At 62.6% G+C, this 57,671-nt stretch carries 47 protein-coding genes, 2 tRNA genes and 1 pseudogene (2 of these 50 running past the window's edge); 20 read left to right on the top strand and 30 right to left on the bottom strand.

What is annotated here, in order from left to right; genetic code table 11:
- On the bottom strand, positions 1–524 hold the 5' portion of the coding sequence (locus HMPREF2820_RS03980; RefSeq protein WP_070602870.1) for a type 2 periplasmic-binding domain-containing protein. The gene continues 229 nt to the left of window position 1, outside the view; only the first 524 of its 753 coding nucleotides appear in the window; its start codon is at positions 522–524; its stop codon lies off the left edge, out of view.
- Positions 525–564: 40 nt separating this feature from the next.
- On the opposite strand from HMPREF2820_RS03980, the gene HMPREF2820_RS03975 reads away from it, so the two are divergent.
- The 5 genes from HMPREF2820_RS03975 to metS all read left to right on the top strand — a co-directional run bounded on the left by HMPREF2820_RS03975 (position 565) and on the right by metS (position 5,673).
- Entirely contained in the window at positions 565–957 is a 393-nt protein-coding gene (locus tag HMPREF2820_RS03975; protein ID WP_050773608.1) for a DUF5997 family protein, read from the top strand.
- Between the two features lie 52 nt (positions 958–1,009).
- Complete coding sequence (locus tag HMPREF2820_RS03970) at positions 1,010–1,783, top strand: alpha/beta fold hydrolase (protein WP_070429184.1); 774 nt, start codon at positions 1,010–1,012, stop codon at positions 1,781–1,783.
- A 634-nt stretch (positions 1,784–2,417) separates the two neighbouring features.
- A complete protein-coding gene (locus tag HMPREF2820_RS03965; protein WP_005510658.1) occupies positions 2,418–3,590 on the top strand; it encodes an acyl-CoA dehydrogenase family protein in 1,173 nt (390 codons plus the stop codon).
- A gap of 299 nt (positions 3,591–3,889) precedes the next feature.
- Complete coding sequence (locus HMPREF2820_RS03960; RefSeq protein WP_070602867.1) at positions 3,890–5,500, top strand: sodium-dependent transporter; 1,611 nt, start codon at positions 3,890–3,892, stop codon at positions 5,498–5,500.
- 5 nt (positions 5,501–5,505) lie between these two features.
- Positions 5,506–5,673, top strand: a complete 168-nt coding sequence (gene metS / locus HMPREF2820_RS03955) for a methionine/alanine import NSS transporter subunit MetS (RefSeq protein WP_048733989.1) — start codon at positions 5,506–5,508, stop codon at positions 5,671–5,673.
- A gap of 42 nt (positions 5,674–5,715) precedes the next feature.
- On the opposite strand, the gene HMPREF2820_RS03950 is transcribed toward metS, so the two are convergent.
- Positions 5,716–6,474, bottom strand: coding sequence for an enoyl-CoA hydratase-related protein (locus HMPREF2820_RS03950; RefSeq protein WP_070602864.1), 759 nt, complete (start codon positions 6,472–6,474; stop codon positions 5,716–5,718).
- A gap of 80 nt (positions 6,475–6,554) precedes the next feature.
- On the opposite strand from HMPREF2820_RS03950, the gene HMPREF2820_RS03945 reads away from it, so the two are divergent.
- Together HMPREF2820_RS03945 and HMPREF2820_RS03940 are read left to right on the top strand one after the other, a co-directional pair.
- Positions 6,555–7,100, top strand: a complete 546-nt coding sequence (locus tag HMPREF2820_RS03945) for a GNAT family N-acetyltransferase (protein WP_070602862.1) — start codon at positions 6,555–6,557, stop codon at positions 7,098–7,100.
- Between the two features lie 159 nt (positions 7,101–7,259).
- Positions 7,260–8,477: an HNH endonuclease signature motif containing protein gene (locus HMPREF2820_RS03940; protein WP_246822207.1), complete on the top strand. Its 1,218-nt coding sequence runs from the start codon at positions 7,260–7,262 to the stop codon at positions 8,475–8,477.
- A 71-nt stretch (positions 8,478–8,548) separates the two neighbouring features.
- Here HMPREF2820_RS03940 and glyA read toward each other — a convergent pair whose 3' ends face one another.
- Positions 8,549–9,850 (bottom strand): serine hydroxymethyltransferase, encoded by a 1,302-nt coding sequence (glyA, locus tag HMPREF2820_RS03935; RefSeq protein WP_016423186.1) that lies wholly within the window; start codon positions 9,848–9,850, stop codon positions 8,549–8,551.
- Between the two features lie 150 nt (positions 9,851–10,000).
- Between glyA and coaA the strand changes: the two genes are divergently transcribed.
- Entirely contained in the window at positions 10,001–10,936 is a 936-nt protein-coding gene (coaA, locus tag HMPREF2820_RS03930) for a type I pantothenate kinase (RefSeq protein WP_042388837.1), read from the top strand.
- Positions 10,937–10,966: 30 nt separating this feature from the next.
- On the opposite strand, the gene HMPREF2820_RS03925 is transcribed toward coaA, so the two are convergent.
- The 4 genes from HMPREF2820_RS03925 to mca all read right to left on the bottom strand — a co-directional run bounded on the left by HMPREF2820_RS03925 (position 10,967) and on the right by mca (position 14,362).
- Positions 10,967–11,752, bottom strand: a complete 786-nt coding sequence (locus HMPREF2820_RS03925) for an isoprenyl transferase (RefSeq protein WP_016423188.1) — start codon at positions 11,750–11,752, stop codon at positions 10,967–10,969.
- Between the two features lie 38 nt (positions 11,753–11,790).
- A complete protein-coding gene (locus tag HMPREF2820_RS03920) occupies positions 11,791–12,882 on the bottom strand; it encodes a 3-deoxy-7-phosphoheptulonate synthase (RefSeq protein ID WP_070602860.1) in 1,092 nt (363 codons plus the stop codon).
- Between the two features lie 313 nt (positions 12,883–13,195).
- Positions 13,196–13,480: a hypothetical protein gene (locus HMPREF2820_RS03915; RefSeq protein ID WP_048733974.1), complete on the bottom strand. Its 285-nt coding sequence runs from the start codon at positions 13,478–13,480 to the stop codon at positions 13,196–13,198.
- 27 nt (positions 13,481–13,507) lie between these two features.
- Entirely contained in the window at positions 13,508–14,362 is an 855-nt protein-coding gene (gene mca / locus HMPREF2820_RS03910; RefSeq protein ID WP_042388838.1) for a mycothiol conjugate amidase Mca, read from the bottom strand.
- A 261-nt stretch (positions 14,363–14,623) separates the two neighbouring features.
- Between mca and HMPREF2820_RS03905 the strand changes: the two genes are divergently transcribed.
- Together HMPREF2820_RS03905 and greA are read left to right on the top strand one after the other, a co-directional pair.
- A complete protein-coding gene (locus HMPREF2820_RS03905; RefSeq protein WP_038626188.1) occupies positions 14,624–15,091 on the top strand; it encodes a DUF4307 domain-containing protein in 468 nt (155 codons plus the stop codon).
- Between the two features lie 174 nt (positions 15,092–15,265).
- Positions 15,266–15,778 carry a transcription elongation factor GreA gene (greA, locus tag HMPREF2820_RS03900; RefSeq protein WP_048733968.1) on the top strand — a complete coding sequence of 171 codons (513 nt, stop codon included), beginning with the start codon at positions 15,266–15,268 and terminating at the stop codon, positions 15,776–15,778.
- A 249-nt stretch (positions 15,779–16,027) separates the two neighbouring features.
- Here greA and HMPREF2820_RS03895 read toward each other — a convergent pair whose 3' ends face one another.
- Positions 16,028–16,855 (bottom strand): Bax inhibitor-1/YccA family protein, encoded by an 828-nt coding sequence (locus HMPREF2820_RS03895; RefSeq protein ID WP_048733966.1) that lies wholly within the window; start codon positions 16,853–16,855, stop codon positions 16,028–16,030.
- 203 nt (positions 16,856–17,058) lie between these two features.
- Here HMPREF2820_RS03895 and HMPREF2820_RS03890 point away from each other — a divergent pair, with 203 nt between their 5' ends.
- On the top strand, positions 17,059–17,424 hold the full coding sequence (locus HMPREF2820_RS03890; RefSeq protein ID WP_246822206.1) for a hypothetical protein: 366 nt from the start codon (positions 17,059–17,061) through the stop codon (positions 17,422–17,424).
- Between the two features lie 71 nt (positions 17,425–17,495).
- The gene (locus HMPREF2820_RS03885) at positions 17,496–19,079 is read left to right on the top strand and encodes a succinic semialdehyde dehydrogenase (RefSeq protein WP_048733962.1); all 1,584 of its coding nucleotides are present in this window, start codon (positions 17,496–17,498) and stop codon (positions 19,077–19,079) included.
- A 62-nt stretch (positions 19,080–19,141) separates the two neighbouring features.
- On the opposite strand, the gene HMPREF2820_RS03880 is transcribed toward HMPREF2820_RS03885, so the two are convergent.
- From HMPREF2820_RS03880 to HMPREF2820_RS03840, 9 genes are all read right to left on the bottom strand, one after another.
- Positions 19,142–19,218 (bottom strand) — tRNA-Leu (locus tag HMPREF2820_RS03880).
- A 12-nt stretch (positions 19,219–19,230) separates the two neighbouring features.
- A complete protein-coding gene (locus HMPREF2820_RS03875; RefSeq protein WP_049172251.1) occupies positions 19,231–20,220 on the bottom strand; it encodes a Ppx/GppA phosphatase family protein in 990 nt (329 codons plus the stop codon).
- A complete protein-coding gene (locus HMPREF2820_RS03870; RefSeq protein WP_048733959.1) occupies positions 20,221–20,757 on the bottom strand; it encodes a DUF501 domain-containing protein in 537 nt (178 codons plus the stop codon).
- A 140-nt stretch (positions 20,758–20,897) separates the two neighbouring features.
- Positions 20,898–21,434 carry an FtsB family cell division protein gene (locus tag HMPREF2820_RS03865; RefSeq protein WP_048733957.1) on the bottom strand — a complete coding sequence of 179 codons (537 nt, stop codon included), beginning with the start codon at positions 21,432–21,434 and terminating at the stop codon, positions 20,898–20,900.
- 112 nt (positions 21,435–21,546) lie between these two features.
- Positions 21,547–22,821 carry a phosphopyruvate hydratase gene (gene eno / locus HMPREF2820_RS03860; RefSeq protein ID WP_048733955.1) on the bottom strand — a complete coding sequence of 425 codons (1,275 nt, stop codon included), beginning with the start codon at positions 22,819–22,821 and terminating at the stop codon, positions 21,547–21,549.
- A gap of 85 nt (positions 22,822–22,906) precedes the next feature.
- Positions 22,907–23,767 (bottom strand): lytic transglycosylase domain-containing protein, encoded by an 861-nt coding sequence (locus HMPREF2820_RS03855; RefSeq protein WP_048733954.1) that lies wholly within the window; start codon positions 23,765–23,767, stop codon positions 22,907–22,909.
- Positions 23,768–23,838: 71 nt separating this feature from the next.
- A complete protein-coding gene (locus HMPREF2820_RS03850) occupies positions 23,839–24,879 on the bottom strand; it encodes a MazG nucleotide pyrophosphohydrolase domain-containing protein (protein WP_049172244.1) in 1,041 nt (346 codons plus the stop codon).
- A 7-nt stretch (positions 24,880–24,886) separates the two neighbouring features.
- The gene (gene mfd / locus HMPREF2820_RS03845) at positions 24,887–28,513 is read right to left on the bottom strand and encodes a transcription-repair coupling factor (protein WP_070603202.1); all 3,627 of its coding nucleotides are present in this window, start codon (positions 28,511–28,513) and stop codon (positions 24,887–24,889) included.
- A gap of 44 nt (positions 28,514–28,557) precedes the next feature.
- Positions 28,558–29,250, bottom strand: a complete 693-nt coding sequence (locus HMPREF2820_RS03840) for a TetR/AcrR family transcriptional regulator (RefSeq protein WP_101687444.1) — start codon at positions 29,248–29,250, stop codon at positions 28,558–28,560.
- A gap of 110 nt (positions 29,251–29,360) precedes the next feature.
- On the opposite strand from HMPREF2820_RS03840, the gene HMPREF2820_RS03835 reads away from it, so the two are divergent.
- From HMPREF2820_RS03835 to pth, 5 genes are all read left to right on the top strand, one after another.
- Positions 29,361–29,431: transfer RNA gene (locus tag HMPREF2820_RS03835), tRNA-Gln, on the top strand.
- A gap of 87 nt (positions 29,432–29,518) precedes the next feature.
- The gene (gene glmU / locus HMPREF2820_RS03830) at positions 29,519–31,009 is read left to right on the top strand and encodes a bifunctional UDP-N-acetylglucosamine diphosphorylase/glucosamine-1-phosphate N-acetyltransferase GlmU (RefSeq protein WP_048733948.1); all 1,491 of its coding nucleotides are present in this window, start codon (positions 29,519–29,521) and stop codon (positions 31,007–31,009) included.
- Between the two features lie 7 nt (positions 31,010–31,016).
- Complete coding sequence (locus tag HMPREF2820_RS03825) at positions 31,017–31,994, top strand: ribose-phosphate diphosphokinase (protein ID WP_016423206.1); 978 nt, start codon at positions 31,017–31,019, stop codon at positions 31,992–31,994.
- Between the two features lie 250 nt (positions 31,995–32,244).
- Positions 32,245–32,886 carry a 50S ribosomal protein L25/general stress protein Ctc gene (locus tag HMPREF2820_RS03820; protein WP_038626221.1) on the top strand — a complete coding sequence of 214 codons (642 nt, stop codon included), beginning with the start codon at positions 32,245–32,247 and terminating at the stop codon, positions 32,884–32,886.
- A gap of 126 nt (positions 32,887–33,012) precedes the next feature.
- Positions 33,013–33,621: an aminoacyl-tRNA hydrolase gene (gene pth, locus HMPREF2820_RS03815; RefSeq protein WP_070602859.1), complete on the top strand. Its 609-nt coding sequence runs from the start codon at positions 33,013–33,015 to the stop codon at positions 33,619–33,621.
- A gap of 182 nt (positions 33,622–33,803) precedes the next feature.
- Here pth and HMPREF2820_RS03810 read toward each other — a convergent pair whose 3' ends face one another.
- From HMPREF2820_RS03810 to HMPREF2820_RS03760, 11 genes are all read right to left on the bottom strand, one after another.
- The gene (locus HMPREF2820_RS03810; protein WP_070602857.1) at positions 33,804–35,537 is read right to left on the bottom strand and encodes an ABC transporter ATP-binding protein; all 1,734 of its coding nucleotides are present in this window, start codon (positions 35,535–35,537) and stop codon (positions 33,804–33,806) included.
- On the bottom strand, positions 35,534–37,312 hold the full coding sequence (locus HMPREF2820_RS03805) for an ABC transporter ATP-binding protein (protein ID WP_070602855.1): 1,779 nt from the start codon (positions 37,310–37,312) through the stop codon (positions 35,534–35,536). The genes HMPREF2820_RS03810 and HMPREF2820_RS03805 overlap by 4 nt, the downstream gene beginning before the upstream one ends.
- Positions 37,309–37,992, bottom strand: coding sequence for a class I SAM-dependent methyltransferase (locus HMPREF2820_RS03800; RefSeq protein ID WP_070602852.1), 684 nt, complete (start codon positions 37,990–37,992; stop codon positions 37,309–37,311). Before HMPREF2820_RS03800 ends, HMPREF2820_RS03805 begins: the two co-directional genes overlap by 4 nt.
- A gap of 106 nt (positions 37,993–38,098) precedes the next feature.
- Positions 38,099–38,836, bottom strand: coding sequence for an ABC transporter permease (locus tag HMPREF2820_RS03795; RefSeq protein WP_070602850.1), 738 nt, complete (start codon positions 38,834–38,836; stop codon positions 38,099–38,101).
- Positions 38,833–39,585, bottom strand: a complete 753-nt coding sequence (locus HMPREF2820_RS03790; RefSeq protein ID WP_070602848.1) for an ABC transporter permease — start codon at positions 39,583–39,585, stop codon at positions 38,833–38,835. Before HMPREF2820_RS03790 ends, HMPREF2820_RS03795 begins: the two co-directional genes overlap by 4 nt.
- Positions 39,582–40,601 carry an ABC transporter ATP-binding protein gene (locus HMPREF2820_RS03785; protein ID WP_070602846.1) on the bottom strand — a complete coding sequence of 340 codons (1,020 nt, stop codon included), beginning with the start codon at positions 40,599–40,601 and terminating at the stop codon, positions 39,582–39,584. The genes HMPREF2820_RS03790 and HMPREF2820_RS03785 overlap by 4 nt, the downstream gene beginning before the upstream one ends.
- Complete coding sequence (locus HMPREF2820_RS03780) at positions 40,598–41,776, bottom strand: saccharopine dehydrogenase family protein (RefSeq protein WP_246822205.1); 1,179 nt, start codon at positions 41,774–41,776, stop codon at positions 40,598–40,600. Before HMPREF2820_RS03780 ends, HMPREF2820_RS03785 begins: the two co-directional genes overlap by 4 nt.
- Positions 41,769–48,101, bottom strand: a complete 6,333-nt coding sequence (locus tag HMPREF2820_RS03775; RefSeq protein ID WP_070603199.1) for a non-ribosomal peptide synthetase — start codon at positions 48,099–48,101, stop codon at positions 41,769–41,771. The genes HMPREF2820_RS03780 and HMPREF2820_RS03775 overlap by 8 nt, the downstream gene beginning before the upstream one ends.
- Before the next feature lie 10 nt (positions 48,102–48,111).
- Positions 48,112–49,884: an AMP-binding protein gene (locus HMPREF2820_RS03770; RefSeq protein ID WP_016423217.1), complete on the bottom strand. Its 1,773-nt coding sequence runs from the start codon at positions 49,882–49,884 to the stop codon at positions 48,112–48,114.
- A gap of 174 nt (positions 49,885–50,058) precedes the next feature.
- Complete coding sequence (locus tag HMPREF2820_RS03765; RefSeq protein ID WP_246822204.1) at positions 50,059–52,260, bottom strand: ATP-binding cassette domain-containing protein; 2,202 nt, start codon at positions 52,258–52,260, stop codon at positions 50,059–50,061.
- 107 nt (positions 52,261–52,367) lie between these two features.
- Positions 52,368–52,871 (bottom strand): ECF transporter S component, encoded by a 504-nt coding sequence (locus HMPREF2820_RS03760; RefSeq protein ID WP_246822203.1) that lies wholly within the window; start codon positions 52,869–52,871, stop codon positions 52,368–52,370.
- 425 nt (positions 52,872–53,296) lie between these two features.
- On the opposite strand from HMPREF2820_RS03760, the pseudogene HMPREF2820_RS11115 reads away from it, so the two are divergent.
- Positions 53,297–53,888 (top strand): annotated as a pseudogene (locus tag HMPREF2820_RS11115) (transposase).
- 180 nt (positions 53,889–54,068) lie between these two features.
- Here the strand turns inward: HMPREF2820_RS11115 and HMPREF2820_RS03750 are convergent.
- Complete coding sequence (locus HMPREF2820_RS03750; RefSeq protein ID WP_016423221.1) at positions 54,069–54,317, bottom strand: hypothetical protein; 249 nt, start codon at positions 54,315–54,317, stop codon at positions 54,069–54,071.
- Between the two features lie 75 nt (positions 54,318–54,392).
- On the bottom strand, positions 54,393–55,844 hold the full coding sequence (locus HMPREF2820_RS03745; protein WP_016423222.1) for a glyceraldehyde-3-phosphate dehydrogenase: 1,452 nt from the start codon (positions 55,842–55,844) through the stop codon (positions 54,393–54,395).
- 183 nt (positions 55,845–56,027) lie between these two features.
- Between HMPREF2820_RS03745 and HMPREF2820_RS03740 the strand changes: the two genes are divergently transcribed.
- Positions 56,028–56,921 carry a Cof-type HAD-IIB family hydrolase gene (locus HMPREF2820_RS03740; protein ID WP_070602839.1) on the top strand — a complete coding sequence of 298 codons (894 nt, stop codon included), beginning with the start codon at positions 56,028–56,030 and terminating at the stop codon, positions 56,919–56,921.
- 98 nt (positions 56,922–57,019) lie between these two features.
- A protein-coding gene (locus HMPREF2820_RS03735; RefSeq protein ID WP_070602837.1) for a peptide chain release factor 3 crosses the window boundary here: on the top strand, positions 57,020–57,671 show its 5' portion. 995 nt of this gene lie beyond the right edge of the window; the window shows 652 of its 1,647 coding nt (coding positions 1–652); its start codon is at positions 57,020–57,022; its stop codon lies beyond the right edge, outside the window.

The following is a 57,671-nucleotide window of genomic DNA, read 5'->3' as shown; positions in this document are numbered from 1 at the left end:
AGCTCGTCGTCCTCTGCTTTCGGCCACACCAACCAAATAGCTGTTCGAGACAGCGGTTCTGTGGCACCTTCCTCGGCCACCAAGTTCGATGAGGCCACCGCCTTCTTCGACAGCGCCTTCAAAATCGTGCGAGGTCCCACCACGACACCTGCACCAGTGGCCGCGACGGGCAGCATCTGTCGCAGCTCATCCGCATCCACGGAGGTCAGCAACACAGTTTCGTCCGCCAACAGCTCCTCCGGCACGGACTCTGTGAGGGAGAACACGTGCTCTTTCTCGAAGGCCACGCCCCAGGCTTCGTCGTAAAGCCGGATGCGATGGAGCGACTCGGGCAGCGAGCTTTCGGACTCTAACCGAACCAGCGCCATGTCAGCGGCGCCGCCGACCAGGTCGGACATCGGATCGTCGGCGGCGTGGGTGTGCAGTGTTGCCGGAATCCGATCCCTAAAGCGGCGAAACCACTTCTCGGGACTGGTGCCGGTGGCGAACACGATGCGCAGGACGGCGGGTTCAGGAGTCGACATACTCCGCAAGGTTACTCGAATGGGTGCTAGCGTTGAACCCATGAAACCCCTAACCGCAGCCAAGAAACTTGGCATTTTCCTCCCGGCCACACCCGAGGAATTTCGCACTGGTGAGATTTCGCACGCGCAGTTTGCCGAACTGCAGTCCAATCCGCCGGAGTGGCTCGCTGAGCTACGCCGCAACGGACCGCACCCGCGCCCGGAAGTTGCCCGCAAGCTGGGCATCACTATCACGGCGTTGAAGAAGAACGACATGGACAAGCCGCTGACAACGGCGGAGATTAAGGATTTGCTCGAGCAGATGCCGGAGTGGCTGGAGGCTGCTCGTGAGTCCATGGCGAAGCAGCGCGTGGAAGCCGCTGAGGCAGAGGCCAAGAAGGACGACGGCCCTGGTCGGGCTGCCGCTGAAGCTGCTCGCAACGCCGAGAAATAGCCGACACAGCTGACACACCGACACAGCTGACACCTTCAAGGAGGATTCTCCCGTGGCCATCGACTACACCGCACATGCAATCAACCACAAGGACAACGGTACGGTTGTCCTGATTGGCTCGCTGGGCACCACACAGGAGATGTGGGAGCCCCAGGTAGCTGCTTTGAGCGAAAAGTACCAGGTCATCACGCCAGATGTCCGCGGCCATGGCGATTCCCCTATCCCCGAGGGTGAGTGGGACATGAGCCACTTGGCCGCCGACATCATCGAGGTCCTCGATGAGGAGGATATTGACCGCGCACATTTTGTGGGACTATCTCTCGGCGGCGCTATCGCCCAAACCATCGCATTAGAACACGCCGATCGCGTGGTCAGCCTGACACTGTCGTCGACGGCGCCGAAATTCGGCACACCCGAGGCCTGGCAGGAAAAGGCCCAGCTCGTGCGCGACAAGGGCACGGTCGCACTCGCCGACACTGTCGTCCGCAACTGGTTTACCGACGAGTGCTTCGACACTACCCCTGAGCTCGCCGCCCGCTTCCGCGACATGATCGCAGATTGCCCCGATGACGGCTACATCGGCGCCTGCGGAGCACTCTCTCGCTTCGACACCCGCGAGCGCCTCGCCGAGATCACCGCTCCGACGCTGGTCATCGCCGGCAAGCAGGACACCTCTACGTCTCTCGACGTCGTCACTTCGCTTCACGACGGCATCGCGGGCTCGACCATGGTCGTCATTTCGCCGGCCAAGCACCTGCTCAACCAGGAAACCCCGGAGTACTACAACTCGGCCCTGCTGGCGCACATTGATGGGATTGCCGACTAGCGCCTAATCGCAGCAATAAAAAATAGAAATAACGCGACCTGCTCGCTGTCCATTCCACAGGGACGGCGCACAGGTCGCGTCATTTTTTCGAGTGCAATTGGAGGTTGCTATGACTGCAGTGGAAGAAGCTCGGATAATCAAGGGAACCGGTCTCCACCTGATGCTCATACTAACTACCACCAGCACTAATGGGAATAAGAAAACGAGATTGTTTCGTTAATCACCCCCATGATGACCATCCAAAACGCCTACCCTATCGACCCCAAAGCCCCAGGGTCCCGCCTGTCAGATATGACAAAAATAGCCATTCACCTGGCTTTGTAGGTTAGCATTACCTAACATTGCCGACTGTCGAGGATAGTCTGGATTCAATAGCAACCTCCAACCGCAACGGGGGTAGTTTTCCGGGAAGGTTGGGCACAATATCCGTCGTCAAGCGATTTCACGTCATCAATCGGGAAAAAACTTTTAAAAAAACAAGTGTCTCTCATCACACTCATGCATAATGGGGTACAACAGTCATAGTCACTATGACGATGAACCGAGGCCATCGCGTTTATCTGCAGCGTTTATCTGCGACGTACGAAAAGGCCTTAAGACAAAAATTCCACGACAATATTTCTAGGAGCATGTCATGAAGGACTTTCTGCCCCGTACTCACTTCGAAGAAGAGCACAACATGTTCCGCGACATGGTTCGCGGCTTCGTCGAGAAGGAAATCACCCCGAACGTAGAGCGCTGGCACAAGGAAGGTCAGCCGGACCGCGAGATTTTCAAGAAGGCCGGTGAGCTGGGCCTGATTGGTATGTCCACTCCGGAGGCATACGGCGGCGGCGGAGAGATGGACTTCCGCTACAACCAGGTCCTGAACGAGGAGCTCTCCAACGCTGACTGTGGCTCCATCGTCGTTTCCTTCGGCGTTCTCAACGACCTGGTCGCTCCGTACCTGGCCAAGTTCGGTAACGAAGAGCAGAAGCAGAAGTACCTGGCTTCCATGAACGCCGGCGACACCATCGGCTGCCTCGCCATGACCGAGCCGGGCGCAGGTTCTGACCTGGCAGGTATGCGCACCTTCGCCAAGAAGGACGGCGACCACTACGTCCTCAACGGCACCAAGATCTTCATCTCCAACGGCATGATGGCCGACTTCGCTCTCGTCGCAGCTATCACCGACCCATCCAAGGGCCGCGCTGGCGTCTCCATGTTCATCGTCGACGCTGATCTCGAGGGCTTCACCAAGGCTGGCCCGCTGCAGAAGGTCGGCCTGAAGGCTCAGGACACCGCTGAGCTCAACTTCGACAACGTCCGCGTTCCGGCCGAGAACTTGCTCGGCGAAGAGGGCGCTGCCTTCGGCTACCTGCGCACCAACCTCGCTCACGAGCGCCTGACCCTGGCTTGCGGCTCTGTCGCAACTTCCCGCCGCGCCTGGACCCTGGCTTACAAGTACGCTCAGGAGCGCGAGGCATTCGGTCGCCCGATCATCCAGCACCAGGTCCACGGCCACTACCTGGCTGACATTGCCACCCGCGTCACCGCCCTGCAGGCTTTCGTTGACCAGGCTGTTATGGCTCACAACGCAGGCCAGCTGGACGAGACCGGCGCTTCCATGGCCAAGTACTGGACCACCGAGGAACAGCAGGATATCGTTACCCGCTGCCTGCAGATGTTCGGTGGCTACGGCTTCATGCTCGAGTACCCAATCTCCACTCACTACCTCGACTCCAAGGTTCAGACCATTTACGGTGGCACCAACGAGATCATGAAGGAGATCATCTTCCGTCGTATCGCCAAGGGCGGCGCAGAGTAAACAGCGCACGTCGGCCTAGCCGATTCGCCCCCCCCCAAACCCCGTCAGGTCTTCCTGGCGGGGTTTTTGCATACCTCAAAGTAGGTGGCTGGCGATTATTTACGAGGCTTGATTAGAGCTCCCTTCCCCCGTGCCACATCCCCACTAAAAACATTACCCCCTACAAAACCGAAACTATACAATGAGATACTCATCTCATATACTAAGATTCTGTTAGGTAATGGTGATGCACTTCACCAAATTCCCTCCTAGGCCGCGCGAGCGCGTGACCGGAGATGAAGGATTGGAGTTCCAGAGGTATGAGCACAACTAACTCGACCGCTACCCCTCAGCGAAGGGAGGTGTTTTCCACCCGAGCAGCCTTCATTTTCGCCGCCATCGGCTCGGCAGTCGGGCTTGGAAACATCTGGCGTTTCCCCTATGTCGCATACGACTCCGGCGGTGGCGCCTTCCTTATCCCCTACCTGGTCGCACTTCTGACCGCGGGTATCCCACTGCTCTTCCTCGACTTCGCCATCGGCCACCGCTTCCGCGGGTCCGCACCGAAGTCGATGCGTCGCATCAAGACCTGGGCTGAGCCAATCGGCTGGATTCAGGTCGGTATCGCCTTCTTCATTACCGTCTACTACGCCGTTATTATCGCGTGGTCCTTCATCTACGCCTGGAAGTCCATCCGCAAGAGCTGGGGCCCAGATGCCGAGACCCACTTCATGAAGGACTTCCTCCAAGTAGACACCGAGAGCGTCTTCTCTCTGGACTTCGTCCCCTCGATTTCCATCGTCCTGCTCATTGTCTGGGTACTCGTCATCGGCATTCTGGCCGCTGGTGTGGACAAGGGCATCGGCAAGGTCTCGATTATCTTCATCCCGCTGTTGACCATCCTCTTCGTCGCAGTGGTCATCTACTCCCTGACGCTCGACGGCGCTGCAAAGGGCCTGGATGCATTCTTCACCCCAGACTGGTCCGCACTGACTGACTCCAGCGTATGGATTGCCGCCTACGGCCAGATCTTCTTCTCCCTGTCCGTGGCCTTCGGCATTATGCTGACCTACGCCTCCTACCTGAAGCCACGCACGAACCTCACCGGTTCCGGCCTGGTCACCGCGTTCGCAAACTCCTCCTTCGAGGTTCTCGCCGGTATCGGTGTCTTCGCCACCCTGGGCTTCATGGCAGCGCAGTCGGGTCAGGCCGTTGACGAGGTCGCAACCTCCGGTATTGGTCTTGCCTTCATCGCATTCCCGACGGTCATCTCTGAGATGCCCAAGGTCATCGGTTCGGTCTTCGGGCTGCTGTTCTTCCTCTCCCTGGCAATCGCCGGTGTGACCTCCCTGATGTCGCTGCTCGAGGTCGTCGTCTCCGCAGTCAAGGACAAGCTGAACCTCGGCCGCGTCCAGGCCACCCTCACCGTCGGTGGCGCCATGGCCGTCATCTCGCTGCTGGCCTTCCCGACCACCTCAGGTCTGGTAACCCTCGACATCGTAGATAAGTTCACCAACAACGTCGGTATCGTCCTGGTTGCACTGCTGACCATCATCGCAATCGACTGGATCCTGCGCCGCACCAACGAGTTCGCCATGCACCTCAACGCCGTGTCCTCGTTCAAGGTCGGCACCATGTGGCAGATCTTCGTCGGAAACATCACGCCGGTCATTCTCGCCGTCATCCTGTTCCAGGAGCTCATTGGACTTTTCCAGGAAAACTACGAAGGCTACTCCGACACCCAAATCGACATCTTTGGCTGGGGTGTCATCGGCGTGATTCTCATCGGCGCTCTGATTATGGCCATCCTGCCTTGGCGCGGCCAACACCGTCTCGATGGCCCTCCGGGCTCGGACTTCGGTGTGACGCCAGATTTCAAGCGGTCCTCACACCTGCCACGCAAGCACACTCCGGAAACCGAGGAGGTTTAAGCCAAATGTCCGGTATCGCAATTGTCATGATGGCACTGTTCATCATCGTCATCTGGGGCGGTCTGGCGGTCTCGCTGGTCAGCCTATCCAAGCACCCTGACGAGGTTTCCGGTGAGCTGGGAGATCACCCAGAGCTCACCAGCGAAGTACTAGGAGCGCAGGAAGAGCAGTAGTTCTTCACTACTATCTCTTCCCTGCCACTCCAGGTATCTGACTTACTCACCTACGAAATGCGGTGGTCGCTTCTCCAAGAACGCGGCCACCGCTTCCTTATGGTCGGCCGAGACCGCCAAACGAGCCTGCGCGTCCGCCTCCGCCGCAGCAGCAGACAAGGTATCCCGGCGCAGCAGAGCCTTAATCTCCTTCAGCGCGGCCGTCGGCCCCGCCGCAAACTGGGCAGCCAACTCGCGTGCCCGAGTCGCTGGATTATCCACCACTTCAGTGACCAGGCCGAGGCTCAGGGCCTCGTCGGCAAGCACCTTCTTATCGAAGAACAACAGCTCACGCGCCTTCGCGTCGCTGACCATACGCGGCAGCAGCGCCGACATGCCACAGTCCGTGGCCAGGCCAATCGACGGGAACGCCGCCTTGAACGACGCCTTCGGGCCGGCGATACGGAAATCACAGTGCAGCGCCAGCGACCAGCCGGCACCCGCCGCAGCACCTTCGATAGCGGCAGTAACCGGAACGTTAATCGCGGTCAGCTCCGCAACCATCGGGTTGTACTCCTCGACAACCTTGCCCATGCCAGCGCCCGACTGCAGGTCAGAGATGTGCTCCTTCAAATCCTGGCCCGTGCAAAACGCCTTTGGCCCGCCGAGCAGGATAACAGCGCGCACGTCCGGCTCTTGCGCACGCTCAAAAGCGGCTTTTAGCTCCAAGCGGAGATTCTTATCCAGGGAGTTGTATGCATCCGGGCGGTCGATGGTGATGGCTAGAATGCCGTCGGAAAAGTCTTGAGTAACGTTGCTCATAACCTCGCAGGTTATCGCAATCTCCCCCGCCTCGGACGCACTTTTGCACCAAATCACTCGCCGCGAGTAACAAGGGACACATGACACTTCCACGCCCCGCCACGCCTGACGACGTCCACGAGATCGTCGACCTCATCAAAGACCTGGCGGCCTACGAAAAAGAACCCGATGCCGTCCGACTGACCCCCGAGCGCCTGCGCGAACAGCTCTTCGGGGACAACCCTGCGATTTTCTGCCACGTCGTCGACTCCACATCCGGAAATTTGGACGACGGCGCCGGTGGCGGTGATGGCGGTGTTGGCGGTGTTGGCGGTGTTGGAGGCAGCCCGCGCCTCGACGGCATTGCACTGTGGTTCCTCAACTACTCCACCTGGGAAGGCACCCACGGCATCTACCTCGAAGACCTCTACGTCCGTCCCGAGGCACGCGGCACGGGCAAGGGCAAAGCACTGCTGCAGAACCTCGCGCGAATTGCCGTGGAGCGAGGCTACTCACGTGTCGAGTGGTGCGTCCTGAAGTGGAATCAACCCTCCATCGATTTCTACCGCTCCCTCGGCGCCTTCCCCATGGACGAATGGGACACCTTCCGCCTCACCGGCAGCGCCCTGCGTGACTTCGGGGCGTAACAGACGGCAGCGCGTGGTGCGGCGGTACGGCGGTGCAGCTGCGCTGCGTTTTGCGCCGTGAAAAGTCCGGATGTGGATAACTGCTAAACCGGCTGACTTATCCACAGCCTGCCCCCATAGGCGTTGTCCCCCTACATCCGGACTTTTACCTTCAAAGGCATGACAGTTCTTGGGACGCTCGCCGCACTGGCCTCGCGCGGAATGGACACGCTGGCGGAACTCCACGCCGCGCGTCCCGACGGCCACGACGCCACCTCCCACCTGGCGGCAACCCTCGGCCTTGACCCGGCGCGCCTCCGGCTTTTGCTACGCGTCGCCGCCCACTATCTCCAACCCGCTGACACCGAGGAAAACACCAAAGCCCGCGAAGACGCCACCGCCCTTGCGCGCCAGCTCGGCCTCAGCCTGGACACCTGCGTGCTTATCGACAAGCGCAGCCGCCAAGCCAACAACGCCGAACTCCACGACAACCTGCGGCTCACATTCGTCGCTGCCGCCGAACGCCTCGGCTTCGAAGAACTCGATCTCTACATGCGGGAAACTCTCACCGAGCTCAACACCGAAGACGAGCCACCCCAGCATCTGCGCGCCCGATTTTCCCGGAAGGTAGACATCCGGGGAATGAAGCACTTCCACATCTCCGGCCCCTCGGATATGCTCGACAATCTCCTGTCGCCGCTTACCATCCGTGCCGCAGAAATCCGGAAGTCCCATCCGGAGTTTTCCCACGACCGCTGCGTCGGCCAAGCGCTTGCCGAGCGCCTCGAGCATGCCGATGCCGCAACGCCCGTCGACAAGCTCGATGAAATGCGCTACCAACCCGCCATCATCATCACCGCACAAGACCTCATCGACTACAGCCCGCGATTCGCCGCCACCACCAACGGCTCCGCGCTCGCCCCCGACGTCTTCCTTAACGCCCTACTCGCCGACACCGGGTGGGCCGTGCTTTACGACGAACACAGCGCCATTACGGACTTATTTCCCATCGGCAACCCCCGCCTGGCGACTGAAGAGCAGCGCATCGCGATGCTCATCGACAACCCCATCTGCGCCTGGCCCGGCTGTGAACGCCCCGCCTATAGCGGACAAGCGCACCACCTAGTCGCCCACAAACACGGCGGCACAACCACGCTAGACAACCTCACCATGGTCTGCCGCGAACACAACGGGCTTAACGACGACGACCGGGAAGGACGCAACGGCCACCTCGAACGTATCCCCACATCCGGACATATTCGATGGCGCCCGCCGGATAAAACTCGGCCGCCGCTGTTTAGCAACTCATTTGTGACATCAATGTCCGGGAGGTCCTACGCCGGATACCGGGCGGGCACGACGAAACAGCTCGGGCCGGAGCCACCACTTCCGGACTAAAACCCGGATGTACGGGAAAACCCGTCCTAGCGCACTGCTAGAACGGGTACTTGCGCTGCAAAAACGCAGAATTAGATGAGGTTCCAGTCCTCGATGCCGTCGTAAAGCGGGAATTCCTGAGCGATCTTCGAAACGCGAGCACGCAGGGAGTCAACATCCGCATTCTTGCCGGCGGCGAGAGCAGTACCGATGACATCGGCGACCTCGGTGAACGCCTTCTCGTCGAGACCGCGGGTGGCCAGCGCCGGAGTACCGATACGAAGTCCGGATGTAACCATCGGAGGACGCGGGTCAAACGGAACGGCATTACGGTTGACGGTAATGCCAACAGCGTGGAGCAGATCCTCGGCCTCCTGGCCGTTCATCTCAGAATTGCGCAGATCCGCCAGAACCAGGTGGACATCGGTGCCGCCAGTGAGAACATCGACGCCAGCCTCGGCGCAGTCGGAAGCGGTGAGACGCTCAGCCAGAATGCGGGCACCAGCCAGAGTGCGCTCCTGGCGCTCCTTGAACTCCTCGGTACCAGCAATCTTCAGCGCCACGGCCTTGCCGGCGATGGCGTGCATCAGCGGGCCACCCTGCTGCCCCGGGAAAACAGCGGAGTTCAGCTTCTTGGCGTACTCCTGCTTGGCCAAAATCATGCCCGAACGTGGACCACCGAGGGTTTTGTGAACGGTGGTCGACACAACGTCAGAATGCGGAACCGGCGACGGGTGCAGACCGGCGGCAACCAGGCCTGCGAAGTGCGCCATGTCCGTCCACAGCTTCGCACCGACCTCATCGGCGATGGAACGGAAAGCTTCGAAGTCGAGGTGGCGCGGGTACGCCGACCAACCTGCGATGAGAACATCCGGCTTTTCTGCGAGCGCCTGCTCACGCACCTTGTCCATATCGATCCGCATGGTGTCCTTGTCCACACCGTATGCGGCGACGTGGTAGAGCTTGCCGGAGAAGTTCAGCTTCATGCCATGGGTCAGGTGACCGCCGTGTGCCAGGTCGAGGCCCATAATCTTGTCACCGGCGTTGATCAGCGCATGCAGAACGGCAGCGTTGGCCTGCGCACCTGCGTGTGGCTGAACGTTGGCGAACTCAGCGCCGAAGAGCTCCTTGGCGCGGTCGCGAGCCATGTCCTCGACGACGTCGACGTATTCGCAGCCACCGTAGTAACGACGACCCGGGTAGCCTTCTGCGTACTTGTTGGTCAGAACCGAGCCCTGAGCTTGCAGCACTGCACGTGGAACAAAGTTCTCACTAGCAATCATTTCGAGCATGTCACGCTGACGAGAGAGCTCCCCTGCCATTGCCTCTGCGAGGTCGGGATCGAGTTCACGCAGCGATTGGTAGCGGACATCGTTATTGTTAGACCCGGTCATGAGTAGGTTTTCGACCTTTCAATGAAACTTCAATGCCACAGGCCATGCTAGCCCTTTATGGGGCAAACCACGAAAGCAGCACCATTCAGGTATGCCCCCTTTATTGACTCGTTTTCCGGTTTTCGGCACCCCCTTGGCACAATTGGAAGTATGACGCGCGCAACATCCCCCAGCCCGTACGTCGAGTTCAAACGCGAGCAGTGGCGCGAAATGCGCAAGAATATGCCTCTGGTGCTGACGGAAGAGGAAGCTGAACGACTTTCCGGTATCGGTGAAAACATCGACCTGGACGAAGTCGCCGAGGTCTATCTTCCGCTTTCTCGTCTGATTCACATGCGTGTGGCGGCGCATCGGGAGCTGAACGCCGTAACGTCGAACTTTCTTGGGGAAAATCCTTCGAAGGGGGCGTCGGTGCCGTTCATTATCGGCGTCGCGGGTTCGGTGGCGGTCGGCAAGTCAACGACGGCGCGTTTGCTGCAGGTCCTGCTCGAGCGCTGGGAGACTAATCCGCGGGTGGACTTGGTTACTACTGATGGCTTCCTCTATCCTTCTGAGGAATTGAATCGCCGTGGGATTATGCAGCGCAAGGGGTATCCGGAGTCGTATGATCAGCGTGCGTTGATGCGGTTTGTCACGGCGGTGAAGTCGGGGGCGCGGCATGTGAAGGCCCCGGTGTATTCGCACACGCTCTATGACCGGGTGCCGGATGAGTTCGTCGATGTTGACCGTCCGGACATTCTCATTCTCGAGGGGCTCAACGTTTTGCAGACGGGCCCGACGCTGATGATTTCCGATCTTTTCGATTTCAGTGTCTACGTCGATGCCCCGCGCGCGGACATCGAGCGTTGGTACATCAGCCGTTTCCTCCGTCTCCGCCAGACAGCGTTTCGCGCTCCGGGCGCGCACTTCGCGGATTATGCCACGCTTGACGACGAAGCTGCGGCCGAGGTAGCCCGACGCATTTGGCAGCAGGTGAACTTGCCGAACCTTACGGAAAATATTTTGCCCACTCGAGTGCGTGCGTCATTAGTTCTTACGAAGTCTCGGGACCACAAGGTTTCGAGGGTCCGGATGCGCAAACTCTAACATCCGGAAATTTTTCCGGATGTAGGGAGGTTATTTGCCGAAGCGGCGCGAGCGCTGCGAAAAGTCTCGAAGTGCGCGGAGGAAGTCGATGCGGCGGAATTCGGGCCAGTAGGTATCGGTGAACCAAATCTCGGAGTAGGCGGTTTGCCAGAGTAGGAAGCCGCTGAGCCGCTGTTCTCCGGAAGTGCGGATGACTAGATCGGGGTCCGGTTGTCCGGATGTGTAGAGGCGGCGAGAAATGGCATCGGTGGTGATGCGCTCCTCAAGCTCGGAAGCATCGATTCCCTCGGCGACTGATTCCCGGATGATTCTGCGTACTGCGTCGACGATTTCCTGCCGGCCGCCGTAGCCAACGGCAATGTTGACCTGGATGCCGGTGTTGTTCGCGGTGACTTCTTCGTCGTGACGCAGCCGGGCGGTCATTCTTTCCGGAAGGAGCTCGAGGTGGCCGACCATGCGCAGGCGCACGTCGTTAGGCGATTGCGCCAATTCGTCGACGACGTCAGCGATGATGTCGAACAGTAATTCCAGCTCTTCGGGGTCTCGCCCGAGGTTTTCGGTGGAGAGCAGGTAGATGGTGACCAGCTCGATTTCCTGCTCGGCGCACCAGCCGACGAATTCTGCGATTTTGCGGGAGCCGACGCGGTGGCCGTGGCTGACGTCGGTGAATCCAGCCTCCCTCGCCCAGCGGCGGTTGCCATCGGCCATGATGGCAACGTGCTTGGGGCGAGGTTTTCCTTCTAGCTCTTGGGCTAGTTTGCGCTCGTAGAGCGGATAGGCGATCCGCCGGAGTGAGGACGGCTGGTTTTCTTTCACATATGTAACCCTACCCAATGGGCACGGCCGCTTTGTGCTTAGTCGCGTGCCTGCCGACGCTTCCGGACTTCTGCCGCAAGCGTACGCAGCAGCCGGTCGGTGGTTTCCCAATCCATGCACGCATCGGTGACGGACTTGCCGTATACGAGGCCCTTACGACCATCGGTAATTTTTTGCGCGCCGGCTTCGAGGAAGGACTCCATCATGATGCCGGTGATGCGCTCGTCGCCGCCCCCGATGAGCTTGCCGAGTTCCTCAACGACCTCGGCCTGGCGCACCTCGGATTTTCCGGAATTGGCGTGGGAGGCGTCCACCATAATGCTGACGGTTTGCTCGGCCTTGTTCAGGCGCGCTTCGGCGTCGTTAAGCGATTCTTCGTCCCAGTTCGGGCCGGAGGTGCCACCGCGGAGGATGATGTGGCAGTTGTGGTTGCCGGCGGTTTCGACAACGGCGGCGCGGCCTTGGTCGTTCATGCCGAAGAAGAAGTGCGGGTTTGCTGCGGAGACCAGCGAGTCCACGGCGACCTGGACGTTGCCGTCGGTGCCGTTCTTGAAGCCGATGGGCACGGAAAGTCCGGAAGCGAGCTGACGATGGACCTGCGACTCCGTGGTGCGCGCACCAATTGCACCCCAGGAGACGGCGTCGGAAATGTACTGCGGGCTGTTGGGCTCGAGGAATTCGGCGCCGGCGGGCAGGCCGGTGCGCAGGACCTCGATGAGTACCTCGCGGGCCATGTGCAGGCCCTTGTTGATTTTGAAGGAGCTATCCAGGTCGGGGTCGTTGATGAGTCCCTTCCAGCCGACGGTGGTGCGCGGCTTTTCGAAGTAGACGCGCATGACGACCAGCAGGTCCTCGTCGAGCTCATCGACGGTGGCCTTCAGGCGGCGGGCGTAGTCGATGGCGGCCTCAGGGTCGTGAATGGAGCACGGGCCGACAACGACCAGCAGACGATCGTCTTCACGGGCGATGACGCGGGCGACGTCGAGTCGCGACTGCTCTACCTCGTTAACCAGGTTTGGGGTCAGTGGCTGTTTGGCCATGACCTCTTCTGGGGAGGGCAGGTCGTGGAAGGCTACGACGCGGCGGTTCGCGGTCGAGGCGGGGGCTTCGAGGGAAGTTGGAGGGGTCATCTGAGGTCTCTTTTCTCTGGGTGATTAGTTGCGCATTTTGGCTGTAGATACGACAAAAGGCAGCGCCCCGATTGGTTGGGGCTGCTGCCTTTGGCTCCGGTTGGTGGCGACGTGACGATTAGCCGCCGGCTGTGACTATGTCGTCACTGCCTCCGGAGCCTTCGAAAAATAAAATCGCCACATACGCATGTGCTTGACTGTAGCGCACTGCCTAGAATCCCGCAATTCGAACTCCAAATCCCGCCACATGGGAAACAATCAGGGGTGCACACATCGCCCGTCGTCAAGCGGCGCGCACATGCCTTGACGCTAACTACTCCGCTTCACGACGCTGCTCTGCTGCAGCCATCGCTTTATCCACGGCCTCGGAATCAAAGGGATCCATACCGTGCGCCTCGGCAAACTTCCGGCGGGCGGCCATGCGCTTCGCGCGCCGCGAGAGATCCCAGCCGAGAGCCAGGATGACGATGAGCAAAACGACAATGATGAGCAGGCCAATAGGAGAGGCCTTACCGAAGTCAGCACCCCGCGGACCAGTGGGGTTCTGCGCCAGGAAAATTGTCGTGCGAGCCGCCAAGGCATCGAAGCTTTCAATCATGAGTTCCAGCTTAGCGTTAATTCCGGACTATTCCGCGTCGGGGTCGATACCGGCGAAGAGATCGGTCTCTGGCAGCTCAGTCTGCACGCGAGTGCGGGCGAGCTCAAACTCTTCGGTCGGCCAAACGCGCTGCTGAATGTCTACTGGCACGGCGAAGAATGGCCCGTTCGGATCGATCTGCGTGGCGTGCGCCAGCAGCGCCTGATCCCGCTGCTGGAAGTATTCGCCGCACTCAACCTGCGTGGTCACGCGGGTCATGATGTCGCCGGGAGTCTTAGTCCAACGGCGGAAGGACTCGGCCAGCGGGCTTTCCAAACCGTTGTCGCGGTAGTAGTTGTCCAGCGCGATGAGACGCGCCTTGATGAAACCGTGGGTGTAGTAGAGCTTGGAAATTTCCCATGGTTCACCGAGCTCGGGGTACTTATCCGTTCCAGACTCCAGCCAAGCGCGCATGGACACGATATGGGTCATGATGTGGTCCGGGTGCGGGTAGCCACCGTTTTCGTCGTAAGTAATGACGACGTGCGGACGAAACTCGCGGATTGCCCGAATGAGAGGCTTGGTCGCATCCTCGACCGATTGGCGAGCAAACACACCGTGCGACAGCACCGGCACCGGGTTGCCCGCAGGCAGACCGGAGTCGGTAAAGCCGAGCCACTCATGTTCAACGCCGAGAGTCTCAGCGGCTGCAGCCATTTCGTGAACGCGCACCGCGGCGATATTCTCCCGCACCTCCGGCCGATCCATCGCAGGGTTGAGAATGCTACCAGCCTCACCGCCGGTGCAGGTCACCACTTTGACGCGATGCCCTTCCGCCGCATATCGGGCCATCGTTGCGGCGCCCTTGCTCGATTCGTCATCAGGATGAGCGTGAATTGCCATCAGACGAAGTGTCAATTGAAGTCACTCCCGCTACTATCTCAGTCCATGTTTTCTGGCCAAGGCCGGAGCCCTTCGACCGCAACGATGCTACTCCAGCACCGTTTCAATACCGCCCCACTATAGCGCTGCACCATCATATGACCACGCAGCATCGCTACTCGGCGGAACGACATAGCAGCAGGACACCGCGCCACACCAGAAAGATTGTTTAACTGTCAACATTTTACCACGTCGACTGAGAACTCCGATAGGCTAAAAAGCATGGCTGAAAGTTCGGAGCGAAACACCCGAAATACCGCAGCGCCTAACGAGCAGCGCGAGCGCTATGGGGACAACAGTCGCACTCTCCCCGCAAAATTGGTTGTCATCGCTATTGTTGGCATGCTCGTCATCGCCGGCGCATACATCTTCGTTCAGATGAACCGCGTCTCCGCCCCGGATGTCTCTGCAACGCAAGCGGGCTGGAGCCGCACTCCAGGTAAGGAAGATGAGCAGTTCATCTTCACCCTGGACGTCACCCGCGAAAAGCCGGAGCTGGATAGCTACTGCATTATCTATGCGCTGAACTATGACGTGGCAGAGGTCGGGCGTCGCGACGTATTCATTCCGGGCGGCGGCCCCGCTACGGTGCGTATGGACGTGCCCATTGCCACCCGCGAGCTGGCCGTCGCAGGCGATGTCTACGGCTGCTCCACCGACATTCCGGAGTTCCTCGCACCTGCGAAGTAACCTCCTTTCGCAACTGAGGATTATGCGCTTCCACGGCACATCGTAAAGCGTGCGCAACAACACTCCGATGCGCCTGTTATTGCCATGTGGCGTGACAGTGCTATCCTGTGACGCAGCCGACGGCCCCACGCGGGGCCGCTTTTGTATTAAATAGCCAAAAACACAGGAGGAACCATGACTGAGGCAAAGAACAATAGCCCATGGCTCACCCAGGAGTCCTACGACAAGCTCAAGGCCGAGCTTGAGGCGCTATATGAAAACCGCCCGGTCATCGCCGCCGAGATTAACGAGCGCCGCGAAGAGGGCGACTTGAAGGAAAACGCCGGCTACGATGCCGCCCGCGAGCAGCAGGGACAGGAAGAGGCACGCATCCGCTACCTCGAAGACCTGCTGCAGCGCGCCACCGTCGGCGAGATCCCGCAGGAGTCCGGTGTGGCTCTGGTCGGCACCGTGGTCCACGTCTACTACGACGGCGACGAAGACGACACCGAGACCTTCCTCATCGGTACCCGTGGCGCTGACTCCTCCAACCCGAACCTGGAGACCTACTCCACCGATTCCCCGCTGGGCAAGGCTCTGGTCGGCGCTAAGGAGGGCGAGACCCGCACTTACGCTTCCCCGAGCGGCGACGAAGTGTCTGTCACTGTGGTCAAGGCTGAGCCGTACGACCCGGAGATGGACGCCTAAGCGCTCCCGGCGTTAGACCGCCTCAACCCAGGCGGCAACTTCGGGCCACAGTGCCCGATTCTTGGACCGATAGAAGCCCATATGGCCTATCGGTCCATTTTTTGTGCCCTCTCCCGCTTCGATATCGCGCTTTACGACGTCACACTGCACAGCCCGATCGGTCAATATGTCGACTGCCAACAACAAAGCGCCGGCCAACCCGTAATAACGGGCTAACCGGCGCTTGTGCGTTAGTTAGTTTTCTAGCGTTTAGTCCCTGAAGTAGGACAGCAAACGCAGAATCTCGGTGTAGAGCCAGACCAGGGTCACAGCCAGGCCGAGGGCGACACCCCAGGCGTACTGAGCCGGAGCGCCAGCGCGGACCAGGCGGTCAGCCTGATCGAAGTCAATCAGGAAGCTGAAGGCTGCCAGGCCGATGCAGACCAGCGAGAAGATGATCGACAGCATGCCGCCGTCACGCAGCGGGAAGCCCAGGCCGAACAGGGAGAGCACCAGGTTGCCCAGCATGAGGACCAGCACACCGATCAGAGCCGCGCTCATAAAACGGGTGAACTTCGGGGTCACGCGGATAGCGCCCGACTTGTAGACGAAGAGCATACCGATGAAGACACCCAGGGTGGCCAGCACTGCCTGCATAATCAGCGCACCAGCGGCAACGCCCTGAATTGGAGCGGTGAACATGAAGCTGATGCCGCCGACGAAGAGACCCTCGAAGGCCGCGTAGGTGAGGGTAACCGGCGCGGAGCCGTACTTCTTGCCGAAGGTGGAAACCAAAACAGTAATCAGACCACCGATGGCGCCGACAATGGTCAGAATCATGGCCAGGCTGGTGGAGACACTGACGGCAATGAAGAAGTTGACTGCAGCCAGAACGATGATGGTTGCCAGCGTGATGCCGGTCTTGGAAACGACATCGTCGACCGTCATCGGACGGTAGTCGGCGGCAACCTGCGACTGGTACGGGTTATCCCCGTAGCCAGCGCCCATCTGACCTTGGCCGTAGTGATGTGCGCCCGCCTGTCCGCGGGCGACGGTCTTAGTAAGTGAACTGAATGCAGGATTGCTGCTTTCGCGCACGTCGTCCTTCTTTCTTTTCTCAGTTTTTCTTACGTTTTGTATTCAGGCACACGCGCTTACGTTTGCCTACACTTTCTACAACGGGCGATGTAAAGGTATTGTTCCCAACCCTGAAAAACAGTTAGTATCAAGGTAATTCCTCGCCTGCTGGCGGTGATTTTGTAATCGCGGAAAAACTCACAGTCGCCAGGCGTGGGCACCACATGAGTGATTATGAAAACAGGAGGTTGGTCAAGATGTCTGATGGCCTTGACTACGATCCGGATACCACTGGTGATTTCGACGAGACCACGCTCGATGGCTCAGAGGGACTCGATGGCGACTTCCTCACCGGTGATGGCGAGAATTATGTAATGGATCCGCCGGACCGCTGGCGGGGTGCTTCTCCGCATGACACCCTCGGCAAGCGGTTGGCCGAGGAAAAGCCGGACATCGACGTCGACGACGATCTGGATGATGACCCGGAGATGCGCTACGGCGATGTCGACGGCCACGAACCGTTCGAGTTCGGCAACGATGGCCCGCGCGAACCGGACCGCAACCGTCGGATGGGCTGGACTACTTACTAAAGTTTTCTAAGTTTTTGTAGTTTTGCCAAATTTACTATCTCGGGGCGCCGCGCAACAGTAGTATCTGTGCCATGACAGCATCTACTGCTACGACAAACCGAACTACCATCCGCAATCCGCTTAACGACGAGCTCGTTGCCCGCCTTCTTCAGCGCGTCACGGTAGCTGATAAGTCGAAGACCGCCACTATCTCGGCACCATTTACCGGCCAGGAGCTGGCGCAGATTCCTGTCGGTACCCAGGCCGATGTCGACGAGGCCTTCAAGCGTGCCCGTGCCGCGCAGAAGAAGTGGGCCCGCATGGCGCCGGAAAAGCGCGGCGAAGTGCTGCACCACTTCCACGACCTGCTCTTTACCCACTGCGACCAGGTGCTGGACCTGCTGCAGGCCGAGACCGGTAAAAACCGCGCCAGTGCCCACGAGGAGCTCGTACACACAGCTATCACCGCCCGCTACTACGGCAATCAGGGCCCGAAACTGCTTGAGCCGAAGCGAGCACACGGCGCTGTCCCGGTACTTTCCAAGACCACTGTCTACCACCATCCAAAGGGCGTCGTCGGTGTTATTGCTCCGTGGAACTACCCGCTGACCCTCGCGGTTTCCGATGCGCTGGCTGCACTGATGGCCGGTAACGCCATCGTGCTCAAGCCGGACAGCACCACTCCGTTTACCGCTCTCTTCGCTGTCGATTTGCTCTACCGCGCTGGCCTTCCGGAGGATCTCTTCCAGGTCATTCCAGGTCCCGGTCGCGTTGTCGGCCAGGGCATTGTCGGCCAGTGTGACTTCCTGATGTTCACCGGCTCCTCCGAGACCGGCCGCTCGCTGGCACAGCAGTGTGGCGAGCGCCTGATCAGTTTCTCCGCGGAGCTCGGCGGCAAGAACCCGCTGATTGTCGCTGAAGATGCCAACATCAACCGCGCGGTCGAGGGCGCACGCATCGGCTGCTTCACCAACTCCGGTCACCTGTGTGTATCCATTGAGCGAATTTATGTCGTGGACTCCGTCTGGGACGAGTTCGTCCCGGCATTCACCGACCGCGTGAAGGCAATGTCCATCGGCGCTGGCTACGAGTGGGAAACCGAGATGGGCTGTCTGCAGTCGCAGGGCCAGTTCGACATCGTCAAGTCCATGGTCGACGAGGCCATCGAGGCCGGCGCCACCGTGCTGACCGGTGGTCGTCCTCGCCCGGATCTGGGACCGCTGTTCTACGAGCCGACCGTGCTTACCGACGTCCCGGAGGGCGTCGCCCTGCTGACCGAAGAGGTATTCGGACCGGTGGTAGTCCTCCAGCGCGTCTCGGATGTCCACGAGGCTATCGCCAAGTCCAACGATTCCCGTTATGGCCTCAACGCTTCGCTGTGGACCTCCCCGCGTCGCGCAAAGGAGCTGGCTCCACAGCTTGAGGCCGGTACCGTCAATGTCAACGATGGTTTTGCTGCGGCCTTCGCGTCTGTCGATGCCCCGATGGGTGGTTTCAAGGATTCGGGTGTGGGCCGTCGTCAAGCAGCGGGCGGCCTGCTGAAGTACACCGATGAGCAGACGGTGACCGTGCAGCGCCTTTCCCCTGTGTCGATGCCACAGATGCCGCGTGAGCTGTACTCGAAGGTGTTCAACACGGCACTTGTTCTCGGCAAGAAGTTCAACGTCCTGCCGTAATCCACATGTAGCGCGCACAGATAGCAAACGGCCAGGTCAGAAAACTCTCTGACCTGGCCTTTTGGTGCCCCCAGTGGGACTCGAACCCACACTGAAAGGATTTTAAGTCCTCTGCCTCTGCCAATTGGGCTATAGGGGCCCCTAAGAAAGATTAATGGGCGATATGGGTGTCTACCAAACTCGCCACAATTCCGTCGAGGATATCCTTCTCGCTGATGTAGAAAAAGCGCTGCTCTTCCTTCGCTGCCTCGGAAAGCGGCAGCGCCTCAAACATGTCCATCAGACCGTCCACAATGATGGAACCGCCGGCGAAGACATCCGCGCGCTTCGGATGCATCACGGGATTGGCAGCGAGGGACTCCGCGTCGGTCTCAATCACGGACGCGGTCAGCGCACGCAACGCCGCAAAGCGCAGCTGCGACAGGTGGATTGCCTCCGGGTCGTAGGTTTCTAGACCCTGTGCCAGCGCCGACAGCGTGGTGAAGGTCCCGGCGCAGCCGACGATGGTGCGAGCCTTGTCGACAGGCACCTTCGCAACAATTTCGTCGGCCAGCTCCGCAACATACGAACGCGCCTCCTGGACCTGTTCCGCCGTCGGTGGCGAGGCCTGCAGGAACCGTTCGGTCAAGCGCACACTGCCCATGGCCACGGAATCGGAACCGGCCACAGTGCCGTCGTGATCGCCAACAATTACCTCGGTGGAGCCGCCACCGACGTCGATGACGCAATACGGACCGAGCTCGGGCTCCAAGTCATCGACTGCACCGCGGAAGGACAGCGCGGCTTCCTCGTCGCCAGAAATAACCTCGGCCTCTGCACCCCACGGAGCGAGAATCTCGCGGGTCATGGCGAAGAAATCGTCGCGGTTGCTTGCGTCGCGTGTCGCCGATGTCGCCACCATTCGGACTGCTTGCACTTTTTCGACCTGCATAAGCTCCGCATACTTCGTCAGAGCCTCCCGCACGCGCTCCAGCGCCTCTGGAGCCAGCATGCCAGTGGCATCCACGCCCTGGCCAAGGCGGACGATTTCCATCAGTCGGTGCAGTTCTGTGATTTCGAGAACTCCATCGACAACCTCGACCCGGCTGATAAGCAGGCGAAGCGAATTAGTGCCGCAGTCGACGGCAGCGAGGGTCGTCATTTATCCCTCCACCCCCGGATACGCAATACCGAGCTCGGCAATCGTGGGCCAATCTGCGGGAATCGCGGTGCCGCGCAGCTTCTCGTTCTCCGCCGCCAGCGCCACCGACTCAGTACCCAGTCGGAAGTGATTCGGCCCCTTGGCCAGCGCGTAGGCAATAAGAACGTGGAGGCACTTCACGCGCGTCGGCATTCCGCCACCGGAGAAGTCCGTGCCCAGGTCTTCCATCTCATTGCGCTCTGCCAGAAACGCCTCATGTGCACGCTGGTAATCGGCGGCGAGCTCTTCGTCGCTTTCCAGACGCGCGGTCATTTCCTTCATCACGCCGGTCGTCTCCAACCGAGAGGCCTCGGCGGTGAGTCGCGGATCAGTTAGGTAAAAGAGCGTGGGAAACGGAGTGCCATCGTCCAAGCGCGGCTTCGTCTTAACCACACCAGGAGTGCCGTCGGGGCTGCGGTAAGAGATGTCCACTACACCCCGCGGTTCACGTCCGAGCTGCTCCGCTATCACTTCCAAATCTGCGGTATCCACAGACATCGGTCACACTCCTTTTGCTTCCGTTTTTTACTGACACATAATCTCACAGTCGCCTTACAAGCGCGTTGCTTCGCTTTACGACGGCACACTCCGCCGCGCATGCAACCTCACCGAGAGGCCCCAGGTAGCCCTACGGAGGTTTAGGACTCCGGTACCGTCGGCAAGCTCTCTGGCCTCGTTGCCTGATCGCGCCCCGGATTAGGGCGAGTCTCTTCGGGTTCGGGCGGGATAGAAATGGAATCCCACAGCGTCTCGTACCACTTCTTGGCCTGGTGCTGCGGAATTTCCTCCGGCTGCGTCACAGGCTGTTCGCCCACGGCCGGATCGAGGATACGGAATGGGGTCTCCCCCGGCTCTACCAGCCCCAGGCGCAGACGTGCCTGCTCCTTAACATAGGCAGGGTTGGAGTAAAGCTCCTTTTCATCCTCTAACTGCTTAATTCGCTGTTCCATGCGAGCAATATTGTCCTGCGTTGCGGCTACATCCGCCTGCTGTTGTGCAAAAGTCCGCAGCGGAATTGCGAGAACAGATACTAAGAAAAGCACCAGCAGACCAATGCCGATCTTCTGTGCCGTGCTCAGCGAGCGCATTCCCGATGCGATTGCCGCTGCCGAACGCTGCCCCGCCCCTGCGGGGCGCGACTGTGTTCCGCGGCGAGATCGGTCCGATGCACTCATGCCCCACACTCTACCCGACCGCCAGCCGATGAAATAACAAAAACCCGCCCACAACCACGTGCGTGGTGCGGACGGGCAGTGCTAGACGCAGCTTTCGCAGCGCCTCAGCTCTTTACTTAAAACGCGGGAATGCGCTGCGACCAGCGTAGACAGCAGCGTCACCCAGGTACTCCTCGATGCGCAGCAGCTGGTTGTACTTAGCAACGCGCTCGGAGCGAGCCGGAGCACCGGTCTTAATCTGGCCACAGTTCAGGCCGACGGCCAGGTCAGCGATGGTGGTGTCCTCAGTCTCACCGGAGCGGTGGGACATCATGGACTTGTAGCCGGCGTTGTGAGCCATTGCGACGGCCTCGAAGGTCTCGGACAGGGTACCGATCTGGTTGACCTTGACCAGCAGAGCGTTAGCGGCCTTCTTCTCAATGCCCTCTGCCAGACGCTTCGGGTTGGTGACGAAGAAGTCGTCGCCGACGATCTGGACCTTGTCACCAAGCTGAGCAGTCAGGGTGGTGTAGCCCTCCCAGTCATCCTCCTGCAGCGGATCCTCGATGGAGACGATGGCGTAGTTCTCAACCAGGTCAGCGTAGACAGCTGCCATCTCCTCAGCGGTATGCTCGCCGCCCTCGAAGTGGTACTTGCCGTCCTTGAAGAACTCGGAAGAAGCGACGTCGAGAGCCAGAGCGACATCGTCGCCCAACTTGTAGCCTGCAGCCTCAATTGCCTCAACAATCAGGTCAAGAGCAGCCTTGGTGGAGTCAACCGACGGAGCGAAGCCGCCCTCATCACCGAGGCCAGTGGACAGGCCCTTGTCCTTAATGACCTTCTTGAGTGCGTGGTAGACCTCAGCACCGACGCGCAGTGCTTCCTTGAAGGTCGGGGCGCCAATCGGAGCAATCATGAACTCCTGGACGTCAACGCCGGAGTCAGCGTGTGCGCCACCGTTGAGGATGTTCATCATCGGAACCGGCAGAACGTGACCGTTCGGGCCGCCGACGTAGCGGAACAGATCCAGGCCAGCGGACTCAGCAGCAGCCTTGGCAACAGCCATGGAAACACCCAGGATTGCGTTAGCACCCAGGCGGGACTTGTTGTCGGTGCCGTCCAGCTCAATCATGGTCTTGTCAACCAGACGCTGGTCCTCAGCCTCGAGGCCAATAATTGCGTCCTCAATCTCCTCGAGCACAGCGCGGACAGCCTTCTCGACCCCCTTGCCCAGGTAACGGTCTCCGCCATCGCGGAGCTCGTGTGCCTCATGAACGCCGGTGGAGGCACCGGACGGAACCGCAGCGCGGCCCACAGCGCCGTCTTCCAACAGCACCTCAACCTCAACGGTCGGGTTACCACGGGAGTCCAGAATTTCGCGTGCGTTCAACTCGATGATTGCAGCCATAGGTCACCTTTCCGCCGGAACCGTTCCGGCACATGACTCCAATTGTGGCACGGTTTGCCAACCTTCGCCTTAAATCCTTTTCACCCTATGCGGGCTGATTCAGCGCATAGTTCGCCGCAGCATCCCGAACATCGCGAAGATACTGCTCAGACTGGTTATACGAGCGAATTGCAGATGCCCACCCTTCCGGGGTGGCGAGGTCGCGTTCCCCACTGCAGAGCATCCGTGCCGTGGTCGCAGTTGCGTCGTCGATGTTGTTGGGGTCGGCGACGCCATCACCAGAAGCATCCATCGCAAAACGATGCCAGGTCTCGGGAATAAACTGCATCGGCCCCACAGCGCGGTCATACTCTGTGTCACCGTCGAGTTCACCGTTGTCAGTATCGAGAACCTCAGCAAACCCACTCGTGCCGTCCAGCGGCGGACCGATAATCGTCGGACTGACTACCCCATCGGCGCCGATATGAGCCGGCTTGAGCCAATTGCCCGAGTACGTGCCGTGATTAGTCTCCACTTTGCCCAGTCCTGCAAGCGTGTTCCACTCCAGGTGGCAGTTCGGGAACTGTTCGGCCGCAATCACATATGCGTTGCCGTAGGCACGGAGAGCGTCCTCAGAAATACCAGTCTTCGGGGAAATCTGCTGCGCCCACTGTCGGAGCTGTTCCGAGGTGCGCCCGGGCGCGTTGACATCAATCATCGGCGGTGGCTCAGCCGCAGCAGGCGGCACATTATCCGGAATCGGCTTCTTGGTCAACGACGGGATTACGGGTCCAGTGAACATAGCCAACGCCCCAACCGTGCCAATGATGATCAGCACCGCCAGGGAGGTTAGACCGAGGCAGCCACATCCTCGCGAGGACTTCTTTTTCCCCTTACTGCGGCCACGCGACTTCGCCCCGCGGGGTGCGGGGTGCGCGTATTCATCAAAGGGAGAATTAGAAGGCATGGGGAATTACTCTACGGGGTAGACCGTAAAAATCACTCAAACTCGAGGACAGAAATCACTTTTGCTGGAAACTAGCTGTCGCTTTCCGACGGGCCGAAGTCCTCAGCCTCTTCGTTATCTTCGCTGCCCGCTGCCCACTGCTCAGCACTGCCGGCCTGCTGATTCTCCATCTGGGCCAGCTCAGTCAGGAATGTGCGTGAAGCCTGTCGGGTCCGTTCTTCCGCACCGGACTCAGTCTCCAGCCCCGGGGTCGGGACCAGAATCTCCACTGGAATGTCTGCATCGGACAGTCCCAGTGCACGTGCGCGGCGGATGGCTTCCTCAGCCAAAGTCAGAGCTGGCAGCTGTGTGGCCGGGTTCGAGCGCGGACGTCCGCGGCCGTAAGCCCACAGTCGCTCCTGTTCTTCCTCCGACACCATCTCTCCCTCGGCCACAGTGCCGTCGAAGAGGTACGGCTGACGAGCGCGCATCTTCAAAATAAAGTCGGTCGCCACATCGTCGAAGTCGAAGTCCTCCGCGATTTCAGCGTGGAAGAGAATCTGCAGCAGCAGATCCGACAGCTCGCTACGAATGTCACCGCCCTCGTTGACTGCGTCGACAAACTCGTAGGCCTCTTCAATGAGATACGGCAGCAGGCTCTTGTGCGTCTGGCGAGCTTCCCACTGCCCCGTGCGCCGTGCTGCCGCCATGATGTCCACGGCCTCGACGACGTGGGGCAGACGAGCTGCGGCAAGCTGTTCCTGCGGAGTCAGCGGTTCTGCAACAGGCTCTGCCCCTGGCTCTGCAACCGGTTCTGGCTCAGGTTCTTTCACCGAGTCCTGCTGGGGAGCCGCCGCAACCTGAGCTGCCGGAGCTGCTGGGTCCGGCGCATCATCCAGCTCGACCGAGTAGACCTTCTCGCCCGCATCGAGGCGATCGAGTACCTCGTCGTTTTCCATATCGGTGGTGACCAGAATCTCCGCCTGGGACACCGAGTGCCCACCGGCGTCGGCGATTGCCCAGCGCACACGGATCGGGACTTCTTCGGTGTAGCTGACTTCACCGGTCAGCAGGCTAGCGGCTTCCAGCGGAATCGCTGTTGGAAAGCGGCTATCGAGCTTGATGATAGTCATACGGTTTCTAGTCCTTTCCCATGTGCGAGATATCCATACGTGGAATTCCCGCCATCGATGTCAAGAAGTCTGCTACCCACTGCACCAATGCAATATCGCGGACAGGTTTTGCCCGCAACCCTCGCCCTTCCTTCGGCATTCCGACGGAAACCGTGCGCGTTGCCGCACGATAGGTCGCCTGTGGATACAGGCGCTTGAGACGCACCTGCTTGGAGTCAGCAAGCTCCATAGGGGTTATTCTAATGTGCGCACCCATGGCTTGAACTTCATGCACGCCGAATTCCCGGCAAATAATTCGAAGTCGTGAAATAACCGCCAGTCTCTCCACCTCAATGGGTGGGGTTCCGTAACGGTCAACGAGCTCTTCGAGCACTACGTCGATATCGTCCAGCGCACTGGCGGCAGCAAATTTGCGGTACGCCTCTAGACGCAGGCGTTCCGACGACACATATTCGGCCGGAATATTCGCATCGACCGGCAAATCGATCCGAACTTCCTTCGGTTCGTTATCGGAAGCATCCGGAGTTTCACCATCGGCCACTGCCTTCAGCGCGGCCACGGCCTCGCCAACCAGTCGGACGTACATATCGAAGCCGACACCGGCAATGTGACCGGACTGCTCCGCACCGAGGATATTTCCGGCACCACGCATTTCCAGGTCCTTCATGGCCACAGCCATACCGGCACCCAAGTCATTGTTCTGCGCAATCGTGGACAGACGGTCGTAGGAAGTCTCCGTCAGCGTCTGATTTTCCGGGTAGAGGAAGTAGGCATAGGCGCGCTCACGGGAACGGCCCACGCGACCACGCAGCTGGTGCAGCTGGGAAAGACCCATATGGTGGGCGTTTTCCACAATCAACGTATTGGCGTTGGCAATATCCAGGCCGGTCTCCACGATGGTGGTACACACCAGCACGTCGTACTCGCGCTGCCAGAAGCCATCGACTGTTCGCTCCAGCTGCTCCTCCCCCATCTGACCGTGGGCCACTACCACGCGGGCCTCGGGCACCAAATTGCGGATATTCTGGGCGACCTTGTCAATGGTTTCCACCTTATTATGCAGGTAGAACACCTGGCCGTCGCGAAGCAGCTCTCGCCTGATAGCAGCGGCGACCTGCTTGTCGGACTGCGCACCGACGTATGTCAGCACCGGGTGGCGGTCCTGCGGCGGGGTGAGAATCTGGCTCATCTCGCGGATGCCGGCAATCGACATTTCGAGCGTGCGCGGAATTGGCGTTGCGGACATGGTGAGCACGTCGACGTGGTGCCGTAGCGCCTTGATGTGTTCCTTGTGCTCGACACCGAAACGCTGCTCCTCGTCAACGATGACCAGGCCGAGTTCTTTCCACTGCACGCCGGTCTGCAGGAGACGATGCGTGCCGATAACAATGTCGACCGTCCCGTTCTTCAACCCTTCGAGGACCTCCTTGGAGTCCTTCGGCGAGGTGAAGCGGGATAGCCCACGGATGGTGACCGGGAAGCCCTCCATACGCTGAGTGAAAGTGGTCAAATGCTGCTGCGCCAGAAGCGTGGTCGGCACCAACACTGCCACCTGACGGCCATCTTGAACTGCCTTGAAGGCAGCACGCAGTGCCACCTCGGTCTTGCCGTAGCCGACATCGCCGATGAGCACGCGATCCATCGGCACCGGCTTTTCCATGTCGGACTTGATTTCGTCGATGGCCTGCAGCTGGTCCTCAGTTTCGGTGAAGGGGAAGTTATCCTCCATCTCCTGCTGCCATGGCGTATCCGGCGCGAACGCGTGGCCCGGCGCGGCTTGGCGCTCGGCGTAGAGCTTGACCAGCTCTTCCGCAATCTCGCGGACAGCACCACGGGCCTTGCGCTTGGTGGACTTCCAGTCCGAGCCGCCCATCTTCGATAGCGCGGGCTTTTCGCCGCCGACATAGCGCGACAGCAGATCCAGGCTCTCCATCGGCACGTAGAGCTGGTCCGAGGGACCTCCGCGCTTGCTCGGTGCGTACTCGAGCACCACGTACTCGCGGCGAGCCTGATCCTCACCCGTGCCGATGGTGCGCTCAGTGAGCTTCACAAACCGACCGATGCCATGCGTGTCGTGCACGACATAGTCGCCGGCCTTCAGCGCCAGCGGATCCACCCGACCACGGCGCTTCGCTGGCTTGCGGCGCCCACCAAGCGCGCCTTCCGCGATGCGGTTACCTGTGATGTCCTGCTCGGTAATCAGAGTCAGCGCGCCACCGGGGATTCGCGGGAACACCAGGCCACCGTGCAAAACACCCTGGTAGACCGTAATTCTTCCGGACTCGGGATACTCCGGGCCCGCCGCCATGCGCGTCGCAATTCCGGCTTCCCTAAACTTTTCCGCTTGCCGACGCGCCCCCGCGGGCGTCGCCGCCACGTACGCCACTCGCTCCCCCGCGACCGTGGCATCGCGCAGCTGCTTCATCAGGTGACCAATTTCCTTTAAGTCGCCGCGTGGCGCGGGCCCAGGCTCGAAGGTCAGTGGCAGCACATCATCTTCGGTGACTCCCGCCTCCAGCATGCCGGGCGGGGAAATATGCCACGAAGTGGGCATCGGGATAGAGGCCAAGCTGCGGTACGCGCTGGGCTCCAGCCCATCCGTGGCGATTGGCGCCGAGCCACCCATCGCAGCAGTTTCCCACGCCGCGGCCATAAACTCCTCGCCTGCACTGATAAGGTCCTGTGCGCGGGAGCGAATGCGCTCCGGCCCGCACATGAGCACATGAGTTTTCTCCGGCATGACCTCGGTGAGCATCTTCATCGGATGCTGACTAATCAGTGGGATCAGCGATTCCATGCCCTCCACCCACTGGCCATCGCCGATGCGGGTGAGCATTTCTTGGACCTGGCCAGAACGCGTGGTGGCGAGTTTCTCCGCGGCGGCCTTCACATCGTCGTCGATAAGCAGTGCACGACACGGGAAGATATCCAGCTGGTCGACCTCTACCTCAGAGATCGTGCGCTGGTCAGCGACGGAAAAAGCGCGCAGGTCGGTGACCTCGTCACCCCAGAGCTCGATACGTACCGGCAGCTCTTCGGTCGCAGGGAAAACATCGACGATGCCGCCACGCACGGCAAACTGGCCACGCCTGCCGACCATGTCCACATGCGAATAGCCGTGATGCACCAGCCGCTCAACCAGGCTCTCGCAGTCCCGGTCCAGTTGGACGTGAATGGGGGCGCTGGCTTCAGCCTCAAGGTCGTCCACAATCGGCTGCACCAACGAGCGCACCGCCGCAATCAGAACGTCGACCTTGCCCCGGCGAACGTCGTAAAGCGCCTTACGACGCTGCGCCACGGTATCCACCGCTGGCGAAAGCTTCTCATGCGGGAGCGTCTCCCACGAGGGGAACATAGCTACACGGTCGCCGATCATCGACTTGACCTCGGCAGTCAGGTCCTCCGCCTCACGGCCGGTAGCCGTGACGACCAGCACCGGCACCTTCGTAGACATGGCGTAAATAAGGTGCGAACGCACCGCGTCCGCACCCGTGAGCGCCAGCTCGTCTTCGCCGATGCGCCCGAGCACGCCGACAAATTGAGGATCCGTGACAACGAGGCTTTCCAGCCCCGACAGCGGGTTCGGCAGCATGCTGGGTGTGGCTTTCGCCGAGGAGGACGCAGAAGTTGGCATAGCCCCAATATAACCATGCACCCCGGATCCACCCTGCGTGCTGGTTAGCCGTTCTCCGCCACCTGCATCGGGTCCGCTGCAGCACCTGCTCCAAACTTCGCACCCTCAGCGGCCGCTGGCACATCAGCGGAACCATGGAGAGTCGGAGAACCCTCCATGCCGGCCAGCCCGTTCCAACACAGGTTCACGATGTGCGCCGCCACCGTCTCCTTATCCGGACTGCGCTTCTCCATCCACCAGCGAGCGGTCTGCGAAACCATACCGACCATGCAGTTTCCGTAGAGCACCGACATGGCCGGGTCGAAGCCGGCGCGTTTGAAAGCCTCGGCAAGGATAGGCGTAATCGACTCAGTGGCATTATTCAGCAGCGTCTCATAGCCACCCGCCACGCCGGGGTCGCGAGAAATAATGGAGAATCCCTCCGGGTTTTCCTCCACATAAGTCAGCAGTGCCAACACCGCCTGTTCGATGCGGTAACGCGAGCGTCCCAGGGACAACGCTTCCCTAATCGTGGCCTCCAGGGTCTTCATCTCCTGGTCGACGACTGCCTGGTAGAGCCGCTCTTTGGTACCGAAATGCTCGTAGACAACCGGCTTTGATACCCCAGCTGCGGCAGCGATCTCCTCCATTGAGGCGGCATCAAGCCCCTTGGCGGCAAAGATTCCACGGCTGACTTCTGTCAGCTGAGCTTTGCGCTGTGGACCGGTCATACGTCGTCTCGGAGAATTGGAGGCCATGCTTTTAGATTAGTGGCTAAAGTCTTGCTATCGTATATCGCAGGCGCAAGCGAGTTGGCTGAGTCGAATCAGCGTCGAATCAGCCATGCAATTTTTCGCGTTTGCCCCATTCTCCCATGGTGTAATGGCAACACTCCGGTTTTTGGTACCGGCATTCTAGGTTCGAGTCCTGGTGGGAGAGCAAGCGGGGGGCCGGCCCCTTAATTAAGAAGTGACTTTTCGCCCCGCCGTGACCGTGATGCACCCTGACCGAGGAGTAGCAAGTTTCATGTCAAACGGTTCGGCCACCGCTGTGGTCATTCTCGCCGCGGGTCAAGGCACCCGAATGAAATCCGATACGCCGAAAATGCTGCACGCTATCGGCGGTCGTACCATGTTGGAGCACGCGCTCTATGCCGCCAAGGGCATTAATCCGGATGAGATTGCTGTTGTCGTTGGCCACCAGCGCGAAAAGGTAATCGACGCCATCGGGACTTGGGCTTCGGATACCGAGCACTCCAACGGTGTCGTCATTGCCCACCAGGACGAGCAAAACGGTACCGGCCACGCTGTTCAGTGCGCGCTGGAGCACCCCGAGCTGCAGAACTTCGATGGCACCATCCTGGTAACCACTTCCGATGTTCCGCTGCTGGATTCCGAAGCGCTCCAGGCACTGCTCGAAGAGCACAACCGCAAGCCACGCGCTGCCGTGACTGTGCTGACCTCCACTGCTGACAACCCGCACGGCTACGGCCGCATCGTTCGCAACGCCGACGGCGAAGTTCTGCGCATCGTGGAGGAAAAGGATGCCTCCGACGAGGAACGCGAGATCACCGAGGTCAACTCCGGTGTCTACGCATTCGATGCCGAGACCCTGGCAAACGCTCTCAAGCAGCTGGACACCAACAATGCCCAGGGCGAGCTCTACCTCACCGATGTCATCGGCATCGCCCGTGAGGCCGACCGCTCAGTACGCGGTCACCGCCTCGCCGATGCCACCGTCGTCGCCGGTGTCAATGACCGCGTCCAGCTGGCTACCCTTGGCCGCGAACTCAACCGTCGCACCTGCGAGGCAGCTATGCGCGGGGGCGCCACTATCGTCGACCCGGACACCACGTGGATTGACGTTGAGGTGGAAGTCGGCCGCGACGTCACGATTCTGCCGGGCACGCAGCTGCACGGCAAGACCGTGATTGGCGACGGGGCCACCGTGGGACCGGACACGACACTGACCAACATGGTCGTCGGCAAGCGCGCCAGCGTCGTACGTACACACGGTTCCGATTCGGAGATCGGCGAGGATGCGACGGTCGGACCGTTCACCTACATTCGCCCGAACACCAAACTCGGTGTCGGCGCGAAGCTCGGCGGCTTCGTAGAAGCGAAGAACGCGCAGATCGGAAACGGTTCGAAGGTTCCGCACCTGACCTACGTCGGCGATGCGGAGATTGGCGAGCACTCCAACATTGGTGCCTCCAGCGTGTTCGTGAACTACGACGGTGTCAACAAGCACCGCACTGTTATCGGCTCGCATGTTCGCACCGGCTCCGACACCATGTTCATCGCTCCGGTGACCGTGGGTGATGGTGCGTACTCAGGTGCAGGTACTGTTATTAAGGACGACGTTCCTCCGGGAGCATTGGCGGTCAGTGGTGGCCGTCAGCGCAACATCGAGGGATGGGTCGAGCGGAAGCGTCCAGGTACCGCTGCTGCTGAGGCAGCGCAGGCGGCGCAGGTAGCTGACAACGCTGACAACAACAAGGAAGACCAGGAAGGCTAGACGGCAGATGACCGGCCAGTGGATCGATAACCAAAAGAACCTCATGCTCTTCTCCGGAAGGGCACACCCGGAATTGGGCGAGGCAGTTGCCAAGGAGCTCGGCACAGAGCTGACTCCGATGACCGCTCGTGATTTTGCCAACGGCGAAATCTTCGTGCGCTACGAGGAATCCGTCCGCGGTTCCGATGCCTTCGTACTGCAGGCGCACCCGGCACCGCTGAACAAGTGGCTCATCGAGCAGCTGATTATGATTGACGCGCTCAAGCGCGGTTCGGCCAAGCGCATCACCGCTATCCTGCCGTTCTTCCCATACGCCCGCCAGGACAAGAAGCACCGTGGCCGTGAGCCGATTTCCGCTCGCCTGGTCGCAGACCTGCTCAAGACCGCCGGCGCTGACCGCATCGTCTCCGTGGACCTCCACACCGACCAGATCCAGGGCTTCTTCGACGGCCCGGTCGATCACATGCACGCCATGCCGATTCTGTCGGAGTACATCAAGAAGAACTACTCCCTGGACAACCTGGTCGTGGTCTCCCCTGACGCCGGCCGTGTGAAGGTTTCCGAGAAGTGGGCCAACACCCTGGGCGACGCCCCGCTGGCCTTCATTCACAAGACCCGTTCCGTCGATGTCGCGAACCAGGTTGTCGCCAACCGCGTGGTCGGCGAGGTCTCCGGTAAGACCTGTCTGCTCATCGACGACATGATTGACACCGGCGGCACCATCGCCGGCGCTGTCAAGGTGCTGCGTGAGGCTGGCGCTGAGGATGTCATCATCGCTACCACGCACGGCGTCTTCTCCGACCCAGCTCGCGAGCGCCTGTCGAAGTGCGGTGCCCGCGAGGTCATCACCACCGATACCCTGCCGCAGTCCACCGAGGGCTGGGACAACCTGACCGTCCTGCCAATCGCACCGCTGCTGGCTAAGACGATCCACGAGATCTTCGAAAACGGTTCCGTCACCACTCTCTTCGAGGGTCAGGCATAAGCTCTTTCCGCTTGCCGACGGGCACCCCGCCGCGACCAGCAACCTAGTTTTGCTGGTGGTGGCGGGGTTTGCTGTTTGACCTGTTAGTCCACTACAATTTCTCCGGTAAGTCTCGGCGAGGGCGGCCACAGTAGGTGGTTGCCGTTATCGACGCGACGCTCGCAGCCCAACTTTTGCGCCCACGGTGGCATGGATGCGGCACGTGCTCGACTCGACGACTCAATATCGAATCGTTTAGGAGTCCATTTTCATGGCAAAGCCCAACATCATCAAGATTGATGCCCGTAACCGCACCGAGTTCGGCAAGGGTGCCGCTCGCCGTGCCCGCGTTGCTGGCGACATCCCGGTTGTCATCTACGGCGCTGACCTGGATGCCCCGAAGCACATCCTCGTTGACACTCTGGATTTCCACGCTGTCATCCGTAACCACGGTGTCAATGCTGTTCTGGACGTCAACATCGAGGGCGAGTCCCAGCTGTCCATGGTCAAGGCTGTTGACCAGAACCCGCTGACCCTCGACATCGACCACGCTGACCTGCTCGCCATTCACCGTGACGAGAAGGTTGAGGTTGAGGTTCCGGTCGTTCCGACTGGCGAGCTCGCTCCGGGCGCCCTGCTCATGCAGGATGCCGAAACCATTCTGGTCAACGCACCGGTTCTGGCTATTCCGGAAGAGATCGAGGTCTCCGTCGAGGGCGCAGAGGTCGGCACCATGGTTCACGCCGGCGACGTTACCCTGCCGGAGGGCCTGGTCCTCACCGACGACGCTGACCTGCTCATCTTCAACATTGTCGAGCCGGAGGAAGAGCCGGCTGGCGACGTCGATGCCGACATCGAGGGCATGGGCGAGGCTGAGACCCCGGATGAGCCAGCTGAGGAATCCGCTGAGTAATTATGAACTCGCAGGCCTAGCTACCACAGCTAAGTAAAAAGGGACGGACACTCTGGTCCGTCCCTTTTTTGTTCTTGAAACTCCCCGAAGCCAACAGACCGCGCACCGTGTGCCAAGATTGAATTCATGAACGCCTCCACCACACCTCTGCTTGTCGTGGGGCTCGGCAACCCTGGGCCCAAATATGAACTCACCCGCCATAACGTCGGGCATCTGGTGCTAGATGAACTAGCGAGCCGCACTTCTCCGATGCCTTCGTCGTTTAGCGTGCATAAGAAGTCCAACGCTGAGATTGTGCAGACTCGGTTTAAGACCTCCGATGGCGGCGAGCGACAGGTGATTCTGGCTAAGCCCCGGACCTACATGAATCTGTCGGGTGGTCCGATTGCGGCGCTGGCCAAGTTCTTCAACATCGCACCTACCGACGTCGTGGTAGTCCACGATGAGCTGGACCTGGACCCGGGCGTGGTACGGCTTAAGCGCGGCGGGGGCGAGAATGGCCACAATGGCCTGCGCTCGACCACGAAGTCGTTGGGCACGAAGGACTACATGCGGGTGCGTATTGGCATTGGCCGTCCTCCGGGCCGCCAAGATCCGGCGGACTACGTGCTGCGTAATTTCAATGCTAAGGAACGCGAGGAGCTCGCTTTCACTCTGCCCACTGCTGCGGAGGCGGTGGAGTTAATCGCCAGCCACGGGCTGGAGATTGCGCAGAACCAGATTCACGGGCGGTAGCAGTAGCGGGAAGGGGGGGGGCTATTTTCACGTTCCCGGGAGCTTCAGTCTTTACAGCTCGTCGGTGTTCGTGCTGCTCGGCGTTTTCGTCGGCGTTTTCGCTCTGTCCACCGAGCGCCTGGCGGTGGGATTCGGGAAGCTGCGGCAGGGCGCCCGTGAGGGCATCGACCAGGTGATGAGGATCAGGCGCCCGTGGAGCTCCCCGTCCGGCACGCCCACGACTCGGCGTAGCGGCCGCCCTTCGCCAGCAATTCATCGTGCGTGCCCCGTTCTGCGACCGTCCCGTCCTCCGAAAGCACGACGATGAGGTCGGCATCGCGAACGGTGTGCAGGCGATGGGCGACGACAATCACGGTGCGATCGCCGCGCAACGCCTCCATCGTGCCAACGATCGCCCGCTCAGTGGCCGCATCCAGCGAGGACGTCGGCTCGTCGAGAAGCACCACCGGGGAATCCTTCAGAAGCGCCCGGGCAATGGCGAGGCGCTGCCGCTCGCCTCCCGACAGCAGCGTCCCCTCCTCCCCCACCGGGGTATCCCACCCGGAAGGCAGCAGCTCCACGATGCGGTCCACCCCGGAACGCCGGGCAGCCTCGCGCAAGCGGTCCCCGCCACCGGGCTCGGAACCGAATCCGGGATCGGCGAAGACCACGTTGTCCCGCACGGACGCGTCGAAAAGGAACGTCTCTTGGAACACCGGGGTCACCAGCGAGTTCACGCCGTCGGTGCCAATCCGAGGCAAGGGTACCCCGCCGATGAGGACCTCCCCCGAGTCCGGATCATGAAAACGCGACAGCAGCCGCATGACCGTCGTCTTGCCCGCCCCCGACGGTCCCACTACGGCAACCAGCGCTCCCTGAGGTGCACGGAAGCTGACGCCGTCGAGAACCTTCTTATCCCCGTACCCGAAGCTCACGTCGCGGAACTCCACGTCATGCCCGTCGGGCAGCTCCGGTGCGGCAGGTTCGGGAAGGGCGGGGATTGCCCGCAGGTCACGCAACGCAGCCAACGTGTTGCGGCCCGCACCGAAACCGCCGGACAACGCTCCCGCCGTGGTGATCGGTCCGGTGAACTGGACGACCACGATGAGCATCGGCGCCAAATGCGCCGGCGCCATCCCGCCCGTCGCGGCGACTGCCACGGCGACTATCACCGCCGCCGTGAACACCGCATGGACGACCGAACCCAGTCGTCCGATGGCCGCCCCCTGCGTCGACGTCGCCTTCGCGAACGCATCGTGTTGGGCCCGGATTGCCTCATCCACCATCGCGTCCGCCGCCGAACCGTCGCCCGCGGCGCGAATCGCCTGCTGGCAGCGGGTGAACTCGATCAGCCTGCCGGAGACGGCAGCGACGGCGTCAGCATGCGCTTCGTCCGACTCCCCGCCGACCCGACCAATGGCCCGGTAGGCGAAGAAGATCACCGGCGCCGACGCGACGAGAACCAAACCGACGCGCCAATCCACCGCCAGAATTCCGAAGGCGATGACGGTCGGCGCAACCGCCGCGGCGATGACAGGCCGCAGGATCACGTGCGGCACGGACGCCGCGAACGCGATACCCGACGATGCCATCTCCGAAAAGCGGCCGGCCGTGGACTTGGTGACGTACCCGAGTGGCAACGTCAGCACGCGTTCGCCCAGGGAACGCAGCAGGGACGACAGCACCGCTGCGGAATTCGCCCTGCCGACCGTCCCCGCAGCGAGAGACAGCACCGCATGGGCGGCCGCGAGGCCGGCGATGACGCCGGTGAAACGCCACGCCGTCGCATCATCTCCCTCGGCCAGAGCCGACAGCAGCGGCAGCAGCGCGACGAACGCCGCTCCCTGAGCCAGCGCGGCAAGCACGGCCAACGCAATGAGCCACGCCAGCGTCATTCTCGAGCGCCGATCCGTCATCGACCACAAGTCCCAAATCATCGGTTCCCTGCCTTTTCATCGTCTGATTCAGTGCCCCGCGGGGCGGATGGTTCGTCGTCGAGCGCGAACGCGCGCCACAAATCCCGGTAGCGGCCACCGCGCGCAAGCAACTCGTCGTGAGTACCCGCCTCCGCGACCGCTCCCCCGTCGAGAACGAGGATGCGGTCGGCGTTGCGGATCGTGCTCAACCTGTGCGCGATCACAATCACCGTCCGTGAACGGGCCAAACGCTCGATTGCGGACTGGATGAGGGCCTCGGAAGCCGGATCCGCGTAAGCGGTTGCCTCGTCGAAGATGAGCACCGGCGCGTCCGTGACGATCGACCTCGCGATGGCCACGCGCTGCGCCTCACCACCGGAAAAGGTCACGTCGACGTTGACCACCGAATCCAGGCCCTTCGGCAGCGCCGCGATGACCGCATCGAGGTTCGCGAGCTTCGCGGCCGCCATGATTTCGCCGTCGGTGGCGTCTCTCCTGGCCAGCCGGATGTTCTCCCGCAACGGCAGCGTGAGCAACTGCGGATCTTGGAACACCACCGACACCGAGCGGTGCACGTCACGCACGGCGATGTCGCGAAGATCGGCGCCGCCCAGCAGCACCGAGCCTTCAACGGGGTCGTAGAAACGCGCCAACAGCCGGGCGACGGTGGACTTTCCGGAACCGGAGGACCCCACCAGCGCAGTGAGGGTCCCCGGTTCGAACGTCGCGGACATCCCGTCGAGGACCCGCGGCCCATCGCCGTAGGAGAAGACCAGGTTCCGGGCCTCGAGCGCGCCTCCGCGCGCGGGCACCGGATCGGCGGGCTCGACGATCGGCGGCGTGCCCAGCACCTCCGCGATGGACTTCAGGGCAGCGATCCCCGCGATGATGGGTTCGGAGTTCATGGCCACCCGCACGATCGCCGCGGAGAGTCCAAGGCCGAGAACCAGCCCGGCGACGAGCCCCTCCGGTAGGCCGCCCGCGGCGTCCCTCAGAGCGAGGCCGGCCCCGCACACCACTGCGAGGACTGTGATCGGGGACGTCACCACGTCGATGACCCCGAGATAGATGTTCGACTGCCGGGACCAGGCAGACCACGCACGGACGAACGACAGCGCCGCGGCATCGTAGCGACCCGCGCCCTGGTTGGCGCGTCCGAAGGACTTCATCACTGAGATACCTCGCACCAACTCGATGACCGCGGCCGTCACTCCTTCGGAGGCTCGCTCGTAGTCGCGCTGAAGACCGGCTCCGCGCGAAATCATCACACCCATCAGGGAGAAGGTGACCAGCACCGGGACGACCGCCACCGCCGCAATCCGCCAATCCACCGCAACGAGCGCGATGAGGGAAAGCATGGGAACCAGCACCGCCACCACGGTCTCACCGACGGTGTGGCCCATGAGCTGGTGGATAGCCGCGACGTCCTTCTCAACCGACCCGATGATTCCCGACGAGCGCCGAGCGTCCAGCCAGCCCAGCGGCAACTTCCGGATTTGGGCGACCAGCCGGCGCCGAAGGTGGAGCTGCAGGTCGTTATCCGCCCGGTGCGAGAGCATGCCGGCGGCGCCGTCCGCGGCCATGCGCACCGTTGCGGCGACGACGATGACAGCCACGGCCAACCACGTCCGATGCTCCGGGGCCTCCGGGTACGTCATCGCGATGTCGATGATGCCGACCAGCGAAGCGACGGTAGCCACCGACGACAGGACGGATAACGCGACCACCGCACGCATCCGGGTCCGGATCGGGGCGAGCAGCGACCACGGGCTTACGGTCCCGTCCACGGCGCTCACTTGCCCGCCTCCCCGATCGTGCTTTTCTTCGTGAGAGTGCAGAAGTACACCATGCCGGCGCGTGAGGCTCCGCCCAGCTTCAGCCCGTTGGCTTCGGCGAGGTCCTCGAGCTCGCTGCCCCGGAACACCCGGTGGCCCATCTTCGCCATGACGGCCATGTCGACCCGCTCGTTCACGTCGGGATCCTCGGCGAACGTCTGCACGTAAGCGATGCCGCCGTCGGCGAGCAGCCCGGCGACCCTGCCGAGCGCAGCACCCGCATCCTTCATTTGGTGGAGCGCGCCGCACACCCAGATTTCATCGGTCCCGCCGGGCTCTCCCGCGAGCGGCGCGAGGACGTCGGCGACGTGGAATTCCGTCCGGGCCCCGAGCCCTTCGACGGCGGCGCGTTCGCGGGCGATGCGGATTGCATTGGGCGACAGGTCGTAACCGACGATGTTCGCCCTGCGATAGCGAGGCTCGGCGGCGAGCATGCGGGCGAGCCACCCGGTTCCGCAACCGAGGTCGAGAACCCGGGCCGGCGCATCCGGCCCGGGATCCAGCGCACGGAGCTTCCGATACACGGCGGCGGCGTCCATCGGTTCACGCGCATAGCGGCTGAGGAACCTCGGCTGGACCTTGTCCTCGTAGGCCGCGAGGAGTCTGCGGTTGTTCTGGACGATCTGGGCAATCGACTTCATCTGGTTCTGTCTCCGGGTGTGTGGGCCGCGTCCACGCGGCGGTTTCGGGTTAGGTGCTCGGGTTCGCGGGCCGTCATCGGCGGCGCCGCCCCCGTGGACGTGCCCGTCATGCAGCCTCCCCCGGCCTCGTTTTCACGGCGATGCCCCACGCCGCGAGCACGGCGATGCCTAAGAACCAGGCCGCGCAGACCACCAGACCCGCAGCCCCGGTGCCGTTGACGGCCTCGCCGGCCGCGGATACTGGGGTGTGCCCGGCGATTCCGCGCAGGAGGGGACGGAAGTGGTCGGCGGGCATGAGCACCGTGTTGACGAACATCGCAACGATGATTAACGGGATGAGGGCCACGGAACCCTGGGGGCTGGTGATGGAGAACGCGATGTACGTGCCGGTGCATGCGGCCGCCGCGGCAACCATCGCGCCGGTCACCGCAATCCTCCACCACCAGGACACCTCCGGGGGGCCGTCGGAAAGCAAGGCGGCCACCGCCGCGACAACGACCGTCATCGCCATGATCCGGATGAACTCGGCAATAATCCGTGCGGCCGGCACGGCCGCGTACGGTGACGGCATGGTGATTAACCGCTCGTGGAAGCCATTGCTGCGTTCAACGAACACGGTGGACGATCCCGTGATGGCCAGGATGAACGCCCACGCCGTCACGACCAGGATGACCGCGTTCCGGAGTTCGAACTCTCCGGTGAGCTGCCTGACCAGTCCACCGAACATGCGGTTGACGATGAACAGGTACACGAGCGGAGCAATGAACGTCATGAACCAGAAGTCGGGGCGCCGCAGCCAAATGTGGGCGATGCGCCGCAAATGCACGAAGATGGCGTCGATCATGATTCGCTCCTCGAGGTGAACCGGCGGATGAACAGGACGATTCCGGCGACCACCGCGACACCGAGCCACAGGGCTGCCTCTTCCCCGGCGCTATCCGGGAAGGCGTCCGGGGACGCCGCCCTGATCACCTCGATCATCGGCGAAAACGGCATGTGACGTACGACGTCGCGCAGGGAGTCGTCCAAAGCGGTCGCCGGAATGAACGCGGTGGAGAACATAAGCAGCAGCATTTCCAGCGCCTGGATCGATGAGGCCGTCGACACCGGGGCGGGCACCATCAGGATCACCCCGTCCGTGACCAGGGACAGGACCGCCGCGACGAGCAGCGACCACAGGACAGTCCACGCGACGTCACCGACAGCCATGTCGAGTCCACAGGCCCACGCGACGACCAGCAGCGCCGCGATCGACGCGGACATCCGCAGCAAATCGGTGGCGAGTCTGCCGGCGACATAGCCGCCTGTGGCCCCGGGCAACACGCGCACGCGGTCAACAAGCCCGGATTCGACGTCCTGTCCCACCGCCATCGCCGACGCCGCGGCGGTGAACATCGCCGCCTGGAACAGGCAGCCGCCGAGCACGAAACGCAGGTACCCGAAGCCGGATTGCCCCGCCGAGTACCCAAACACCGCGTACAGGCACAGCAGGAAGAGGGGCGGAACTACGAACATGGAGATCAGCGACGCGGTGTTGCGTCGCAACAGCAGCAGATCCCGGCGGAGGAACGCCGCGACCGACGTCGCACTCATCGCGCCGCACCCCCTGCGTTCATCGATATGAACACCTCGTTGAGGGTGGGCGGCGACACGCTCAGCGAATCCGGCGACGCTTCCGAGGCCTCCATCGCCTGCGCCACCGCCTCGAGGACCCGCGGTCCGGGGTCGACGTCGAGGGACACCGACTTCCCCGCGACGCGGGCGCCGTCCAGGCACGTTCCCCCGAGGCAGCGGGCGAACGCCTCCGCCTCGGCGGCGGTGGCAAAGGACACGCGGAGCACGTGCGACCCGAAGTCGCGGCGCAATTCCTCCGGCGTTCCGCTGGCGACGATGCGGCGATCCTTGAGCAGATGGACGTGGTCTGCCAGCGCCTCCGCCTCTTCCAGGTACTGGGTGGTCAGCACCAGGGTCATTCCGTCGTCCCGCAGTTGCCGGATGAAGCCCCACAGCTCTTCGCGGCTGACCGGGTCCAGCCCCGTCGTGGGTTCGTCGAGGAACAGCAGCCTGGGCACAACGCACAGCGACGCGGCGATGTCGAGGCGGCGCCGCATGCCACCCGAATAGGCCGATGCCAGCGTCGAGGCACTGTCCGCGAGCGAGAATTGCGCGAGCAGTTCCGTCGCGCGGGCGGCCGCGGCGGCGCGGTCGAGTCCGCGCAGCCGCCCGAAGAACTCCAGATTCTCCCGGCCAGTGAGGTTCTCGTCAATCGCCGCGAATTGGCCGGTGGTGGCAATGTCAGCGCGCACGCCCGCCGGGTCCTCTTTCACATCGCGCGAGAAGATGCTCACCTCGCCGGAGTCGGCGGTGATGAGCGTCGACAGGATTCGGATGAGGGTGGTCTTGCCTGCACCGTTGTGGCCGAGGAACGACACGATCGCCCCGGTGGGCACGGTGAAACTCACGCCGTCGAGCACATGCTTGCGCATCCGGGCACCGCGCTTTCCCTTGCGCCCGCCTTCGGGCGGGGTGCCCGCTTTGCCCGCAATCGGGTAGCTCTTCGTGAGGTCGCGGACGACAATCGCCGCACCTCGTTCAGCTTTCTCCGTCATCGTTTCCCCTTTCCTTTGGTATCGCAGTGGGCCGCTGTCGGCAGCGGCCCCGTGGTCGGGTTGTCATGCGGCACCTCGATATGGATGCCCGCATCGCGGGCGAAGGCGAGGACCGGTTCGAGGAGCCGGGGGTGGCCGACGAGATCCCGGCACCCCGGCGCGACCGGCTTCCCCGCCACCGCCACAACGGTGGCGGCAGCAATCGCCGCGGTCATTTTGTAGGAACCTGGGCCGGTCGCCCGGACGACGGTCGTCTCGGCCGACGGCCCCGCATCGCCCGCGCCGGCGGACGACAGTGCGACGACCAGCTCGGCGGGTTGCGGAGTGCCCTTCGCCCGCGCCTTCCGCGATGTCACGGCCGCCCCGAGACGGGCGAGCAGACCGGAGACAACGGGCATCGCGTACAGTCTCGACGTGCAGATCTTCTCCACCAACGCATCGGGGAGGGCATCGAAGGCGACGTGGTAGGAATATCCACGGATCGAGGGGCACACCTCGCGTACGACGTCGACGTCCGGGCATTCGTAGCCGATTCCGCTTTGCGACGACACCGGGTTGCGCCGCACTTCGACAATGGCGCCGCCGAGCATCGCGCGGTATCCGCCGCGAATGGTCCGGAACATCGACTCGACCGACGCGGCCCCGGATTCCTGGTCGGCGCCGATTCTCAGATCGACCCGCACATCGCGGACCTCTTCGACCCCCGCAGCGCGGGCCCCGAGAATCAACAGTGCCGTCGACAAGCCCGGGCACAGGCCGAACCCGGTGAGCACGGGAACCCCCTCCCGCCGGGCATCCCCGTCGAGGGCCATGATTGCGCGGCGGGCGTCGATCGAATCGTTGACGTCGATGTATCCGGTGCCTGAGTCAATGCAAGCACGGGCGAGTGAGTCTGCGTGCACCTCGAACGGGCCGGTGCAGTTGACCACCCAATCGTGTTTGCGGAATACCCTGCAGATCTCGTTGTGGCCGGCGGCGATCCTCAGCGGGAAGTGCCGCCCCGGGCCATCGTCCGGTTTCTTTCGGGAAGTGTAGGCCAGCTCGATCCCGTCGACGGCGCCGAGCATCCCCCGGACGAGCCGTCCGGTGACGCCGGTACCTCCGGCCACCAGCACTTTCACAGGTTCGCCCGCGTCGCGGTCCCGTGCTTCCCCGCCGTTTCGTCGATCAGTCACTTTCCATCTCGTTTCCCCGGTCCCGCGACCGGTCGATTCCATCGGACGACGGGTCCACTGCCCTGTCGTCCGTTTCCGGCGCCCGGCGCCGGTGTTCGATGTACTCCCCGATGAGAGCCCCAGTCAGCGCGGCATCCTCTCCGAGGACGAACGAATAGTGGTTTCCCGCGACGCCGGCGACGCAGAGGTCATCGACGAGGTGGTCCCGCCACTGGTCGTGGTTGTGAGCCTCGCCGTCATCGGGGAAAACGAACAGCGCCTCCCCCACCCGCCCCTCGGGCCGGTACCGGGTGCGGGCATCGATGAGCGAGCGCAGCGAGTTGAACTCCGTCGCTGTCACCCGGTCGCCGGAAAGCCCAAGGTCCTCCAGGAGCGTCGGTGCGACCGCTGCGGCCAGGGCACGCAGGCGGGCCCCTCGTTCCTCATCGGTCTCGTCGACCCCGCCGAACTCCGCCCAGAGGCGGGCAACCGGCGTTCCGTGCGGGAGATCGGCGATCGAGGGCATCACCCGGGACAGCAGCCCCTTTTCGGATTCCGCGTCGAAATCCCCGACGTCGACCGCGATCCCCGGAGCCAGACTGTCGAGAAACACCAGCGCAGGATCGAGATCGGCCAAACGGAGCGCCATCTCGGCCGCGATGGTGCCGCCGAGGCTCCATCCAACGATCGCAGGGGCGGCACCGTCGACGAGCACCTCGCGGACCCGGCCCGAATAGTGGGCCGCGATATCGCCGATGCCGATAGCGTGGGGGAATGGTCTCTCGAACTCCGCGAAGCCGACGCCCCACACCTGCCCGCCACCGGGGATCGCGAGTGCCAGGTCTCGGTAGATGTCGACGGTGCCGAATCCGCCGTGGACGAGGAAGATCGGGCGCGCCTCATCACCGCTGCGCAATAGGACCAGCGAACGGTCCGCGGCCGACGCGCCGGGATCATCCGCGTCCCGCCGGTCGGTCGGCGTGGTCGTCGACTGGCCGACGAGCTCTGCCACGCCACGTGGCGTCGGCTTGGCCAGCGCTTCCGCGAGCGGCACCGACGCCCCGGTGATGTCCTGGATCCGCTGCATCAGTTTCACGAATCCCAGGGAGTCGTAGCCGAGGAGGAACAGGTCGTCGTCCGCGCCGGCTTCGGCGCCGCCGAGGTCGGCCCGGACTATCCCAGTGATGACCGTCAGGTATCCGCGAACTCGGCCCATCAGGTCCCCGGATGCGATCCTCGAGATCGCGCCCGCCCTGTCGCGCTCTGCCGATAACACGCCCGCGACGCCGTCGTCGATCACCCCACCGCCGGAAGAAGTGCCCCCGACCGCCAGGCGCAGGTGCCGAACCTGGCCGACGCTCAGCGGCGCCGCTTCGGAGCAGCCCCCGGCGAAGCCCGACACCGACCTGATGTAATGGTCGAAGATGTCCTCCACCAGTTCCGGTTTCAGGATCTGCTCGACGAAATCCCAGGCGACGTTGATACGCCCGTCGACCTCCATCACCTGGTTGTCCAACAGCACCTGCGGAGTCTGGGAGATGGCGTAATCGACGTCTCCCAGGACGTGGGCATCCTTGCCCGAGCCATCGCCTGCCGCGGCCCCCTCGCCGAACAGCAACGAGGTGTACACGAACGGCGCTATGGCCTGTCCGACGGGCAGACCCCGGTGGCGCGCGATGGTGCCGAGCAACGACACCCCGGAGTACCCGGCCGCCATGTGCCCGAGCAGCCGGTTGCGCAGTTCCGCCGTCCACCAACGGAGATCATGGTCGGCGGCCGCTTTTACAGGCATCAGAATGACGCCGGTGAAATCACCGAAGACGCCGGCGACGTCGGCGATTTCGGAATCACGGTTGTACGTGGTGATGTTGATGCCGACCGAATCCCCCTTCGACCACAGCGACAGGCTCGTCGCATAGCAGGCGAGAAGCAGTGCGGACACGCTGCCGTCGGCGGCGCTGGCCCTTTCCCGCAACAGTGCGGTTTCCTCAGCGGTGAACGTGTACGACAGGCGACGCATCCGCGGCACATCCACGTCCGCGGCCGCACCGCTTGATGGAAGGGTGTTGCCGGGCGGGAATTCCTCGACCACCGTCCGAGTCAACGTCTCTTCGCCCCGCCCGACCGCCGAAGCTTCCCGACGCTTCATCTCCAAGACGTACGTGCGGTAGTCGCCAGTGACGGGCGGAAGCTCCGTTCCTCGGTACAGCTTGTCCAGGTCGTCGATGAAAATCCGCTGGCTCGCCCCGTCTCCGATGATCATGTCCACGCTGAAGAACAGGCGGTGCCGCCCGTCCGGGAGCGCGAACGCCGACAGATGGAACAAGGGCCAGCTGCCCAGATCGAATACCTGGTGGCTCAGCTCATCGCGCTTGCGCCGCACCGCCTCGACCACGGTCGCCTCATCGGCGGTCCGGTAGTCGGCGACATCAATACGGTAGCGCGGAACCTCCGGCAGGATCCGCTGCGTGGCTTGTGCGGTGAACACGACGCGCAGCATCGGATGCCTGCGGATTAGCTTGTCGAGGGCGTCTTCCAGGCGATCGATGTCGGTACCGGGTTCGGTGACGGATTCGATGTAGTAGTGCTCGGTGACGCCGCCCAGCTCGAACCCAGAGTTCCGGCCAACGTAGTAGGCCTTCTGCATGTCAGTCAAGGGGAACGGCGCGTGGGGGTCATCCCCGAATTGTTCCACCGGATCCTTTCCGTGGGCACTCGCGGAGCATTCTCGGGCGCCTCCTGCGGCTGAACCGGCACCGACGGCACAATCGGGGGAAGGCACTGCCTCGGCGACGGCTTCAGACTCGGCCCCGGACTCCCGCATGGCCTCCGATACAAGGCCGGCGATGTGCGCGATGGTCGGGTCGACGATGACGTCGCGGAAACGGAGCCGGACTCCCGTCTTCTGCCGGATTGCGCGAATCATAACCTGGAATTGCAGGGAATCGCCGCCGCGGCGGAAGAAGGACTCTCCCGCGCCGCACGCCGAATCCGCGGCACCCGTCGACGGGGCTTCCCCGAGAATCTCGTCGAAGATTCCGGACACCAACTCGATCGCCCCGGGGTCGGCGACGGAACCAGCCGAGCCCACGGCTCCGGCCCCCGCCCCGGCGACCTCGCCATCGGCCGTTGCCCCGCCGCCCGCGGCGCCGACGTGCCTACGAATTTCCTCCTGGTCCAGTTTCCCGTTGACGGTAACGGGCAGGTGCGCCACCGGCAGCAGGACCGTCGGTACCATGTACGCTGGCAAGCATCGGGCAAGCTCGGCCCGGACGGCATCCCGCGAGCCGGTCATATCGTCCACCGGAACGTAGAGGCACGCCAGTAGTCCCCGATCGCCCGATTCGACGACCGCCGCCATCGACGCGGTCACCAGGCCGGACCGCTCGAGGACCGATTCGATTTCTCCGAGTTCGACGCGGAAGCCCGCGATTTTCACCTGTCGATCGCGGCGGCCGAGAAATTCCACAAAACCCTCCGCGTTGAACACGCCCACGTCTCCGGTCCGGTAGCAGCGACCGACGCCTGGGACATACCCGAAGGCGGCAGCGGTCCGCTCCGGATCGGCCGCATACCCCTGCGCGACGCCGAGACCGCTGATGTGGATTTCCCCCGGCACCCCGACAGGGCAATGCACCCCGTCGGGCGCGAGCACGTGGATGCCCTGGTTCGCCAGCGGGTACCCGTAGGGAATGCGGTTTTCCAGGCTATCGCGTTGCAACGGGTAGTGGATGGACCAAATGCTTCCTTCGGTCGCACCGCCCAGGCTATTGATCGACGCGTTCGGGAACATGGACATGGCGCGAGCCGGAAGCCCCGCTGCGATGCGATCGCCGCTGAGCAATACGGTGCGCACATCCGGGAACACGTCGTCGTCCGCCGCCCGGACCAGGGCGAGTTCCAACAGGGCGGGCGCGGAGTTCCACAGCGTGACCCGCTCTTCCCGCAAGACGTTGAGGATTTCATCGGCGTCGCGTTCGTCTCCGACCATCGTCACCGTCGCGCCTGCCGCGAACGCACCGAACACGTCGTAGACCGACAGGTCGAAGCCCAGCGACGACAATCCGATGATGCAATCGGCGGAGGTGACCCCATACTGCCGGTTCACGTCGAGGATGGTGTTGATACAGTTGCGATGACTGATCCGCACACCCTTTGGCCGGCCCGTGGTCCCCGAGGTGAAGATGACGTAGGCAAGGTCGTCAGGGGCAGTGCCGGGCGAAGAGTGCGCACCCGCGCTGCTCGCGCGGTCGCAGACTTCCGCGGCTGCGGGCTTGCCGACGCCCGCTACTCCGCTTTGGTCCAGTTCATCGATCACGCCGGTGTCCAGAATCGGGCCCGCCGCACCTGAGGCTTCCACTACGTATTCTTGTCGCTGGGCCGGCATGCCCGCGTCGACAGGCACGAATGCGGCTCCCGCACGCAATGCGCCGACCATGTTGACGATGTCGTCGGGATGCTTGGTGTAGCGCACGATCACCGCATCCCCCGCCCCGACGCCGGAATCCGAGAGTTGGCGGGCGATGCGTCCGGCCCTGGCCCAGACCTCGGCGTAGGTGTACGAGATGCCACGGGCGGCGAGGCGCACGGCCGGCGCATCCGGAGTCGCCGCGCATGCGGCTTCGACAAGCGAAACCAGGGTGTCATCGTGGATCGGGCCCGCAGCGTCGTTGTAGCGGGCGACGGCCCTCTCCGTCTCCGCATGACGGATGGGCAGAGCCTCTCCCCCCTCCGCCACCACGTCCAGGGCCTCCGCAACGGCTCCGAACATCGCATCTACCGCAGGGAAGTAATCGTCGACCACGTCCCACGACAACGCCATCCCGCCCGATGCCGGCATCACCTGGATGTCGAGGCACACCTGCGCGGTTTGCGTGTAGACGCGTTCGATGACCGGGCTGCGCCCGCTTCCCCGCTCGCCGCCGAGGTAGCTGGTGAACACCACCGGAGCGGTGGCCTGGGACTGATTGGCCGCGTCCCGGAGGAATCGCTGTAGCACCTCCACACCGGAAACGCAGCGGTGGGACAGCCCTTCGCGGATGTCCAGGTCGATCGCCTCCGCCAACCCGTCGATGGTCGCGGCTCTCCCGGCGTCGACGCCGACAAGCATCGATGAAGTGAAATCTCCCATCACCCTCGTGCCCGCGGCGAGGCCGCTGCGTTCGCTGACAGTCACGTTGACCGTCAACGCGGATTCGGGCAGCCACCTGCAGACGACGGCGGCGTTGACGGCCATCACCAGCGACGACAGGGTAACTCCAATGCGGCGGGCACGTTCGCTGAGCTTGGCGGTGACCTCCGCGTCGAGCACCGTGCCCAAGCGCCGGGTCGACCAATCGTCGCCACCCCCCACGGCCGCCGGGAACTCCGGACGCCGCGGCAGATCTGCGGCCTTCTTCTCCCAGTAGGCGAGGTCCTCGGCCCGTTTCCCGTCGCGCCGGCGCGCAGAGATTGCCGCCAGGGCATCCCCATATCTGGAAGCCGGAGCCGGCGGCTCCCCGGCCAGCAGGGATTCGAGCTCGTCGAAGAACAGGTACACCGAACCCGCATCCATGACGATCATGTTGAAGTAGATGAACATCCTGCACCCGCCCGCATCTGCGAGCAGCCTCGCGGCGACCATGGGGCCGTCCTCGTTCGACGATCGCGCCGCGGTTCGCATGTCCCGACGGATCTCCCCCACCGCCGCGTCGATATCGTCGCCGGACCCGACTACCTCGACGGTGGCGAGGCACACGCCGGTCGGGCTCAAGACCCCGGCATCGACGTCGAGCCGATGGAACAGCACGTCGTGACGCCCGAAGACCGCCCGCACGGCCTCCTCCACCTGCGGCAACGAATAGTCGTGCCGGGATTCCGCGTAGATGTACGTCGCTTGGCCACCAAGCTCGATGTCCTCGTCCGCGCCGAGCAGGTAGGCGGTCTGGATTGGATTGAGCGGGACCGCATCCGCGGGACCAGCCCCATTTTTGCCGGCACAGCCGTCATCCGACTCACCCGTCGCTACAGCGGGATCGGCCCCGGCAGCGGCGCCTGCGGCAGATCCGGCATCAGCGCCACCCCGGGCGGCGTCGATGACGGCCGCCAAATCAGCGACCGTGCCCCCGGGGTCCATCGCCGCGTAATCGATGGTGACCCCGTACTCGTCCTCCAGCGCCAGCAGCATCTGGAGGAAAGTCAGGGAGTTCGGGATGTGGTCGCGGAGTTTCACGTCCGCCGAATCCAGGTGCACGCCGATGGCGTCGGCGATGGACTCCGACAGCCGTTCGGGGGCGACTCGAGCCCCGGTGCGGGCTCTTCCCACGGCGGTAGATGCGACGGCCGGCGCGATCGTTTCATTGGTCATCGTCATCGCCTCAGAGCAGAGCCTCGAGCTTGCGGCGGAGCTTCTTGCCGTTCGACGCGACGGGCAGCTCGTCGACCCACAGAACCCTGGAGACGGGCACCCCGGCGACGCGCATCAGCTCGGTCGTCGCGGACCGGGCCACCGCCTGTTCATCGATCGGAGGTTCATCCCCGTCCGATTGCCCGGCACCGGTCGCATCGTCGGCCTTACGATCGGTCGGGGTCCGCCTGGCCAAGAACACGGCGATCTCCTCTTCGCCCGTGGCTGGGTTGCTCCGGCCGAGAACGGCAACATCGCGGTCAAGCACATTCTCCAGCACGGCTTCCAAATCAGCCGAATAGTAATTCCGGCCGTTGACGAAGATGATGTCCTTCTTCCGGCCGAGGACGAACAACTCGCCGTCGCGGAGAATGCCCATGTCCCCCGTTGCGAACGCCCCATCATCGGTGAGCTCGTGCTCCACGATCCCCTCTGCTGTGATCGCGGCGCGGGTCATCGGAGCGCCGGCGATGTGGATTTCACCGACGGTGCCGTCGCCGAGGACCCCGCCCCCGTCATCGCGGATGGTCAAGGAAATCCCCGGGACGGCCTTGCCCAAGGCGACGAACTCAGCTCCGGACTCGCTCTCGATGTCCTCGAAACGCTGCCCCGTGGCGATGCCCGTCCGGTCAAGTCGCACCGTGGACAGACCCGAGTAGATGTCCCGGGTCGTGACCAGCAGGCAAGCTTCGGACATTCCGTAGGCGGAGGTCAGGGCATCCTCCCGGAGGCCCATGGCGGACATCGCCGCAAGGAACTTCCGGGCCAATGGAGCGTCGATGGGCTCAGAACCGCTCATCAGCTTCTGGACGTTGGAGAAGTCGTAACCGTGGTCATCCCCGAGGGGCCGGCGCTCGAGATGGCGCAGGAAATGCTTGAACGCGAAGTTCGGGCACACTGTCACCGTCGGCCGGTGCCTGGTCACGGCCTCGAACCACCTCGGGGGATCGGCGACCACCTCGGAAACCGGCAGCAACACCTGGTCGTACCCACGAAAAAGGGCGTAGACGTGGAAGCCGATCAGCGAAAGGTTGTGGGTCAAAGGCAGCCACGTGAGCATCTTGTTCTCGTACCGGTGCGCGTGGCGTGGGATCGTCGCGCGCAGACCGTTCAGCACGGACTCGTTGGTTACGATGACGCCCTTTGGCGATCCCGTGGAGCCGGACGAAAACTGGATGAGGGCTTCGCCTGCCGTCCCACCTCGCACCGGGAACGCGGGGACCGCCCCGGCGCCATCCCCGGAATCCACGTCACCCGCCTGAGAGAAGTCCGATTCAGCATCACCCGGCATCGCCGCATCCGGTTCCGCGGCAGCGTCATTGACGATGGACACGTCGAGCAGCCGGTCCTCGCCCACGACCACGGCACCGTTTGCGCCGGTGAGCAGCGTGTAACTGCGTTCGTCGACCAGGATCGGGGCCCCGGGCATCATGTCCGAGAGCGTCCGCACCCTGTCGACGTCAACCGGGCCCGACACCGGCGGCGCAAGCGCCGGAACCGCGCCGGCGTAGACGCAGCCCCAGAACGCCCGGATGAGCCCGCGGTTCTCCGAAACCTGGAAGATCACGCGATCGCCGGGGCCGATGCCGGCTTCGGCCAACCGAGTCGCAGCCGCCACCGCCTCCGCATGGACCCGGCCATACGGGACGAAGACGTCCCGCCGATTCTCGACGAAGGTGATCCCCTTTTTCGTCTCATCGGCCTTGTCCCGAAGCACGTCGCTGATGGTCCGGATCGTGTTCATTGGTACCTCTTTCGGTCGTCGGCGCCATGCCGGTGCCGGGCGGACCGGGCCCGCATGGCGTGACCCGGAGGATGTGTCTGAAGGGTTGAAAGGGTGAAGCAACTGGGTGGGGCGCGTCTCCGCACAAGCTCAGAAACGCTCGCGGGCCCGGGACCCGCCGGTTCCAGGCGCCCGTCAAGTCACTGCGGACACCAGGGCGGCGACGAAGACCGCGGCGGACGCTGCGGCCGCGAACCCGTCACGCACTCGCCAGGGGTGATCGGTGCGGAAGGTACGCCGCGGATAGAGGCCGAAGTTGCGCATCGCCAGCGTCAGGGACAGCTTTTCGGCGCAGCGCACGGCGCTGACGAACAACGGGAAAGCGATGCGCGCGGGCGTCGTCGCGCGAATGAAACCGGAGCGGAAAGACCGCTCCGGTCGCATCGAGCGCAATCTAATCGCCCATGTCAGCTGGGGGATTTCACTGCGCAGGAACGCTGCGATGCTCACCCCGGAAATCGCTATGGTGCACCATGTGTAGGGCACCCGGAGGCGTTGCACCATGGCGTCGAAAAGCTCCTCGACGCGCATGCACGCGGAGACCAGGACCGTCCCCGCGAACACGGCCATCAACAGCAGTCCGTGATGGATGCCGTGGCGGACGGCTTCCGACGCATCCCCACCTCCGTAGAACTCGGAGCGCCACCCGAGCAGGCCGAAGAACACCCCGATTAACAGGACAAGAAGGACCTTCCCCGCCGTCGCCCGAACGTCGCGTTCCGCGATCGCAGCGAGTGCGAGGAACGCGACCACCGTCAGGGCGAGAACGGCGTCTCCGCCGGAGAGCAGCGCGGCGACGAGGACGAACACCACCGCCGCGACAATCGTGATGGCGTTCAACCCCGCGCGCCTTCGAGCGGCGGATTCACTGGTCCCGGGGCTTTCGTCCAAGGACGTCCGTGCGCCGGCCGCGGGCAGTGGGCGATCCCGCCGGGACGACTCCGGGGAAGCCGGCAGGTCGGCTGCGGGACCGGACCAGGCGACCTTCCCTTCGGCGACGATGCTCGCCCTATCTGCCCACGTTCGCGCGACACGGCGGTCGTGGCACGTGAACACAACGGTTCCGCCGGCCCCGGCGTATTCCGCTAGCGCATCCAGTACGATGCGCGAGCTCGGCGAATCCAGGTGCGCCAACGGCTCGTCGAGAAGCAGCAAACGGCGATTGGCCGCCACCGCCAGGAAGATGCCCAACCGTCTTTTCTGTCCGCCCGACAGGACGAACGGCGAGACGGGGTCAAGTGCCCTGGGGCACAGGGCTTCCCGCAGTTTCCGCAGCTCATCGGCGCCGAGTGGTCCGTGCGGGTCCGTGCCGGCCAGCGCGGAGTCGATTTCCGCGGCGACGGTCGCGCGGGTGAACTGGTGCTCGGGGTTCTGGAACGCCCACGACGCGAAGGCGTCGGGGACGCGCCGGGCGGACGCGCCGTCGATCCGGAAGTTCGCTCCCGCCTTCATCTGGCCTGACAGCACCGCCAGCAAGGTGGACTTACCGGCTCCGTTGGCGCCGACTAGGGCATGAATCTCGCCCCGTTCCAGTGTCAGATCGGCCCCGTCCAGAATCCTCTCCCCGCCTCGGGCCACGTGGGTTCCGGTCAAGGCCAGCAGTGGAACGGCATCCGCCTCCGATTCCAAATCGGGACGGTCCGGTGCCCCCGTGCCCGGCGTACTGGCGTCCGGCGCTCCGGCGGGCGCGGCCGACGTCGCAATGCCCTTCACCGCGATGCCCTCCGGTGCTCCGTGCGCGGCGACGCTCCCGTCCGCATCGAGGATTGTCACCGTGTCGACCCACCCGTCGAACGGGCGGAGGTCGTGCTCGATGAGCAGGATAACGCGCCCCGGGGCCCGCAAATCACGGATGGCGGCGAACAGCGACCGACGACCGTCCTCGTCAACGTGGGCCGCGGGCTCGTCGAAGATCATGACCTCCGGCGCCCTGGCCACAGCACCGGCGATGGCCATCCGCTGGCGTTGCCCACCCGACAAAGCCCACGGATCCTTCTCCGCGAGCTCTGACAGCCCGAGCTCCGATAGGGCCTCGGCTGATTGCTTGGCGACGATGCCGGCTTCCACGAGGGAAAACTCGAGGGCCATCGACACGTCATCGACGACTCGGAGCGTGAGCACCTGCGTCGACGGGTCTTGCCCGACGAAGGTGACCCGGTCCCCGTCCACGGGGCGTTCGGTGCCGTCGGCATCGACGATGTGCACGAATCCGGCATGGTCGATGGGGATGTGCGAGGGGATCAGTCCAGCGATGAGGTGGGCCAGGCTCGTCTTTCCGCATCCCACGGGTCCCGTGATGGCGTTAATCGTGCCGAAATCGAAGGAGAGATCCACCATGTCGGGTGCCCATCGCCCATCGGCGTGCCGGACGCCCGCGCCACTAACCCGTAACCGGGCCGGGGCCGTCCCGCGTGTCGCACCGGCGCACGCGGGTGCTCCGCCGGTCACCGGGTGACTCCGCGGCTGCGAAGCCCCTTTGCGACGGCAAAGCCCAGGACCAAAAACACCAGGCTCGATGCCAAGGCTACGGCGAAGCTAATCAGGGTCATGGGCGTGGTCGGCGAGTCGACGCCGACTGCGCGCGGGGCCATCGTTCCCATCAGCGCGGAGAACAACATCGCCGACGCCACGAACTGGGGACGCGTCCACCGCCGGTACAGGGTGACCATGAACGGAAGCTCGATGAGCAATCCTTCCATAGTCAGCGCCCCGATTGCGGCGACGCCGAACGGGGTGGTCGCCGCGGACACGACGCCCATGGCAAGGCACGCGATAAGGCTCGCGCCAGGCTTGCGGACGACGATGAGGGGAACAACGCACTGCAGGAACCACAACCCGAGCGTCGCCGCGACGAGATAAACGTGGGCGATGCCGGCGAACACCTGCAGGTAGGTCAGGGGCACGATGATGAGAGACCCCGCGACGCCGATCGCGGCGGCGACGAGCATGTCGCGGATGGATGGTCGGCCACCAGCTGCGACCGGTGCGACGTGCACCAACCGCCCGTCATCCGTCTGCGACGCTACCGCGTCCCCGGCTCCCCCTCCGGAGAGGGGTTCTCCGGTCGATCCACGTTTTCCGTTCATCGTCGCCGCCTCGCTTCCGTTGCCGATTCCCGATCGGGAACACCACCTGAAACAGTATTAGGTTAGGCAATGCTTATCGGATTACGCCAGGCTCAATTTACTGAAATTACCCCCGCCCCCCCCGAACGAAAAACCGCCTTCCCAGCGTGCTCACAGAGATTCGCCCCGTACTCGAGCGCGTCTTTGCAGGCGAGATTCTCTCCCGCACGCTGGTGCTGGACTCGCTCATCCACTACGAAGGTCCGACAAAACTGGCCGCCGCAGGTCGAGGCCGGGTCCTGAAGTGGATGCGCAACCGCGCCAAGAAGGCCCCTGCTGCCCTGGTTGACGCAATTTTCGCCGCCCTTGCCGAGCGAACTGTCACGGTACCCGGCACTGCGGCAGCAGAATTGGTCATTCCCCAGCTGGCGGCGAACATCAAAGCGCTTCAAGCACAGCGCGACACGATTGCCGGACAAGTCGAGGAGATGCTCGAATCGTTCCCTATTGCCCAGGTCTTGATGTCGATGCCCGGCGTAGGCATCAAGACCGCCTCTAACATCGTGTTGTCCATCGGCGATTGCCAGGACTTCGCCGATGCCGCACACTTAGCCGCTTACGCCGACCACCCGGCAGTCGGGTACGTCGGTCCGCGGCGAGTTTCCCACCAGGGCCGGCAAAAAACAGTTGAAAAACGCGATGTTTCGATCGGCGTGGATCGCGTCGCACTGCCATCCCGCATCGCGCGACTACTACCTGCGTAAACGGGCTGAAGGACAGAAGCACAATGCCGCGGTGATGTGGCTTGCCCGAAGCCGCTGCAACGTCATCTATGCCCTGTTGACTCGGCGTGAGTTCTTCCGAGAAAACCCTGCTAGAACCATCGCCACGGCTGCGTAGGCCGCTGCGCTGATCACCGCCGGCCGGCACGATGCGGCCCGGCGATCAGTCATGGCTACACCCCTCCCATACGATGTACGTGAAAGTCTCGCCTGACTATTTACAATCCGCATAGGGCCCCCACGCGGATTGGAACCGAGTGGCGGCCGACCTCTCGCCCCCGCGGCCGGACGCCGCCACCTAGGCGCCGAACAGGGCCACTTCCGCCGAGCCGTATTCGACGATCCCGAAATCACTTTCCCGAATCTTCATCCCCCGCCCGTGCTCGATGTCGCCGGAGGCCCGGAATTGGAGGCCGAAAACCAGATCCTCGTCGCTCAGTTCCGGCAGGATCACAATCCTCACCAACTCGAACGGCTCATACGCGGAATCCAGGTCGTCGTCGATGGACAGGAAAATCTCCCCGTCCCCCTCCCCTGCCCTCCCCATCGCCGCAACCCCCGTGGTTTAGGAGGGGGAAGAGGGCCTTCGAGGGCTCAGCAGCTCAAGCCCAGGACCGCCGACTTACAGCTCGTCGATGTGCTTGCGCTTCGGGTAGACCCGCGGACGAGCGCCTGCGATCTCCTCAGCAATGCGGATGACCTGGTTGGAGTAACCGAACTCGTTGTCGTACCAGACGTAGAGCACCAGGTGCTTACCGTTGGCGATGGTAGCCAGACCATCGACGATGCCAGCATGGGTGGAGCCGACGAAGTCGGTGGAAACCACTTCCGGGGAGTGGATGTAGTCAATCTGCTGGCGCAGAACGGACTTGAGGGAAACTTCGCGCAGGTAGTTGTTGACCTCGTCGCGGTCGACCTCAGTGTCCAGGGTCAGGTTCAGCACTGCCATGGAAACGTCCGGGGTGGGAACGCGGATGGCGTTACCGGTCAGCTTGCCCTCGAACTCCGGCAGAGCCTTGGCGACGGCCTTTGCGGCACCAGTCTCAGTGAGAACCATGTTCAGGGTGGCTGCGCGACCACGGCGGGAACCCTTGTGGAAGTTGTCAATCAGGTTCTGGTCATTGGTGAAGGAGTGGACAGTCTCGACGTGACCGAACTCGACACCCCACTTGTCATTGACGACCTTCAGCACCGGGGTGATGCCGTTGGTAGTACAGGAAGCTGCCGACAAAATGTTGTCAGATTCCTCGATGATGTTGTGGTTGATTCCGTAGACGATGTTCTTCACATCGCCCTTGCCCGGCGCGGTAAGCAGAACCTTGGAAACACCCTTGGACTGAAGGTGCTGTGACAGTCCCTCGCGGTCACGCCAACGACCGGTGTTGTCAATGACAATCGCATCGTTAATGTCGTAGGCGGTGTAGTCAACAGTTGCCGGGTCATTGGAGTAAATGACCTGAATCGGGGTGCCATTTGCCCAAATAATGTTGTTTTCGCGGTCAACCGAGATGGTGCCGTCGAATGCACCGTGGACGGAGTCACGGCGCAGCAGCGAAGCACGCTTGACAATGTCGTCCTCACCATTCTGGCGAACCACAATAGCGCGCAGGCGCGGGCCGTTGAACAGTGCCTCCCGAGCCAGCAGAATGCGAGCCAGCAGACGGCCGATGCGGCCGAAACCGTAGAGGACAATGTCGGTCTTCGGGGTCTGTGTCCCGGCACCGATGACGTCGGCAAGCTCACGCTCGAGGAATGCGCGCAGCTCGCCGCCTTCCTCTTCGAAGCTGGTAGCCAGGGCACCCAGGTCGATGGAGGCGGTGCCGAGATCCATCTTCACCAGTTCCTGCAGAATCGGCAGGGTCTGGCTCAAGGGCAGCTCCTGCGAGGTGATGCGACGGGCGTAGCGGTGCGACTTAATGATGCCGGTCTCGGTAACGTTTTCCAGTCGGCGGCCGAAGATTGAAGTCACGACATCATTGTTGCGGCGCAGTTGTCCCAGGAGGGGGATCATCTGCTCTGCAAGGCTGATGCGCTCATTCCAGTCATTGCGCTTGATGGGGGCCGAATCCGACATAAATCCTCCTGGCTTAAATGAATATGAGTTCCCCCTCAAAATACCCCGCACACGCTATTCACCGGCTATCGCCCTCAACTGGGTACCCCGTATTGTGGCCCAGCTTTCACCCAATCGGGGGAGACACCGGGAGACACCTCAAGGAAGAAAATTGAACCCTACTTACCCGTTAGAATAAGAGCCATGACGGAACCCCTGGATATCCAGCAGCAATCTCCCGCCCAGCCGCCATACCGCCTTGTAGTCACGGATATGGACGGGACTCTATTAAATGAAGACAAGGAAATCCCGGATTCCTTTTGGCCGGTAGTCACCGAGCTGCTCGACCGCGGTGTCCACTTCGCTCCCGCGTCGGGCCGCCAGTACGCAACTCTTGCCGACCAGTTCGCCCCCATTGCACACCGCATCCCAATCATTGCGGAAAACGGCAACTATGTCGCGGATGCGGGCGAGGTGGTCTCGGTTACCAGTATCGACCACGGCGTTGTCACTCAGTTGGTACACGCGATCCGCCAGTTCAACGACAACCGTGTGGCGGCGGGCCGCACTCCTCTGTCGGTTATTATCTGCGGCGCTGCCAGCGCATACGTGGAGTTTTTCCCGCCGCATTTCAATATTCCGGAGGAAGTTCAGCAGCTGCAGTTCAACGAGGCCGCCAAGTACTACTTGAAGCTGCAGAAGGTCGATGATGTCATCGCCGCTGCCGCCGAGGACGGCATCGTCAAAATTGCCGCCTTTGATCCTTACTCCGTCGAAGAGGAATCGGCTGATTACCTGCGTTCCCAGAGCTCGCACCTGCGCGCGGTGGTCTCCGGTGCGCATTGGGTCGACCTCATCGATGCCAATACCAACAAGGGCACGGCACTCGCCGCCCTGCAGGAGGCCCTAGGTGTCTCTCCTGCCGAAACTGTCTGCTTCGTTGACTACCTGAATGATCTCGAGCTCATCGACCACGCAGGCCGTTCGTTTGCCATGTCCAACGGTCACCCGGAAATCAAACGCCGCGCCACCGACATCGCACCGTCGAACGCGGAGGAAGGCGTCATCACGACGCTGCGCGAGCTGTTCAACCTCTAACTGCAATTGACCCCTTACCCCACTGGAGCGGTAAGTTAGAAAGGTTGAACCCGATTCCCTTATTCCGATTTTCTTCTTAAGGAAAGCGTAGTTTCCCTGTGACCACTCTCGCCGAAGAAGCCGCCCGCCGCCGCACATTCGCCGTCATCGCACACCCGGATGCCGGTAAGTCCACGCTCACCGAGGCGCTGGCGCTGCATGCTCATGTCATTAACGAAGCCGGTGCTGTCCACGGCAAGGCCGGCCGTAAGTCGACTGTGTCCGACTGGATGGACATGGAGAAGGATCGCGGCATCTCGATTGCCTCTTCCGCGCTTCAGTTCGAGTACCAGCCAGAGGGGCACGACGGCGAGCCGTACATGATCAATCTCGTCGATACGCCTGGTCACGCTGATTTCTCCGAGGACACCTACCGTGTGCTCACCGCTGTCGACGCCGCTGTCATGCTTGTCGACGGCGCCAAGGGTCTCGAGCCTCAGACGTTGAAGCTGTTCCGGGTTTGTAAGTCCAACGGAATTCCCATCGTCACCGTCATCAACAAGTGGGACCGCCCGGGTAAGGCTCCCCTGGAGTTGATGGATGAGATTGTCGCGGAGATTGGACTGCAACCGACTCCGCTGTACTGGCCAGTTGGTGAGGCCGGCGACTTCCGCGGTCTGCTGGAGCGTGGTGAGGACGGCGAAGCCAAGCAGTTCATCGGCTTCGAGCGCACTGCCGGTGGCGCCACTATTGCCGCTGAGCGTCACCTCA

The organism is Corynebacterium sp. HMSC064E08 (genome assembly GCF_001811805.1).
Classification (GTDB): domain Bacteria; phylum Actinomycetota; class Actinomycetes; order Mycobacteriales; family Mycobacteriaceae; genus Corynebacterium; species Corynebacterium jeikeium_D.
The sequence above is the reverse complement of the archived record's forward strand: the minus strand, read 5'-3'. Positions and strand labels throughout refer to the sequence as shown.

What these genes read in the sequence shown, in the direction of transcription:
- HMPREF2820_RS03850 (WP_049172244.1), bottom strand. Translation starts at nt 24,879, where the DNA reads ATGACTATCATCAAGCTCGATAGCCGCTTTCCAACAGCGATTCCGCTG.
- eno (WP_048733955.1), bottom strand. Translation starts at nt 22,821, where the DNA reads ATGGCTGCAATCATCGAGTTGAACGCACGCGAAATTCTGGACTCCCGT.
- HMPREF2820_RS03745 (WP_016423222.1), bottom strand. Translation starts at nt 55,844, where the DNA reads ATGTCGGATTCGGCCCCCATCAAGCGCAATGACTGGAATGAGCGCATC.
- pth (WP_070602859.1), top strand. Translation starts at nt 33,013, where the DNA reads ATGAACGCCTCCACCACACCTCTGCTTGTCGTGGGGCTCGGCAACCCT.
- HMPREF2820_RS03820 (WP_038626221.1), top strand. Translation starts at nt 32,245, where the DNA reads ATGGCAAAGCCCAACATCATCAAGATTGATGCCCGTAACCGCACCGAG.
- HMPREF2820_RS03905 (WP_038626188.1), top strand. Translation starts at nt 14,624, where the DNA reads ATGGCTGAAAGTTCGGAGCGAAACACCCGAAATACCGCAGCGCCTAAC.
- HMPREF2820_RS03870 (WP_048733959.1), bottom strand. Translation starts at nt 20,757, where the DNA reads ATGTCTGTGGATACCGCAGATTTGGAAGTGATAGCGGAGCAGCTCGGA.
- glmU (WP_048733948.1), top strand. Translation starts at nt 29,519, where the DNA reads ATGTCAAACGGTTCGGCCACCGCTGTGGTCATTCTCGCCGCGGGTCAA.
- HMPREF2820_RS03760 (WP_246822203.1), bottom strand. Translation starts at nt 52,871, where the DNA reads ATGCTCGTCGCCGCCGCGATCGGCGTCGCGGGGTCTCTCATCATCGTG.
- HMPREF2820_RS03950 (WP_070602864.1), bottom strand. Translation starts at nt 6,474, where the DNA reads ATGAGCAACGTTACTCAAGACTTTTCCGACGGCATTCTAGCCATCACC.
- metS (WP_048733989.1), top strand. Translation starts at nt 5,506, where the DNA reads ATGTCCGGTATCGCAATTGTCATGATGGCACTGTTCATCATCGTCATC.
- HMPREF2820_RS03750 (WP_016423221.1), bottom strand. Translation starts at nt 54,317, where the DNA reads ATGGGGAGGGCAGGGGAGGGGGACGGGGAGATTTTCCTGTCCATCGAC.
- HMPREF2820_RS03890 (WP_246822206.1), top strand. Translation starts at nt 17,059, where the DNA reads ATGAGTGATTATGAAAACAGGAGGTTGGTCAAGATGTCTGATGGCCTT.
- HMPREF2820_RS03840 (WP_101687444.1), bottom strand. Translation starts at nt 29,250, where the DNA reads ATGGCCTCCAATTCTCCGAGACGACGTATGACCGGTCCACAGCGCAAA.
- HMPREF2820_RS03945 (WP_070602862.1), top strand. Translation starts at nt 6,555, where the DNA reads ATGACACTTCCACGCCCCGCCACGCCTGACGACGTCCACGAGATCGTC.
- HMPREF2820_RS03825 (WP_016423206.1), top strand. Translation starts at nt 31,017, where the DNA reads ATGACCGGCCAGTGGATCGATAACCAAAAGAACCTCATGCTCTTCTCC.
- HMPREF2820_RS03775 (WP_070603199.1), bottom strand. Translation starts at nt 48,101, where the DNA reads ATGACCAATGAAACGATCGCGCCGGCCGTCGCATCTACCGCCGTGGGA.
- HMPREF2820_RS03855 (WP_048733954.1), bottom strand. Translation starts at nt 23,767, where the DNA reads ATGCCTTCTAATTCTCCCTTTGATGAATACGCGCACCCCGCACCCCGC.
- coaA (WP_042388837.1), top strand. Translation starts at nt 10,001, where the DNA reads ATGACGCGCGCAACATCCCCCAGCCCGTACGTCGAGTTCAAACGCGAG.
- HMPREF2820_RS03960 (WP_070602867.1), top strand. Translation starts at nt 3,890, where the DNA reads ATGAGCACAACTAACTCGACCGCTACCCCTCAGCGAAGGGAGGTGTTT.
- HMPREF2820_RS03810 (WP_070602857.1), bottom strand. Translation starts at nt 35,537, where the DNA reads ATGATTTGGGACTTGTGGTCGATGACGGATCGGCGCTCGAGAATGACG.
- HMPREF2820_RS03885 (WP_048733962.1), top strand. Translation starts at nt 17,496, where the DNA reads ATGACAGCATCTACTGCTACGACAAACCGAACTACCATCCGCAATCCG.
- glyA (WP_016423186.1), bottom strand. Translation starts at nt 9,850, where the DNA reads ATGACCGGGTCTAACAATAACGATGTCCGCTACCAATCGCTGCGTGAA.
- mca (WP_042388838.1), bottom strand. Translation starts at nt 14,362, where the DNA reads ATGGCAATTCACGCTCATCCTGATGACGAATCGAGCAAGGGCGCCGCA.
- HMPREF2820_RS03865 (WP_048733957.1), bottom strand. Translation starts at nt 21,434, where the DNA reads ATGAGTGCATCGGACCGATCTCGCCGCGGAACACAGTCGCGCCCCGCA.
- HMPREF2820_RS03965 (WP_005510658.1), top strand. Translation starts at nt 2,418, where the DNA reads ATGAAGGACTTTCTGCCCCGTACTCACTTCGAAGAAGAGCACAACATG.
- HMPREF2820_RS03915 (WP_048733974.1), bottom strand. Translation starts at nt 13,480, where the DNA reads ATGATTGAAAGCTTCGATGCCTTGGCGGCTCGCACGACAATTTTCCTG.
- HMPREF2820_RS03765 (WP_246822204.1), bottom strand. Translation starts at nt 52,260, where the DNA reads ATGGTGGATCTCTCCTTCGATTTCGGCACGATTAACGCCATCACGGGA.
- HMPREF2820_RS03795 (WP_070602850.1), bottom strand. Translation starts at nt 38,836, where the DNA reads ATGATCGACGCCATCTTCGTGCATTTGCGGCGCATCGCCCACATTTGG.
- HMPREF2820_RS03770 (WP_016423217.1), bottom strand. Translation starts at nt 49,884, where the DNA reads ATGAACACGATCCGGACCATCAGCGACGTGCTTCGGGACAAGGCCGAT.
- HMPREF2820_RS03875 (WP_049172251.1), bottom strand. Translation starts at nt 20,220, where the DNA reads ATGACGACCCTCGCTGCCGTCGACTGCGGCACTAATTCGCTTCGCCTG.
- HMPREF2820_RS03790 (WP_070602848.1), bottom strand. Translation starts at nt 39,585, where the DNA reads ATGAGTGCGACGTCGGTCGCGGCGTTCCTCCGCCGGGATCTGCTGCTG.
- mfd (WP_070603202.1), bottom strand. Translation starts at nt 28,513, where the DNA reads ATGCCAACTTCTGCGTCCTCCTCGGCGAAAGCCACACCCAGCATGCTG.
- HMPREF2820_RS03800 (WP_070602852.1), bottom strand. Translation starts at nt 37,992, where the DNA reads ATGAAGTCGATTGCCCAGATCGTCCAGAACAACCGCAGACTCCTCGCG.
- HMPREF2820_RS03785 (WP_070602846.1), bottom strand. Translation starts at nt 40,601, where the DNA reads ATGACGGAGAAAGCTGAACGAGGTGCGGCGATTGTCGTCCGCGACCTC.
- greA (WP_048733968.1), top strand. Translation starts at nt 15,266, where the DNA reads ATGACTGAGGCAAAGAACAATAGCCCATGGCTCACCCAGGAGTCCTAC.
- HMPREF2820_RS03975 (WP_050773608.1), top strand. Translation starts at nt 565, where the DNA reads ATGAAACCCCTAACCGCAGCCAAGAAACTTGGCATTTTCCTCCCGGCC.
- HMPREF2820_RS03920 (WP_070602860.1), bottom strand. Translation starts at nt 12,882, where the DNA reads ATGACCCCTCCAACTTCCCTCGAAGCCCCCGCCTCGACCGCGAACCGC.
- HMPREF2820_RS03740 (WP_070602839.1), top strand. Translation starts at nt 56,028, where the DNA reads ATGACGGAACCCCTGGATATCCAGCAGCAATCTCCCGCCCAGCCGCCA.
- HMPREF2820_RS03940 (WP_246822207.1), top strand. Translation starts at nt 7,260, where the DNA reads ATGACAGTTCTTGGGACGCTCGCCGCACTGGCCTCGCGCGGAATGGAC.